The sequence below is a fragment of the Pseudomonas serboccidentalis genome (genome assembly GCF_028830055.1).
Classification (GTDB): Bacteria; Pseudomonadota; Gammaproteobacteria; order Pseudomonadales; family Pseudomonadaceae; genus Aquipseudomonas; species Aquipseudomonas serboccidentalis.
On sequence record NZ_CP101655.1, the window covers coordinates 5,137,137 to 5,193,752 of the forward strand.

The window sequence follows — 56,616 nt, forward strand, 5'->3', positions numbered from 1 at the left end:
CTCCTACAATAGATTTGTGTGAAGGCTGAGAAATCCTTGCGTGCAGCAATAAGGAACAAGCAATGAACGATCAACACTGGGGCCCATCCATCAGTGCCGATATCGTGGTCATCGGCGGCGGCACCGCCGGCATCGGCTTCGTCGCCAGTCTGCTCAAGCGTGATCCCGCGCTCAACATCACCGTAATCGAGCCAAGCGCCCAGCACTACTACCAGCCGGCGTGGACGCTGGTCGGCGGTGGCGCCTACGACGTCAAGGACACCGTCCGGCCGATGAGCAAGGTGATGCCGCGTCAGGCCACCTGGATTCAAGCGGCGGTGACTGGTATCGACCCCGACACGCGTCAGCTGACCCTCAACGATCAACGCACCGTCACTTACCAGAACCTGATCGTCTGCCCGGGTCTGCGTCTGGCCTGGGAAAAGATCGAAGGTTTGCAGGAAAGCCTCGGCCAGCACGGCGTGACCTCCAACTACAGCTATCAACACGCACAGTACACCTGGGATCAGGTGCAGAAACTGCGCGGCGGCAAGGCGCTGTTCACCCAGCCGGCGATGCCGATCAAATGCGCCGGCGCACCGCAAAAGGCGTTGTATTTGTCGTGCGATCACTGGCGCAAAAACGCTGCACTGAACAACATCAACGTCGAGTTCAACCTGGCCGGTGCCGCGCTGTTCGGCGTCGCGACGTTCGTGCCACCGCTGATGAAGTACATCGAGAAATACAACGCGCAGTTGGCGTTCAACAGCAATCTGGTCAAGGTCGATGGCCCGGCGAAAACCGCGTGGTTCGAGGTCAAGGACGCCGACGGCAATGTCACCCGTGAAGCGAAAACCTTCGATCTGCTGCACGTCGTGCCGCCGCAAGTCTCGCCGGATTTCATCGCCCAGAGCCCGCTGGCCGACGCCGCCGGCTGGTGCGAGGTCAATCCGCACAGCCTGCAGCATCCGCGTTACCCCGAGGTGTTCGGCCTCGGTGACATCTGCGGCACCACTAACGCGAAAACCGCTGCCGCCGTGCGCAAGCAGGTCGTTGTCGTCGCCGAAAACCTCTTGGCGCTGCGCAAGCACCAACCATTGCCACTGAAGTACGACGGCTACGGTTCCTGCCCGCTGACGGTGGAGAAGGGCAAGGTGATCCTCGCCGAGTTCGGTTACGGCGGCAAACTGCTGCCGACGTTTGCCCTCGATGCGACCGTGCCACGCCGCTCGGCGTGGTTCCTCAAGGCGACCCTGCTGCCGTGGTTCTACTGGAACGGCATGCTCAAGGGCCGCGAATGGCTGACCGGTTTGTCCAAAGTCGACTGAGAACTCCCTATGTTGCTGGCAAGTCTGTTTGGCGTAGTGATGGGCTTGATTCTCGGGCTGACCGGCGCGGGCGGCGGGATTCTCGCGGTGCCGGCGCTGGTGCTCGGCCTCGGCTGGAGCATGACCCAAGCCGCGCCCGTGGCACTGTTCGCCGTGGGCAGTGCGGCGGCGGTCGGTGCTATCGACGGTTTGCGTCATGGTCTGGTGCGCTACCGCGCGGCGCTGCTGATTGCCGCGCTCGGTGCGGTGTTTTCGCCGCTGGGCATCTACTTTGCGCACCAGTTGCCGGAGAAGATCCTGATGATCCTCTTCAGCCTGCTGATGGTCATGGTTGCCTGGCGCATGTTGCGCCGTGAGCGCCAGCAGGAAGGACCGAGTGATCATGGTCACGCGAGCTGGGGGCAGAAGAACTGCATGCTCAATGAAGAGACCGGGCGTTTCGACTGGACCGCCAAATGCACCGCTACCCTCGCGGCGCTGGGGGCGGTGACTGGCGTGGTCTCGGGGTTGCTTGGCGTCGGCGGCGGGTTCCTGATTGTGCCGGCGTTCAAGCAACTGACCGATGTGCAGATGCGCGGCATTGTCGCTACGTCGCTGATGGTCATCAGTCTGATTTCGGCGATTGGCGTGATCGGCGCGTTCCACGCCGGGGTACGGATCGACAGCCTCGGTGCGGCGTTCATCGTCGCCAGCATCATCGGCATGATCATCGGTCGCAGGCTGTGCGCACGGGTGCCGGCGCGGGCGTTGCAGGCGGGGTTTGCCAGCGTGTGTCTGGTGGTGGCGGGGTATATGTTGTTCCGGGCCTGAAGCAAAACCTGTGGCGAGGGAGCTTGCTCCCGCCGGACTGCGCAGCAGGCCCTTTTTTTCAAAGAGCCGCCGCTGCGCGCCGGAGCGGGAGCAAGCTCCCTCGCCACAGCGTCGGGGTTACAACACCAGATGCGGCAACCACAGCGAAATTGCCGGAATGTAGGTCACCAGCATCAACACCAGGAACAACACGGCGTAGAATGGCATCAGCGCCTTCACGGTGCTCTCGATACTGACCTTGCCCACCGCCGAACCGACAAACAGCACCGCGCCCACTGGCGGCGTGATCAGCCCGATTCCCAGGTTGACCAGCATGATCATGCCGAACTGTACCGGGTCGACGCCGATGCCGAGAATCACCGGCATCAGAATCGGCGTGAGGATCAGGATCAGCGGTGCCATGTCCATCACGGTGCCGAGCAACAGCAGCATGACGTTGATGCACATCAGGATCACGTAGCGGTTGTCCGACAGGGTCAGGAACAGCGTGGTGATCTTCGCCGGAATCTGCATCAGGGTCATGATGTAGCCGAAGCTTGCGGCGAAGCCGATCAGGATCATCACGATGGAAATCGTGCGCACCGTGCGGTGCATCAGCTTCGGCAATTCGCTCCACTTGTAGTCGCGGTAGATGAACATGGTGACGAAGAACGCCCAGAGCACGGCGATGGCTGCCGATTCGGTGGCGGTGAAGATCCCGGACAGAATGCCGCCCAGAATGATCACCATCGCCATCATGCCCCAGAGCGCTTCGCCGCAGATCTTCAAGGCTTCGCGCAGCGGGATGACTTCACCTTTCGGGTAATCGCGTTTCTTCGCGAAAATCAGGCACAGCACCATCAGGCACGCGCTCATCAACAGGCCCGGGACGACGCCGGCCATGAACAGCGAAGCGATGGAAACGGTGCCGCCGGCCGCCAGCGAGTAAAGCACCGAGTTATGGCTTGGCGGCGTCAACAGCGCCTGTACCGATCCACTGACCGTTACTGCCGTGGAGAAGTCGCGTGGATAGCCTTTGCGTTCCATCTCCGGAATCAGCACCGAGCCCACCGACGCCGTGTCGGCCACCGACGATCCCGAGATCGCGCCAAAGAAGGTCGAGGCCATGATGTTGACCAGCGACAGGCCGCCCCGGACAAACCCGACCAGCACCCCGGCGAACGCCACCAGCCGCCGCGACATGCCGCCCTCGGCCATGATCGCCCCGGCCAGCACGAAGAACGGAATCGCCAGCAGCGAGAATTTATTGACCCCGCCCGCGACCTGAATCATCAGCGCCTGAAACGGGATGTCGATCCACCATGCGCCGATCAGTGCCGACAGCCCGAGGGCGTAGGCGACCGGCATGCCGATCAGGATCAACACGATAAAACTGCCCAACAGAATCAATGCGTCCATCAGGCAGCCCCTTCGTTTTCTTCAATCAGGTCGAAACGCACCACGCGGCGATTGCTTTGGTCACCGAACAGCAGTTTTTCCACGACAAAGATCAGCGTCAGCGCGCCGCCGATCGGGATCGGCATGTAGGTGATGCCCACGCGCAGGGTGGGCAGGGCGCTCATGAACTGGTTCCAGGTCGAGGCGCACAGCTTGGCGCCCCAGATCGTCATGAACAGGCAGATGGTGCCCATCAATAACTGCGAGACGATGCTCAGGGTCTTGCGCAGGTTCGGCGGTAAGCGGTCGGTGACCATGGCGACGGCCATGTGTGCGCCGGCACGATAACTGGCAGCGGCGCCGATGAAAGTGAAGACCATCATCAGCAGAATCGCGGTGGGCTCCGGCCAACTCGAACCGGTGCCGAGGGCGTATCGGGCGAACACGCCCCAGGGAATGATCAGGGCGATGGCCAGCACGGACAGGCCGGCGACCCAGATGCAGGTCATGTACAGCATGTCGTTGAGGCGCAGCAGCGAATTCTTCATCGGGTTCCACCGTAACCGGGCAGGCGCGCACGTCGAGCGACGCCAGCGCTGCCGGGCCTTTCGTTGAGGGCTGGGAGGGTTACTGCACCGCTTCGATGCGCTTGATCAGGTCGGCGTAAGGTGCACCGTATTTCTCGCGAACCGAGGCAGTGGCCTCGTAGAAGGGTTTCTTGTCGACGGTGATGAACTCGACGCCGGCGGCCTTGAGTTTTTCTTCACTGCTGGCGGATTTCTTGTCCCACAGCACGCGCTCTTCAGCCTGAGCGGCCTTGGCGGCTTTCTTCACCAGGGTCTGCTGGTCGGGGGTGAGTTTCTCCCAGGTGATTTTCGACATCACGATCGGCTCGGGCAGAATCAGGTGCCCGGTCAGGCTGTAGAACTTGGCGTTCTGGAAGTGGTTGTGTTCGAGCAGGGTCGGCGGGTTGTTTTCCGCGCCGTCGATCACCCCGGTTTGCAGGGCGCTGAAGATTTCCCCGGTGTCCATGGCGATGCCGTTGCCGCCCATGGCGTTGATGGTCTCGATGAACATCGGGTTGCCCTGCACACGGATTTTCATGCCCTTGAGGTCTTCGAGTTTGCGCACCGGTTTCTTGGTGTAGAGGTTGCGCGTGCCGCCGTCCATCCAGGCCAGAGCGACCAGACCGAATTCGGAGTGGGTGATCTTGTCGAGAATCGCGTCGCCGACTTCGCCATCGATCACCGCACGCATGTGCGCCTGGTCACGGAAGATGAACGGCATGTTGAACACGTTCACATCCGGCACCACCGGCCCGACGATGCCGAGGCTGACGCGGGTCATCTGGATGGCGCCGACCTGCGCCTGCTCGATGACTTCTTTCTCGGAACCGAGCACGCCACCCGGGAAGTACTTGAAGGTGAGCTCGCCGTTGGTTTCCTGGGTCAGGGTTTGGCCCATGCTTTCTTCCGCGACCACGGTCGGGTAGCCGGCGGGATGAATGTCGGCGAATTTTATTTCCAGCGCCTGGGCAGTGCTGGCGAGGGTGAAGGCAAACGGTAAAGCGACGGCGAGCAAGGTGCGTTTGAAGTACATGGGGGTGAGTCTCCAGTCTTGTTATTTTTGTGTTCAAGGCGCAGCGGTGCAGCAGAGGCGGGTGTTACAGCAAATCGTCGAACATTGGTTCCGGCAGGCCTTTGACGTTGGGGTTCAGGGCGAACACGCCACCGGCCAGCGATTGCGGATCGTGGTCGTCGCCGGGACGAATCGAGGTCACGAACAAGGTGTCCATCCGGCTGCCGCCGAAGGCGCACATGGTTGGTTTTTTCACCGGCACTTCCAGTGAGAAATCGAGGCGTCCGTCCGGCGCAAAGCGGTGAATGAGCCCGGCGTCGTTGGCGCAGATCCAGTAGAAACCCTCGGCGTCCACGGCAGCACCGTCGGGGCGTCCGGGGAAATGATTCATGTCGACGAACACGCGGCGGTTCGATGGCGTGCCGGTCTCGGTGTCGTAATCGAAGGCCCAGATCAGTTGCACCTCGGGGTGCGAATCGGACAGGTACATCGTTTTGCCGTCGGGGCTGAAACCGAGGCCGTTGGGGACGATGAAACCGTCGAGCTGCGCTTCGATCACCCCCGACTGCCTGGCACCGTAGCGATAGAGCCGGCCTTCGGGCGCATTCAGGCTCATGTTCAGTACCATGCTGCCGGCCCAGAAACGGCCCTGACGGTCGCAGCGGCCGTCGTTGAGGCGCATGTCCTCGCGGCGATGTCCGACGCTGGCAAGCAGCTCGGTGTCGAGGCTGCCGTCGCTGTGCGGGTGCAGGTGAAAGAATCCGCTTTCCATGCCGGCGACCCAGCCGCCACGGCTGTGGCGGGCGATGCAGGCGAGCATTTCCGGGGTTTTCCACGCATGGACGTGGCCGGTGTCGGCGCTCCAGCGTTGCAGTCCGCCGTTGGGGATGTCCACCCAGTACAGGGCGTTGTCCTGCGGCACCCAGACCGGGCTTTCGCCCACCGCGTTGCGGGCATCGACGATCAATTCGGCTTGCATACTCATTCCTTTGCGTCGTTGTCAGAGTGATCAGTCGCCGAATGGACCTGCCGCGACAAACGCGCCGCCCTGATAGATCCGCGCCGGGTCATCGGCCGCCGGCATCGGTTGCGCCTCGACCTTCTCGCGGAACACTTCAGAGCTGTCTTTCGCGGCGAAACCAAGGTGACTGGCGAAGCGGTTGTCCCACCACACGTCCTTGTTGTCGGACATGCCGTAGACCACGGTGTGGCCGACGTTCGGCGTATACAACGCGCGTTCGAGCAGTTGCGTGAGGTCGTCGAAGCTCAGCCAGGTGTGCATCATCCGGCGGTTTTGCGGCTCGGGAAACGAGGAGCCGATGCGGATGCTGACGGTCTCGATGCCGTAGCGATCGAAGTAGAAACTGGCCATGTCCTCACCGTAGGACTTCGACAGACCGTAATAGCCATCGGGCCGGCGCGCGGAGCCGGCGTCGAGCGGTTCGTCCTGTTTGTAGAAGCCGATGACGTGATTGGAGCTGGCGAAGATCACCCGCTTCACGCCATGCCGGCGCGCGGCTTCATAGATATGGAAGACACCGCAGATGTTGGGGCCGAGGATTTCTTCGAACGGCCGCTCCACCGAGACACCGCCGAAATGCAGGATCGCGTCGACGCCTTCGACCAGTTGATGCACAGCCTGTTTGTCGGCGAGGTCGCAGAGCACGACTTCTTCACGATCATCGACGGCCGGGGCGAGGGCGGCGATGTCGGACAGGCGCAACACATTGGCGTAGGGGCGCAGGCGCTCGCGCAGAACGGTGCCCAGGCCGCCGGCAGCGCCGGTCAGCAACAGGCGATTGAATGGAGCGCGGGGTGCGGAAGTAGACGTCATGGCAAGCCCTTACATGTTTTGTTTTGATTGTTGTAGGTTGTCGTATGACTGCGCCGAAGTATCGGTAGGGTTTCCGGATCTTGTCAACGCGACTTTTGGTGTAAATGACGGAAGGGCTGATTCACCTTTCGATCACCACAATGCCCAGTTGGCAACGCAATCCCCTTGTAGGAGTGAGCCTGCTCGCGATAGCAATCCGTCAGACGCCATTGTCATTGACTGATACGCCGCTATCGCGAGCAGGCTCACTCCTACAGGGAACGATGGTGGCCCGGGGGCTTACAACAACGAAATCGGATAACTGATAAAGACCCGGTTCTCATCGAACTCGTTGGTGCTGAAGTCCCGGCGTATGGTCGCGTTGCGCCATTTCACGTTGAGGTTCTTCAGCGGCCCGCTCTGCACGGTGTAGGCCAGCTCTGACTCGCGGCCCCATTCCTTGCCGTCGGTAATCGTCCCGGTGTGCACGTTATCGCCGCTGATGTAGCGGTTCATCAGGGTCAGGCCGGGAATGCCGAGGGCAACGAAGTTGTAGTCATGGCGCAGCTGCCAGGAGCGCTCTTTGGCATTGTCATAACTGGCGTTGTAGCTGTCATTGGCCAGGGTGCCGCCGCTGGTGCCGTTGACCCGCATCCACGCGTCGTCGCCGGAGAGTTTTTGCAGGCCGACGTAAAAGGTGCTGCCACCGTATCGGGCCGACAGCATGGCAAATGCGGTCTTGTTGTCGAGGTCGCCGGCCAGTGCGCTGCCGTCTTCCTTGCCGGTGAAGAAACCGAGGTTGGCGCCCAGTGTCCAGTCGCCCAGCGGCTGGCTGTGGCTGAGGTTGAAGTATTGCTGCTGGTAGATGTCGCTGAGTTCGGCGTACCACACGCCGACCAGGGTGCGCTTGTCGTTGAAGGTGTATTCGCCGCCGCCGAAGTTGAAGCGATCCGAGGTGAACGCGCCGCGGCCGTTCATCGACATGTCTTCCATGCTCGCGTCGTTGCGCGGACTGTTGCCACGAAACTGGCCGCCGTAGACGGTCAGGCCATTGATCTCGGTGGAGGTGATCTGTCCGCCGCGAAAGGTCTGCGGCAACGAGCGGCCATCGTCCGAGCGCAGGATCGGCAGCACCGGCATCCATTCGCCGACCTTCAATTCGGTCTTCGACACTTTGGCCTTCAGCGCCACGCCGAGGCGGCCGAAGTTGTCGGCCGGACGTCCGTCATCGTGGATCGGCAGCAATTGCGTGCCACCGGTGCCTTTGCCGCCATCGAGCTTTTGCGAATACAGCCCGAGCACGTCGAGGCCGAAACCGACGGTGCCTTGGGTGAAGCCGGATTTGGCGTCGAGGATGAAGTTCTGCGTCCACTCTTCGGCCTTGCCTTGCGGGTAGGCCGGGTTGACGAAGTTGCGGTTGAAGTAGGCGTTGCGCAGGTTCAGCGTGGCTTTGCTGTCTTCAAGAAAACCTTCGGCATTGGCGCTCATCGGTAAGGCGAGAGCGAGGCTGCTGCAGCCGATCAGGCTTAAGGTCGTGCAAGGGCGAGTGACGGAAAAGCGCGAAGGGCGGACGGAATTGCAGACGAGTGTGCTCACTGTGACGCTCCCTGTTTCGTTTGTTGTTTTTATTATTTGTTATACGTCGTCGTACAACATGGATGCGGATATTTCCTACGTTTTAAGGGAATGTCAACAGCAAGTTATACGATGACTCGGCATCGACGCTGATGAACTTGTAGGCGCTGCGGCACGCTGCGATCTTTTGATCTTGCTTCTTGAAAATCCAGATCAAAAGATCGCAGCCTCGTTTCACTCGACAGCTCCTACAGGGATTTGTGTGTCCGTGGGATGTGTGTTGCCGATGAATTTGCGGCAAACTTCACCCACCTCCCGCACAAGGCTTTTCAATGGATCAATACGCCCCGCGCGACTGGCAGCCTCATGAGAAGCCCAGTCTGCCCGGTTCCCCGTCGACGCCGCTGCACTCCAACCCCAAGCGCCTGGCCTATGCGCTGGTCGGGTTGCTGGTGGCGGTGACCGGTGGTCTGGGTAACTCGCTGGTGGTCGCCAACCTGCCTTACCTGCAAGGCGCGTTGGGCGCGACCACGGCGGAGATGGCCTGGCTGCCGGCCGCGTATGTGATGACCAACGTCTCGATGAACCTGCTGCTGGTGAAGTTTCGCCAGCAGTTCGGCCTGCGCGCGTTCACCGAGGTGTTTCTGGTGCTGTATGCGCTGGTGACCTTCGGTCACCTGTTCGTCAACGACCTGAGTTCGGCCATCGCGGTGCGGGCGGCCCACGGCATGGTCGGTGCGGCGTTGAGTTCGTTGGGTCTGTATTACATGATCCAGGCGTTTCCGGCCAAGTGGCGGCTCAAGGCGCTGGTGCTGGGGCTGGGCGCTTCACAACTGGCCCTGCCGCTGGCGCGACTGTTCTCCGAAGACCTGTTGCAGATCGCCGAATGGCGCGGCTTGTACCTGTTCGAATTGGGCATGGCGTTGCTGTCGCTGGGCTGTGTGTTGATGCTCAAGTTGCCGCCGGGTGACCGCTTCAAAACCTTCGAGCCGCTGGATTTCCTCACTTTCGCCATCCTTGCCAGCGGCGTGGCGCTACTCTGCGCGGTGCTGTCGCTGGGGCGTATCGACTGGTGGCTGGAGGCGGACTGGATCGGCTATGCGCTGGCCGCCTCGATTGCCTTGATCCTCGCCGGGCTGGCCATCGAGCACAATCGCAGCAACCCGATGCTGATGACCCGCTGGCTCGGCAGCGGGGTGATGATCCGTCTGGCGCTGGCGGTGACCCTGATCCGCATGGTCACCTCGGAGCAGTCCACCGGCGCCGTCGGTTTCATGCAGAACCTGAACATGGGCTACGAGCAGTTGCACAGCCTGTACGTGGTGATGCTGATCGGCAGTGTCGCCGGGCTGTTGACCAGCGCGCTGACCATCGACCCCAAGCACCTGCTGATGCCGCTGATCATCTCGCTGGCGCTGATGGCCACAGGTTCCGTGATGGACAGTTTTTCCAACAACCTGACCCGCCCGGCGAATCTGTATTTCAGCCAGTTCCTGCTGGCTTTCGGCAGCACGTTTTTCCTCGGCCCGACCATGGTCTTCGGCACCCGCAACGTGCTGACCAATCCGCGCAATCTGGTGAGTTTTTCGGTGTTGTTCGGGATCTGCAACAACCTCGGCGGCCTGCTCGGCGCGGCGCTGTTGGGCACGTTCCAGATCGTGCGCGAGAAATTCCATTCCAGCCACCTCGTCGAGCACCTGACGTTGTCCGATCCGTTGGTGGCCGCACGGGTGCAGAGCGGCGGGTCGGCAGTCGGCTCGGTGTTGGCTGACCCGAGCCTGCGCAACCTGCAGGGCATTCGCAGCCTGTCGAATGCCGCGACCCGCGAGGCCAACGTGCTGGCCTATAACGATGTGTTCATGCTGATCGCCGTGATTGCGGTGCTGACCATGATCTGGCTTTCCATTCGTGCGCTGTGGCTGATGAGCACCACCAAAGCCGTCGACCCAGCGCCTTCCGTACCTCCTAGCGGTGCCTCTACTTCATGACCGAACCGACCACCACAACCACCAACGCCATCGCTGCCACCCCCGAAGGCGTGGCGCCGCCGTCATCGCCGAACACCGAGCCGCGCTCGCTGGGGGTGCGGATCATCTCGTCGCTGGGCTTTGCCGCGATTGCCATCGTCGGTGTGCTGGTCGTGCTGTACGCCTGGCAACTGCCGCCGTTCAGCAGCGCGGTCGAGACCACCGAAAACGCCCTGGTGCGCGGACAGGTGACGATCATCGGGCCGCAGCTCAGCGGTTATGTGTTCGAGGTGCCGGTGCAGGACTTCCAGTACGTGAAGGCCGGCGATTTGCTGGTGCGTCTGGACGACCGGATTTATCAGCAGCGCCTCGACCAGGCGCTGGCGCAACTGGCGGTGCAGAAGGCCGCGCTGGCCAACGTGGTGCAGCAACGCAACAGCGCCGAAGCGACGATCAAACTGCGTCAGGCGGTGGTCGCCGACAGCGAAGCGCAGTTGCGTAAAAGCGAAGCGGATCTGCGGCGCAACAAGGAGCTGGTGAGTGACGGTTCGGTGTCCAAGCGCGAAATGGACGTGGCGCTCGCGGCCAACGCACAAGGTGTTGCAGCGGTGGCGCAGGCCAAGGCCAATCTGGAAATTGCCCGTCAGGACCTGCAAACGGTGATCGTCAATCGCGGCTCGCTGGAAGCGGCGGTGGCCAGCGCCGAAGCGGCGGTGCAACTGGCGCGGATCGATTTGTCGAACACCCGCATCGTCGCCCCGCGTGACGGCCAGCTCGGGCAGATCGGCGTGCGTCTCGGCGCTTACGTCAACTCCGGCGCGCAGTTGATGGCGCTGGTGCCGAGTCAGAAATGGGTGATCGCCAACATGAAGGAAACCCAGATGGACAACGTGCGTGTCGGGCAACCGGTGCGCTTCACCGTCGATGCCCTGAACCACCGCAGATTCACCGGCCATGTGCAGCACATCTCGCCGGGCACCGGTTCGGAATTCGCCCTGTTGCAGGCGGATAACGCCACCGGCAACTTCGTGAAAATCGCCCAGCGGGTGCCGGTGCGGATCACCATCGACCCGGATCAGCAGGAAGAGGAGCGCTTGCGCCCGGGGATGTCGGTGGTGGTCAGCATCGACACCGCGGCGGGTGACACACAACCTCATTAAGAGCAAAAGATCGCAGCCTTCGGCAGCTCCTACATTGGAATGCGATTCCCTGTAGGAGCTGCCGAAGGCTGCGATCTTTTGCTTTTCAGGCCGCGATCATCGGCGGCAGGGTGCCCAGCAGCGAAACCGCCGCCACCGCACCAATCCCCAACAACCACTCCAGCATCACACTGCGCTTGAGCGCGCCCATCCGCTGTTGGCAATCATCAATCCGCAAGCGGTTGAACAACGCCAGTGCGAGCATGCCCATCACCAGCGCTGCCTTGATCAGCAGAATCAGGGCAAAGCCGTTGAACAGCGGCGTCGGCCACCACTGGCCGGTCAGCACGCGCACGTTGATCAGCCCGGTGATCAGCAGGCCCGCCACCAACGCGTAACCGACCCCACTGAAGCGTTGCAGGATCCGGCTCATCGGTTCGTCTGGTTGACGCAGGATCAGCACCAGCAGCAATAAGCCGCCGAGCCAAGCGGCCACGCACGTCAGGTGAATGATCTGGTTGAGGATCAGCAATTGCCCGCTGAGGCCATCGAGCATCGCGCCATGACCGACTGGCGCCAGGGTCGCCAGCAACAGCGCGCTCAAACCCAGGCGCAACGGCACGTTCGAACGCCACGGCGTGAACAGCAGCGCCAACAACAGCGCGTTGATCAGCAGATGCCAACGCCAGACCTGACCGAAAAACGTATTGCCCAGCACCACGCCAAGGGTGTCCGCATCGAACGCGGCTGTCGCCGAACCGGCCATGCTCGCGGTAATCAACAGCGCCCAGGCCACGCCGCTGACCAGCGCAATCGCCGTCAGCCAGCGCGCGAGGCACGCCAGTTGCCGATCCAGCGCCGGCGCTGGCGCTTTGAGCAACCGTGGCCGCAACAGCCAGGCCCCGAACAGTATCAACACCACGCTGAAATGCACAAAACGGCACAGCACCAGCGCTTCACTCATGAGTTACTGGCCAACCTTGAACTGGTAGGCGCCTTCGCTCTTGTGCGTGTCGACCGACACTGCGTGCCATTCGACCTTGTATTCACCGGCGCTGAGCGGTGCAGCAGGGGTGACGATCAGGGTTTTCTTGTCGCCTTCGGTGCTCAAAGGTTTGAGCGCGACCGGGGCGCCATCGTGGGTCACGGTGACTTTGGTGAAACTGGCCTCGACGCCTTCGGAGAAGGTCAGGCGCAGGTCTGCCGGTGCGGCGACGGTGCTGTCGGCGGCCGGGGTCTGGCTTTTCAGGTGGGCGTGGGCGAATACGGAGGAGGCGGCGAACAGCGAAGCGAGCAGGGCAGTGGTGGTCAGGACGTTCTTGAACAGCATCGCGAATACCTTTGAGGCAGGACAAAGAGGCGTCAGTTTAGCCATGCACCGACCTTCGCACGAAGTTTTGTTTGCAACGGTCGCCCGCGTACCAGAGCGGGTGCTAGTCTTGGGCAACGCTGTTGTCAGGGAGCCCACATGGGCAATCACAAGATCGAGATTCGTCGCAGTAACGTCGAGAAAATCCTTCTGGCGGCGGAAAAAGTCTTCGCCGAAAAAGGCTTCGGCGGCACCGCCATGGCCGACATCGCCGCCGAAGTGCAATTGCCGCGTTCCAACCTGCATTACTACTTTTCAACCAAGAGCGAGCTGTACAGCGCGGTGCTGTTCGACCTGCTGGAAGTATGGAAACAGGACGCGCTGTGCTTCGAGATGTTCGATGACCCGCGGGTGGTGCTCAGCAGCTACATCCGCGCCAAGATGAACCACTCGCGCAGCCGGCCGTACGGTTCGAAAGTCTGGGCCAACGAGATCATCCACGGCGCACCGACCCTCGGTGAGGCGCTGGATCTCAGCCTCTACGACTGGGCGAAAATGAAGGAAGCGAAGATCCGCCAGTGGGTTGAAGACAAGCGGATTCTGCCGGTGGAACCATCGAGCCTGCTGTACATGATCTGGGCCTCGACCCAGCATTACGCCGACTTCGATCATCAGGTGAATATTCTCAACGAGCACCAGCCGCTGTCGGACATGCAGTTCGAACGGGCGGTGCAGACGGTGACCAGTGTGATTTTGCGCGGGATCGGGTTGGAGCCCTAAGTCAAAAGATCGCGGCCTTCGGCAGCTCCTACACCGATCTTTGTAGGAGCTGCCGAAGGCTGCGATCTTTTGATCTTAAGAATCAGACCGCGACATGGTAGGGATTCCTCGGATCATGGTTCCAGTCCAGAAATGGTTTCCCGGTTTCCATCGGCACCATCTCGATGCAATCCGCCACCGGACAGGTGATCTGGCACAGGTTGCAGCCCACACACTCATCATCGATCACTTCGTATTTATGCGTGCCGTCGGCCTGCTTCAGGCTGCTGATCGCCTGGTGTGACGTGTCTTCGCAGGCAATGTGGCAACGCCCGCAACCGATGCACGCATCCTGATCAATCTTCGCGATCACCTGATAGTTGATATCGAGGTATTTCCAGTCGGTGGTGTTGCCCACCGCGCGCCCGGAAAACTCGCCGATGTTGGCGTAGCCCTGACTGTCCATCCAGCGCGACAAGCCGTCCTTCATCTCCTCGACAATGCGGAAACCGTGCAGCATCGCCGCCGTGCACACCTGCACCGCGCCGCTGCCCAACGCAATGAATTCCGCCGCATCGCGCCAACTGCCGATGCCACCAATGCCACAGATCGGCAGGCCCTGGGTCTGCGGGTCGCGGGCAATCTCGGCGACCATGTTCAGTGCGATCGGCTTGACTGCCGAACCGCAATAACCACCGTGGGTGCTTTTGCTGCCGACGGTGGGCAGGGCAACCATGTGTTCCAGATCGACGCTGGTGATCGAATTGATGGTGTTGATCAGCGACACCGCATCGGCGCCACCGCGATGTGCCGCGCGGGCAGCGACGCGGATGTCGGTGATGTTCGGCGTGAGTTTGACGATCACCGGCAGTGAACAATAAGTTTTGCACCAGCGGGTGACTTGCTCGACGTACTCCGGCACCTGACCGACCGCCGCGCCCATGCCCCGTTCAGGCATGCCGTGCGGGCAACCGAAATTCAGCTCGATGCCGTCGGCACCGGTGGCTTCGACCAGTGGCAGGATGTGTTTCCACGATTCCTCCACGCACGGCACCATCAGCGAGACGATCAGTGCGCGATCCGGCCAGTCTTTCTTCACCTGGGTGATCTCGCGCAGGTTGATCTCCAGTGAGCGGTCGGTGATCAGTTCGATGTTGTTGATGCCCAGCACTTCGCGGTTGTTGCCGTAGTGCGCCGAGTAGCGCGACGAGACGTTGACTGCTGCCGGGTCCTCACCGAGGGTTTTCCAGACCACGCCGCCCCAACCGGCCTCGAAGGCACGCACCACGTTGTAGGCTTTATCGGTGGGCGGCGCGGAGGCCAGCCAGAACGGGTTGGGGGCCTTGATACCGGCGAAGACTATCGAGAGATCGGCCATTTACGCTGCCTCCACGTTGAGCATCAGTTGCGCGTTGATCGCCTCGGCGGCGCGTTTGCCGTGCTGTACAGCCTGCACGGTGAGGTCCTGATCGAGGCTGGTGCAGTCGCCACCGGCGTACACGCCGGGGATGCTGGTGCGCAGGTTGTCATCGACCTGAATCCGTTCGCCCTGGCGCTTGAGTTCGCGGGCCAGCGGGTCGGCGAGGGCGCTGCTGTCGAAGGCCTGGCCGATGGCTTTGAAGATCGCGTCGGCCGCCAGTTCGAAGGTTTCGCCGGTGGTTTGCAGGCGACCCTCGACCAGAGTCGTGCGGGCGAAACGCATGCCGCGTACCTGGCCTTGCGCATCGAGCAGCACTTCATCCGGTTGCGCCCAGGTCAGCAGGCGCACCTGATTGGCCTTGGCGATGTCTTGTTCGTGACCGGTGGCGCCCATGTCCGCCGCGCCACGGCGATACACCAGATTGACGTCGCGGGCACCGAGGCGGGCCATTTGCACGGCCATGTCGATCGCCGTGTTGCCGGCGCCGAGGACGATGCAGCGTTCGGCCAGCGGCAGTTGCGTCAGGTCATCGGCCTGGCGCAGTTCGCGGATGTAGTCGGTGGCGGCGAGCAGGCCGGGGGCGTCCTCGTGAGGCAGGCCGAGCTGCTTGCTGGCATTGAGGCCAAGGCCAAGGAACACCGCGTCGAACTGCTGATGCAATTCGCCGAGGGTCAGGTTGTCGCCGAGTTTCTGTCCGTGGCGGATCTCGATGCCACCGATCTGCAAGAGGAAATCCAGTTCCTTCTGCGCGTAGTCGTCGACCAGTTTGTACTTGGCGATTCCGTATTCGTTGAGGCCGCCAGCCTTCTCCCGTGCTTCGAAAATCACCACGTCATGCCCGTGCATGGCGCTACGGTGGGCGCAGGACAAACCTGCCGGCCCGGCGCCGACCACGGCGATGCGCTTGCCGGTGCTGGCCGCACGCTGGAACGGGTGCTCGGTGAAGTGCGCGTTGTCCACGGCGTAGCGTTGCAGCAGGCCGATCAGCACCGGCGCGCATTCCTGCGCGTTGTTGCGCACGCAAGCTTGCTGGCAGAGGATCTCGGTCGGACAGACCCGCGCACAACTGCCGCCGAGGATGTTCGCCGAAAGGATTTTCTGCGCCGCACCGGGCACGTTGTCCTGGTGGATGTTACGGATGAACGAAGGAATGTCGATTTCGCTCGGGCACGCATTGACGCACGGCGCGTCGTAGCAATACAGGCAGCGCGACGCCTCCAGATGCGCCTGCCGGGCGTTGAGCGGCGGCGCCAGATCAGTGAAATGGCCGGCGAGGGCGGCCGCGCTTTCGTGCGGGTGCGGGAGATGGTTCAGGGTCTCGATCACGGTTTTGTGCCTCACGGTTTTCTGCCTCTGACGGGCATTGGTCAATTCCCTGTAGGAGCTGCCGAAGGCTCGGGCCGCGTTCGGACGATCTTTTGATTTTGATCTTTAACGGCAAAGTCAAAAGATCGTCCGAACGCGGCCCGAGCCTTCGGCAGCTCCTACAGGGGAATGCATTCCAAATGTGGGAGCGAGCCTGCTCGCGAAGGCCGAAGGCCTGGTTCTCAGCGTTTAACCGCTGTGGGCTTGTGTAATTCAGCCCGCTTATTCAGCAAATCAAACACCGCCGGATACGCCGGCCGTTCGATATAGCGTCCGGCCCCGCGCTCGGCGCGCAGGTCGCCGTCGGCCCAGACCACTTTGCCCTGGCTGACGGTATGGCTCGGCACGCCGCGCACGGTCTTGCCTTCGAAGATGTTGAAGTCCACCTGCTGATGGTGCGTCTTGGCGGAGATGGTGCGGGTGCCTTGCGGGTCCCACAGCACCAGGTCGGCATCGGCGCCGACGCGAATCGCGCCTTTGCGCGGGTAGAGATTGAAGATTTTCGCGGTGTGGGTGGAGGTGAGGCCGACGAAGTCCTGCATCGACAACCGCCCGGTGTTGACCCCTTCATCCCACAGCACCGCCATGCGGTCTTCGATGCCGGCGGTGCCGTTGGGGATCTTGCTGAAATCGTCGCGCCCGGCAGCTTTCTGCTCGGCGCAGAAGCAGCAGTGATCGGTGGCGGTGGTGTGCAGATTGCCGCTTTGCAGGCCATGCCACAGCGCTTCCTGATGCCCGCGCGGACGGAACGGCGGGCTCATCACGTAACCGGCGGCGGTCTGCCAGTCCGGGTGCTGATAGACACTGTCGTCGAGCAGCAGATGCCCGGCCAGCACTTCGCCGTACACCGGTTGGCCCTTGCTGCGGGCGTAGGTGATTTCGTCGAGGGCTTCCTTGGTCGAAACGTGCACCAGGTACAACGGCGTGCCGATGGTTTCGGCAATGCGAATCGCCCGGCTCGCCGCTTCGCCTTCCACCTGCGAGGGCCGCGACAGCGGATGCGCTTCCGGTCCGGTGATGCCCTGAGCCATCAGCTTGCGTTGCAGGTGATAGACCAACTCGCCGTTTTCCGCGTGCACGGTCGGCACGGCGCCGAGTTCCAGGCAGCGCTCGAAGCTCGCCACCAGCGTGTCGTCGGCGGCCATGATCGCGTTCTTGTAGGCCATGAAATGCTTGAAGCTGTTGATCCCGTGATGGCTGACCAGCTCGGCCATTTCCTCACGCACTTGCTCGCTCCACCAGGTGATCGCGACGTGGAAACCGTAGTCGGACGCCGACTTCTCGGCCCAGCCTCGCCACTGATGAAACGCTTCGAGCAGTGACTGCTGCGGATTGGGAATCACGAAGTCGATGATCGACGTGGTGCCGCCGGCCAGACCGGCTGCCGTGCCGCTGTAGAAGTCTTCACTGGCCACGGTGCCCATGAAGGGCAGTTGCATGTGGGTGTGTGGGTCGATGCCGCCGGGCATCAGGTATTGGCCGCTGCCGTCGAGCACTTCGGCGCCGGCGGGAATATCAAGGTTTTCACCGATGGCTTTGATCACGCCGTCGGCGCAATAGACGTCGGCGCGGTAACTTTCATCATGGGTAACAACGGTGGCGCCACGGATCAACAGAGACATTCCGAGTTCCTCGCAGGCATGACCGACTTATGCCGGTTCTAAATGTTTTATTGATGTACAGCGTTGATCGGCGTATTCCTGTCATCGCTGTCAGGAATAGAAGCTAGTCGCAGTTATGCAATTGATCAAGATTATTTTTTATAAGCTTATGACTGTTTTAAGTATATGAAAAATAACGATAAAAACTGTAAATCACCAAAATGGTGAGGCTGTTCACCATTTTGACGCACTTGACAGGATGGAAATATGAGCAAGATTTCCTATGTGAAATCAGCTGCTTGAAGTTGAGCTGCGGTTGATCGCCCCGGATGAAAAAAAGTGCAGTGCACCAGATTGAGTCCTGACAGTTCGAACAACTTGGCAAACGTTTGGCCTGAGCGTGCAGACAAGTTTTCGCGGACGCCTTCGGTAAATAATTAAAACCGAGAAATATCAGAAAGTTGCAATGCGTTTGAAACACGGCCCGATGCACAAGCGGGGCACCCGGCACGTTTATTGATGCCGCCGCTGACACCATGGCCGGTGCAACAAAGTTGTCAGTTCCTCCGGCCATCGTCCGGCTCGCACCCTCGTGCGCAGCCGCCTGATGAGCAAAAAAATAATCAGAAGAACAGTGGAGCGGCCATGCAACAGAACAGATCGCAAGTGACCGAGCGCGACGGCTTGTTCGAACTCGAAGCCGGCAGCGACGTCCTCGACAGTCCCCGTTACAACCACGACATGGCACCGACCAAGGTGCGCGAACGAACCTGGAACAAATGGCACATCACCGCGCTGTGGGTCGGCATGGCGGTGTGCGTGCCGACCTACACCCTCGGCGGTGTGCTCACCGCGTATTTCGGCCTGAGCGTGGGCGAAGCGCTGATGGCGATTCTGCTGGCCAACGTCATCGTGCTGATCCCGCTCACGCTCAACGCCTTTCCCGGCACCAAGTACGGCATTCCATTTCCGGTGTTGCTGCGCTCGTCGTTCGGCGTGCTCGGCTCCAACGTGCCGTGCCTGATTCGTGCGCTGGTGGCGTGCGGCTGGTTCGGTATTCAAACGATGTTTGGCGGACTGGCGATTCACCTGTTTCTCGGCTCGGTGTTCGAGGGCTGGAAATCCCTTGGCGGCACCGGCGAGGTGATCGGCTTCATGATCTTCTGGTCGCTGAACCTGTGGGTGGTGATCCGGGGCGCCGAGTCGATCAAGTGGCTGGAAACCCTGTCCGCACCGTTGCTGGTGGCGGTGGGCATCGGCTTGCTGATGTGGGCGATGCCCAATGTGTCGATGACTGAGTTGCTGGCGATTCCACCGAAACGCCCTGAGGGCGCCAGCGTGGTCAGTTATTTTGCCGCCGGGCTGACGGCGATGGTTGGCTTCTGGGCCACGCTGTCGCTGAACATTCCCGACTTCAGCCGTTACGCCAAAAGCCAGAAGGACCAGATCCTCGGGCAGATTTTCGGCCTGCCGCTGACCATGTTCTTGTTCGCTTCGCTGGGGGTGGTGATGACCGCCGCGTCGGTGAAACTGGTCGGTGTCACCGTGTCCGATCCGGTCAGCCTGATCGGCCATATTCAGAGCCCGGTGTGGGTCGCGGTGGCCATGGCACTGATCATCATCGCCACGCTGTCGACCAACACCGCGGCGAACATCGTTTCGCCGACCAACGATTTCCAGAACATCGCGCCCAAGGTGATCAACCGCACCAAAGCAGTGTTGCTCACCGGGTTTGTCGGGCTGGCGCTGATGGCTCACGAGCTGCTGAAAAAGCTCGGGCTGATCGTCTCCGACGTCAGCCTGGAAACCGTGTATTCCAACTGGCTGCTGGGCTATTCGAGCCTGCTCGGGCCGATCGCCGGGATCATGGTGGTGGACTATTTCCTGATCAAGAAACAGCAACTGGACCTGGCCGGGTTGTATCGCGACGACGTGTATCCGGCGTGGAATTGGGCCGGGTTTGTCGCGTTCGGCGTGCCGGTGGTGCTGACCCTGCTGTCGCTCGGTAGCGATGCGTTCAGCTGGTTCTACAGCTACGGCTGGTTCACCGGCTCGGCGCTGGGTGGGGTGATTTATTACGGGTTGTGCGTGATGCGGGCGCAGCCTTCGATCATGAAAACAGCGGTGTAAGGGAGGCCCTCATCGCGAGCAGGCTCACTCCTACAGATGAAATGCGTTCCCTTGTAGGAGTGAGCCTGCTCGCGATAGCGGTCCACCAGACACCACAGCAACATCTCAAACTGCCTGAGGAGATCAACATGAACGCAGCCGTAGACGTTCTGCAATCCACCCATCAGCACATCAACCGCGACCGCCTCTGGGCCTCGCTCATGGAACTCGCCAAGCTTGGTGCGACGGTCAAGGGCGGGGTCTGTCGCCTGGCTCTCACCGACCTCGATCGCCAGGCCCGCGACCTGTTCGTGCAATGGTGCAAGGACGCCGGGTGCAGCGTCACGGTGGATGAAGTCGGCAACATCTTCGCCCGCCGCCCGGGGCGCAATCCTGACTTGCCGCCGGTGATGACCGGCAGCCACATCGACACTCAGCCCACTGGCGGCAAGTTCGACGGCTGCTTTGGCGTGCTCGCCGGCGTCGAAGTGTTGCGCACCCTCAATGACCTCGGCGTGGAAACCGAAGCGCCGCTGGAAGTGGTGGTCTGGACCAACGAAGAAGGCTCGCGCTTCGCCCCGTGCATGATGGGCTCCGGGGTGTTCGCCGAGAAATTCACCCTCGAAGAAACCCTGGCCAAGGTCGACGCCGAGGGCGTCACCGTTGGTGAAGCGCTGAACGCCATCGGCTATGCCGGGTCGCGCAAAGTCAGCGGGCACAAGGTCGGCGCTTATTTTGAAGCGCACATCGAACAAGGCCCGATCCTCGAAGACGAACAGAAAACCATCGGCGTGGTGCTCGGCGCGCTGGGGCAGAAGTGGTTCGACCTGAAACTGCGCGGTGTAGAAGCCCACGCCGGCCCGACGCCGATGCACCTGCGCAAGGACGCCCTGGTTGGCGCCTCGGTGATCGTCGGTGCGGTCAATCGCGCCGCCCTCGGCCATCAACCGCACGCTTGCGGCACCGTCGGTTGCCTGCAAGCCTATCCCGGCTCGCGCAACGTCATCCCCGGTGAAGTACGCATGACCCTCGACTTCCGCCATCTGCAACCGGCGCGCCTGGATTCGATGATCGCCGAAGTGAAACAGATCATCGACGCCACCTGCGAAGAACACGGCCTGACCTATGAACTGACCCCGACCGCCGACTTCCCGCCGCTGTACTTCGAAAAAGGCTGCGTCGAAGCCGTGCGCGGCGCGGCGAAAGGTCTGGGCCTGTCGCACATGGACATCGTCAGCGGCGCCGGCCACGATGCGATCTTCCTCGCCGAACTCGGCCCGGCCGGGATGATCTTCGTGCCGTGCGAGGGCGGCATCAGCCACAACGAAATCGAAAACGCGGCGCCGGACGATCTGGCGGCCGGGTGTGCGGTGTTGTTGCGGGCGATGCTCGCGGCTTCGGCGGCGGTGGCAGCGGGGCAGCGCGCGGCCTGAAGATCAAAAGATCGTCCGATCGCGGCCCGAGCCTGCGGCAGCTCCTGCATGGGATTTGTGTTCGTCTCTGTAGGAGCTGTCGAGTGAAACGAGGCTGCGATCTTTTTATGTCACCCCGATGTCATAGAAATGTGCGACGGTTGCGCCCCATGAAAATCATCACCTCCGGCGCATCCTATCTGGACATCGACGCCTACGCCTGCTGCATCGCCTACGCTGAATTGCTCAACCTGCAAGGCGTTCCCGCCCGCGCCGTCAGTAGCGCGAAACCCAATAGCAGTGTGTCGCCGACCGTTCTGAGTTGGGGCGCTGCTTTTCACGGTTACACACCTCAAGTAAAAGATGAATTTGTGCTGGTCGATGTCTCCGACTATCACCACTTCGACCCGCTGGTGGTGCTCGATCAGGTGGTGGAGGTCATCGACCATCATCCCGGTCATGAGCCGTACTGGGCTGAGCGACTGGGTTCGGCCGCCGACATCCGCCCGATCGGCGCCGCGGCGACGCTGGTTTTTCGGCGCTGGCAAGCCGCCGGTCTGCTACCGCGAATCAGCGAGCAGAGCGCGGCATTGCTGGCCACGGCGATCCTCGACAACACGCTCAACCTCACCGGGCAGATGACCACAGAGCTGGATATTGAGGCTTACGCAGCATTGGCTCAGCGGGCGAAACTGGCTGCGAACTGGCCCGAGCGGTACTTCCTCGAATGTCAGGCCGCCATCGAAGCAGACCTGCAGAGCGCGTTGGCGGCGGATCTGAAACGCTTCAAGGCGGAGAGTAACCTGCCACAGGTTTTCGCACAGATGACGGTGTGGGACGCCGATGGATTGCTTCACAAACATCGCAACGAGATCTGCGGCTGGATGGACGGGCAGGGCGATGACTGGTTGCTGAACGTCATCGGCATCCGTGACGGCCAGAGTTGTTTACTGGCTGAGCCGGTAGTCAGCCAGCAGAAACTGAATCGTTTGCTGGCGCTGCAATGGCGGGCGGCAATGGCTGTTGTGAAACCTTCGATGCTGCGCAAACAACTGCTGAAGCTGGGGCTGAATTTCACCCCCGTCTGATGCGCTGATCAACCCGGGCGGTCATTTTTGCTCGCAGTGCCCTGGCGCCGGTCAGGGCCGTCCGGGTTGCCCACATCCAGCAACCGTCGTTCGACCAAAACATTCTCCAGTGCCTGACGCTCGACCGGCGCCATTTGGTGTTCGCGCTTTTTCAGCTCCAGCAGAATGGGGCTGGACCAGGTGCGATAAGTCTGTTCGATGTTGCGACGCGACGTCATCAGTCTCTCCTTGATCAAGAGCCCGGTGTGACTGGCAGGGGCTCAATCCGATGAGGAGTTAACGTTAGTCGACAATCCCTGAAGTCGCGAATGCACGCTCACTCCTGCAGGGATTTGTGGTGTTGTCGAACGGGTCGGCACGATCACGGGCGCCTGCGGTCGTAATCTTCACACGCGCATTCCCTGTGGAGGTCCAATGAGCCAGGAAGTCCTGACCCGCGAAACCAATCGTCGGCAGTTGCAGCAGATCATCGCCGGGCTGTCCGACGGGGTGATTCTGCTTGAGCTCGATCAGAGTATCCTCTGGGCCAACGAGGCAGCGCTGGCCATGCACGGCGTCAGCCGGATCGGTGAGTTGGGCACCAACGCCGATGAGTACGCCAAGCGCTTCAGCTTGCGTTATCGCAATAATCACCTGTTGCCGCCGGAGAGCTACCCGATCAGTCGCGTCGCCCGCTGTGAAGTGTTCAGCGACGTGCTGATCGAAATGTTCGCGGTGGACGATCCGGAACGCGTCTGGGTGCACAACGTGCGCAGCATGGTGCTGACGGATCGCGAGGGGCAGCCGGAGTCGCTGGTGCTGATCATGAGCGACGTCACCGACTGGGCCAACGCCGAGCAGCGCTTCGAAAAAACCTTCAATGCCAACCCGGCGCCGGCGGTGATCTGCCGCCTCAGCGATTTGCGTTACATCAAGGTCAATCCCGGGTTTCTGGAGATGACCGGCTACACCCGCGATCAGGTAATCGGCACTTCGGCCTATGAAATCGACATCTTCGAACAGGCCGAACGCAAGGACCTGGCGATCCAGCGCCTGCGCGACGTGGCGACCATTCCGCAGATGCAGGCCGAACTGCGCCTGCCCGATGGCGGCAGCAAACAAGTGATCGTCGCCGGGCAGCCGTTGCTGCTCAACGATGAGGATTGCATGCTGTTTTCCTTCGTCGACATGGAACTGCGGCACAAGGCCGAAGTGGCGCTGCGTCAGAGCGAGGAGCGCTTCGCCAAGGCCTTCCGTCTGACCCCGGTGCCGATTCTGATCTGCAGCGCCGATGAGCAGCAGGTGATCGATGTCAATCAGGCGTTCCTCGACACCCTGGCGTATGACAGCGACGACGTAGTCGGCAATACCGTGACGCAGCTGAATTTCATCGACGACGATGGCGCCCGGGCGCGGCTGCTGAGCGCACTGGCGAAAAGCGGGCGGGTGGACCGGGTCGATGTGCGGGTGCGCAAGAAGGACGCGGACCTGCTGGAGTGCGCGGTGTCCGCCGACACCGTGAATATTCAGGACACGCCGTGCTATCTGCTGGTGCTGATGGACATCACCGAGCGCAAACGCACCGAGCTGGAATTGGTGGCGGCGATTGAAGAGGTGATGAAAGACGCTTCGTGGTTCAGCCGGACGCTGATCGAAAAACTGGCCAACGTGAAGAAGGTCAACTCGCCGCAACTGCCCAGCGTGTCGTTCACCGACCTGACGGCGCGTGAGCGTGATGTGCTGGGGTTGATCTGTGAAGGTCTGGCCGACAAGGAGATCGCCGCGCGGCTGAAACTGGCGCCCAATACTGTGCGCAATCATGTGGCGACGGTGTATTCCAAGCTCGATGTGCACAGTCGCAGCGAGGCGATTGTCTGGGCGCGGGAGCGTGGTTTGTTTTCTGGCGAGCGCGGCACGAAGGGGCAGCGATAGGTGCAAATGCACTAGTCGATGCGGTGCAAATGCAGGTTCTGGTGCGGTGGGGCAGTTCTTAGTCTGGTGGAGTGCGATACGAGCCTGTTGGCTTGGGATCGTCTCCCTTCGAAACAGCTAAAGGAACAGGCTCCATGATGAATCTTGCGCAGTTGCGCGCCCGCCTTGAGCAGAGTTTTTCGCCGCTGGCGTGTGAGTGTTCAGTGGATGGGGATCATTCGCTGACGGTGAAGCTGTATCACCCGGGGTCCGGGCAGGTGGATCTGGTGATCAGTGGGTTGAAGCTCAATGCGTTGCGTACGGCTGAGGCGGTCGAGGCGTTGATTGAAGAGTTGCGGTATGAGTTGGAGAGTAATTCGTTGCGGTCCTCGCGGGATCCGGATTTGGTTTAGGGGCGGGGGTTGATCCCTTCATCTGCCCCGTGGGCACCAGCCTGCTGGCGATGGCGCTATCCATCTCCCACAAAATCGACAGCTCATTCCCCCATCCGCCTCCATTTCACTGGCGCTTACAGGGTGGTCGGCTATAAAGAATGAGTGGTCAGGTCTTCTGTCATCCGCTGCAGTTGTGCGCGATGGTGGAAGTGGCTCTTCCATTCATCGCGGGTCGTCCTATGAATAATCCTGGGAAACGCGTGTTTTTACCCTTGTCGCTGGCATTCTCTGTCGCGCTGCTCAGCGGCTGCGCCAGTCCTCCGCCACCGCCTCCTGCTGCTCCACCACCACCGCCGGTTCGTACTTGTCAGACCCTGGAAAACACTCAGGTGTCTGGCGATATGTACGTTGACGAGCAGGTCACTCGGCATACCACCACCACTCGTTGTGTCACGCAGTAGCGTGGGCGGCGTTTGAGTCGAGGGCTCGGGTCGAGCGGATTGGGTTGTGGCCGATCTGGTCGGCGCGGGCTGCTTGCCTGGTGTTGCGATGGTTGTCGGTGCACTGTGGTTGGCTGATGCCGAAGGTGATGGGCGCCTGTTCGAAAACTGTAGGAGTGAGCCTGCTCGCGATAGCGGTCGGTCAGTCGGTGCAAATATTGACTGTACTGGCGCTATCGCGAGCAGGCTCGCTCCTACAGGGATTGCGGTTACCCGATGATCAGTATCAGGACAGGAACCCACCGTCCACATTCAGCGAAACCCCGGTGGTGTAGCTCGACGCATCGCTCGCCAGATACAACACCGCGCCGGCCATTTCACTCGGATCGGCCACGCGCTTGAGCGGAATCTGCGTCAGCGCCTGCTTGAGGATCGCGTCATTTTTCACCAGTGCCGAAGCGAACTTGGTGTCGGTCAGGCCCGGCAGCAGGGCGTTGCAGCGAATGCCGAACTGCGCGCATTCCTTGGCGAAGACCTTGGTCATGTTGATCACGGCGGCTTTGGTCACCGAATAGATGCCCTGGAACACGCCCGGTGAAATACCGTTGATCGACGCGACGTTGATGATGCTGCCGCCACCGTTTTCACGCATCAGCTTGCCGGCTTCCACCGACATGAAGAAGTAGCCGCGAATGTTCACGTCGACGGTCTTCTGGAACGCGCCCAGATCGGTGTCCAGTACGTTGCAGAACTGCGGATTGGTCGCGGCGTTGTTGACCAGAATATCCAGACGGCCGAACTGCTCCTTGATCCCGGCGAACACCTGGCTGATCTGTTCCATTTCACCGATGTGGCAGGCCACGGCGGTAGCTTTGCCGCCGGCGGCGATGATCGCGTCCGCCACGTGCTGGCAGCCTTCGAGCTTGCGGCTCGAAACGATCACGTGGGCGCCTTGCTGGGCCAGCAGTTTGGCGATGGCTTCACCGATGCCACGGCTGGCGCCGGAGACGAATGCGATTTTGCCGTCGAGGTCGAACAACTGAGTCTTGGACATAAGGGTTCCTTGGTGTGGGCCGTCAGAGGCTCGATTTCGCAATGACCTGCAGGCTCATCTGCTCCAGCAGTTTGTTCATGTGAATGAACTGCGCGAAGCGTTTGTCCTGGGTCTGGCCGTGGTAGAAGCGGTAGTAGATCTGCTGCACGATGCCGGCCAGGCGGAACAGGCCGTAGGTGTAGTAGAAGTCGAAATTGTCGATCCGGATGCCCGAACGCTCGGCGTAGTAATCGACGAACTCGCGGCGGGTCAGCATGCCCGGGGCGTGGCTCGGCTGGCGGCGCATCAGTTGCACCGGCGCCGGGTCATCAGCCTCTATCCAATACGCGAGGGTGTTGCCCAGATCCATCAGCGGATCGCCGAGGGTGGTCAGTTCCCAGTCGAGCACGCCGATGATTTGCATCGGGTTGTCCGGGTCGAGGATCACGTTGTCGAAGCGGTAGTCGTTGTGCACGATGCTCGAGGTCGGGTGGTCGGCCGGCATCTTGTCGTTGAGCCAGGCTTTGACCTTCTCCCAGTGCGGCGCATCCGGGGTCAGGGCTTTTTCGTAGCGTTCGCTCCAGCCTTTGATCTGGCGGGCGACGTAGCCTTCCGGTTTGCCCAGATCGCCGAGGCCGCAAGCGTTGTAGTCGACCTGGTGCAGCTCGACGAAGCGGTCGATGAAGCTCTTGCACAGCGCTTCGGTTTTAGCTGCATCGAGGCCCAGTTCCGGCGGCAGGTCGGAGCGCAGGATGATGCCCTTGACCCGTTCCATCACGTAGAACTCGGCGCCGATCACCGACTCATCAGTGCAGTGCACGTAGGCCTTGGGGCAGTACGGAAAACCGTCACGCAGCTGATTGAGGATGCGAAATTCGCGGCCCATGTCGTGGGCGGACTTGGCCTTGTGGCCGAACGGCGGCCGGCGCAGTACGAACTCCTGCTGCGGGTATTCCAGAAGGTAAGTCAGGTTCGACGCACCACCGGGAAACTGGCTGATCTGCGGCGTGCCGGTCAGGCCCGGAATGTGTGCCTTGAGGTACGGATCGATCAGGCTGGCATCGAGTTCTTCGCCAGAGCGGATACGGGTGGACTGGTCAGTAAGCGCCATGCTTATCCCTTCTGCTTATTTTGGAGGCCAGACATCATTGGCTAATCTAATGGCGCGCCAAGACAGCTACAAGCGCGCAACGGTCTTATAGGTTAGCGTGTTGCAGGATAATCAACGTTTCGAATAGGCCCGACAGCAGGGCGCTGCCGGCTCTTTTCAATGCACGCGCTGGTTGTTGAGCCTTGGGGGGAGGGTGATCGGTGTCAGCACCGGTTGCCCGGAGAAAAACGCTACGAGGTTTTTGCCGACCAGTTCAACTGTGCCTTGGGTGGCTTCCGGTGACAGGCCGGCGACGTGCGGCGTGAGAATCACGTTGCTCAAGGTTTTCAGCGCATCCGGCACCTGCGGTTCGTGATCGAACACATCCAGCGCAGCACCGGCAATCCGCCGTTGCTCAAGGGCGGTGATCAGGTCGGCGGTGGCGATCACGCTCGCCCTGGCGATATTGACGATGAAGCCTTTCGGGCCAAGCGCATCGAGCACCGGGCGGGTCACCAGATGCTGGGTGCCGATACCGCCAGGCGTCGCAACGATCAGACAGTCGGAGGCCCGCGCCAGTTCGGTGGGTGTCGAGCAGAACGCGTACGGCACATCGCTGCGCACCTGCCGATTGTGGTAATGAATGTGCATGTCAAAACCGAGGTGGGCGCGCTTGGCGATCGCCATGCCCACCGCGCCCAGGCCGAGAATGCCCAGATGTTTGTTGGCCAGCGACGGGCGCATGATCTTCGGCCATTCACCCCGGCGCACCGCCGCGTCGCAGCGCGGAATGTCGCGCACCAGTGCCAGCAGCATGGCCATGGCATGGTCGGCCACCGACGAGGCGTTGACCCCGGCGCCGTTGGTTACGGTAATCCCGCGGTCGCTGGCGGCCTGCAGGTCGACGTGTTCGTAACCGGCGCCGATCACGGTGATGATTTTAAGGGCCGGCAAGGCGTCGATTTCGTCCGCGGTCAGGCCCAGCGGGCCACGGGTCAGCACGGCGTCGATCCGCGAACCATGGGTGGCGATGGCTTGCGCCCGTTCGGCAGGAGTCGGCGCGAGGATCAGATGAAAGCCCTGATGCTCGAGAATCGGTAGATAGTCATTGATGGTTTCAACCAGTACCAGAACGGTGGCGGGCATTGCACGGCTCCTGTGATCGTCGGCGGGGTTGGTTCGCGAAAGTCGTTGCAGAGTGCTGATTGCGCAGCGGCCTGGCAATCGTTGCAATCGTCGTCATTCGTGCGGCGCTGACTTGATTCTGGACGCCTTCGCGCAAGAAGCAAGGGCGCTGGCTCGATCATTGGGCTGCCTGGGCTTTGGTCTGCTCGGCCAGGGCAATCGTTTTGAAATCATAGGTTGGATAGAACTCGGTCCGGTAACTGCCCCACGCGGTGTTTTCCAGGGCTAGGTTGACTTCCGCCAGGCGCGAAGCCGGAAAACGCACGGTGACCACCTGGCCGATGCCCATCATGATGCTCCAGCTCACCACTTCGACGCCGGCCGGTGGAAAGGTTTTATAGAAGCCTTGCCGCGCGAGCTGGGCTTTTATTTCACTCAACGGGCGCGACTGGTCATGTTTCAGGAACACGGTGAGCATCATCGCGTTGTCCGGGGTGGCGACGGCAATTTTCGCCGGTGGAGTGGCGGATTGCGCGTGGGCTGCCGTGCAGCAGGCCGCAGAGATCAGCAGTGACGACATCAGTAATGTTTTAAGTGTTTTTTGCATGGTGAACTTCCTGTTTTATTGTCAGAGGGCTGATTTCGTTTCGACTGTTCCTGTGTAAGGTGCGTGAACCACGTAGATGCGCACAGGCGGGTTACCTTCCACCATGTCGCGTGGCACTTCCCGGGAGTAAGTGAATTCGTTTTTACTCAGTGTTTCCATGCGTCGGACAATGGTTTTGGTGGTGCCGATATCCGGTACAAGAACATGTTGCTTGTGGTCGCCGGTGACAAAGAAATAACCACCGCCGCCATTGTTGTATTTTGAATGTCCAGTATCGACATGAAAGAACTCATATCGATTGCGTTCGGGATCCCAGGTCGATATGCCAACGACGCCGGGATAATTGGCTTTCACATCGGTTTCGGCAGCGCCTTCGATATAAACCCGGGTAGTCAGCCAGCGGGCTGAGGAGGCTAGTTCGCGAACGTCGGTACTCGCCGGGGCTTGTTGCGCCACAGCGGCGAAAGGAAGCAGCGCTCCTGCCAGCAACAGGCAGGTCAGAATACTCTTTTGCATACGCCATCCTCGTTATCAGAATTTTCAGGTTATGCACGGATCAAGTGCGCTAACTTCAAGCGTGAAAAATATAGGCCCGACTTACAGCGGTTTTCAATGGCGAGGTAGTTGCTTGTAACACATTGGCTGTATTTGTCATTGGGTAATGTTTTGTTGCTGTTTTTTAAGTTGCTTTGATTCGTAGGATTAATCTGAAGTGTCGGGTTGTTTTAGGTGTTAAGAGTGGTTGTCTGCACGAAGAGTCGGTTGTTGCTGTTGATAAACATCATTGGTAACAGTAAAGATTTAAACAACCTTGTAGGAAAACAAATGCAGTTGCAGATTGCGCATTGACGCCGCCGCACTTTGGTGCGACGGCGTAGATTCGATTCAGAAAGTCACATCGGCACTGTTGATCCGCCGCGCGAAGGCGCCGCCGAGGGTGGCGTTGTGGTGCTCGATGATGGCTTGGGCGGATAGCGTCGGGGTGTCCATGCAAGTGTGCGCGTCGGCCACCAGCCACGGTTTGAAGCCCAGATCGGCAGCGGCGCGGCAGGTGGCGTCGATGCAGAACTGAGTCTTCATGCCGACGAGGTACAAGTCTTCAATCTTTGCCGCTTCGAGCTGCTGCGCCAGGTCCGTGCCGTGGAAGGCGTTGGGTCTGGATTTGTCAAACAGGTGGTCGGTGTCAGCGTCCAGTTCGAGTTCCGGCAACAATTGCCAGAAGGGGCTTCCAGCTGCAATTGGCGAGCCTGCGGGGCCGGTGTGGCGCACGGCGTAGATCGGCACGTGTTGCTGGTGTGCCTGGTTGATGAGGTGCTGGATGTTGGCAAGCACACGTTCGCCGTCGTGGGGTTTTTCCGGGCCATGGAACAGACCGACCTGCATATCGATGATCAACAGTGCTGCGGACATGGTGTTTCTCCTTGGGGGCTGCAAGTGCCGCACGGACGGGAGAAACAACAAGGCCCCGTCCATTGCTGGCGGGGCCTTGGGTTCACTGCGCTGGATTCACCTCAGGCAGCAACACCACGACCCGCCGGTGGCGGTCGTGGTGGTACGGGTGAGGTGCAGCGGGCGAAGGTTCATGCGCCGATCATGCTGGCGGCAGCGAAGGGCTGTCAACTGGCGTATTGAGCGATGCCGTTACCGAACGACCAGTTCTCCTTTTTGACTTCCACCAGATTGATGAACACGTCTTCCAGGCGAATGCCCAGTTGTGCGTTCAGGTTCTGCGCGATGGTCTGATACAGGACTTTTTTCTGCTCCAACGTCCGGCCTTCATTGAGGGTGATCTGGATGATCACCAACTGATCGCTGCGCTGGATGCCCAGATACTGCGGGTCGAAGATGAAATGCTCGCCGTCGCGCTCGTTGAGGATCTGGAAATTGTCGTGCTCCGGCACGTTGATCGTGCTGCGCATGGCAGCGTAGATCTGCTCGCCGATGCGTTTGGCGAACGTGGGATCGCTGTGTTTCTTGATGTCGACGCGCACGAGGGGCATTGGACGGCTCCGTGGGGCAGGGGACTTCTTACGCTAGAACATATCGGCCAAATTGAAAGTTTGGGGTGATGACCCCGCCGCTGTTTTTGTATGAGGCTACCTACGAAACTCGCGGATTTTGCCTACGAATTTGGCAGATGCGTCTGCTATCGGCATGGTGATGAACGCGAAATCATGTGGGCACAAAGCAGCCCGCGCAGTCACTGCCAACAGCCAAGGAAGGCGAATGCTTCAGAATGATCGGGAAAATATGGAGCTCGAAAGACTCCGAAATGAAACACGCAAACTCATCGCCGAAAGAAAAAAACTTCTGGCGGAAGAAAAAAAGCTAAGCAGGGAAACGTATTTATATCCGCTCGCCGTATTAGGTGCTCTGGTGACTGCAATCACTGCTGTAGCAAGTGTTTTTTTCAAGTTTTGAGCGTTCGTGTTTCACCACCGTCAGACCCATTAGCTAAAAAGGAAAAACGAACATGAACACTTATGACCTCAAAGCCAGAATGGAAGAACTGGAACGTGAGCACGATGAGTGGGAGGAAAGAATGCGTATTAAAAACAAGGGCGATATGTACCCAATCTGGGGAATGCTGGCGTTCGGCCTTTTTTGCATGTCGCTCGGATTCATCCTGGCTCGATCGATCTGATCAAGTCTTCCCGATCACACCTTGCAGTGAAACGTGTCAGAAAACGACATCTCACGTACCTTGTGCCGACAGCCAATTTCCCAAAAACGACAACCCGGTCATCTGCTCCGTACAACCATTCCTCAGCTAAGTCTTTGCTTCTGCTCATTTATCGCGGAGAATCGCGCCCCTGTTTCGGCCGGAGCATGTCTGTCGGTTTTTTCCGACGCGTCCTGACCGAGTGGCAAGTGACCGGAATGCGGAGATCCGACCGGATGAATGATCAGGCCAATAGCGTCGACGAACGCTATGAAGCGGCAGCACCAGCTGAACTGTCGAGCTGGAATCGCCATGACACCACGTGGATGTTGGGACTGTTCGGGACCGCCATTGGCGCCGGCACCCTGTTTTTGCCGATCAACGCGGGTCTGGGTGGCTTCTGGCCGCTGGTGGTCCTCGCGCTGCTGGCCTTCCCGATGACGTTCTTCGCCCATCGCGGCTTGACCCGCTTCGTGCTCTCCGGTCGCGAAGGCGCCGACATCACCGAGGTGGTCGAGCAGCATTTCGGCATCAAGGCCGGTGCGCTGATCACCTTGCTGTACTTCTTCGCCATCTTCCCGATCCTGCTGATCTACAGCGTCGGCCTGACCAACACCGTCGCCAGCTTCCTCGAACACCAACTGCACATCACACCGCCACCGCGCGTGCTGCTGTCGTTCGTGCTGATCCTCGGCCTGCTGGCCGTGGTGCGTTGCGGCGAACAGGCGATCGTCAAGGCGATGAGCCTGATGGTCTATCCGTTTATCGTCGCGCTGCTGTTCCTCGCGGTGTACCTGATTCCGCACTGGAACGGCGGCATCCTCACCACCGTCTCGCAAGTGCCGGCGCCGTCGGCGCTGCTGCACACGCTGTGGCTGGCGATCCCGGTGATGGTGTTCTCCTTCAACCACTCGCCGATCATCTCGGCCTTCGCGGTGGATCAGAAGCGTCGCTACGGGGCCAATGCGCAGCAGCGCAGCTCGCAAATCCTCTGCCGTGCCCACCTGTTGATGGTGGTGATGGTGCTGTTCTTCGTCTTCAGTTGCGTGCTGACCCTGTCGCCGGAACAACTGGCTGAAGCCAAGGCGCAGAACCTGTCGATCCTGTCGTACCTGGCCAACCACTTCAGCAACCCGACCATCGCGTTTGCGGCACCGTTGATTGCCTTTGTGGCGATCTCCAAGTCGTTCCTCGGCCACTACATCGGTGCCAGCGAAGGCCTCAAGGGCCTGATCGTCAAGAGCGGCCAGCGTCCGGGTGCCAAGGCGCTGGATCGCATCGTGGCGGCGTTCATGCTGGTGGTGTGCTGGATCGTCGCGACCCTCAACCCGAGCATCCTGGGCATGATCGAGACCATTGGCGGCCCGGTGATCGCGGCGATTCTGTTCCTGATGCCGATGTACGCGATTCGTAAAGTGCCGGCGATGGCGCGCTATCGCGGTCAGGCGTCGAACGTGTTCGTTACGGCAGTAGGTCTGGTGGCGATTTCGGCGCTGATTTATTCGCTGACTGCTTAAGGCAAGCTCAAGAGATCGTAGCCTGCGGCAGCTCCTAGGGTATACACAAACCCTGTAGGAGCTGCCGAAGGCTGCGATCTTTCGCTTTTCAGCTACAGTAGGCCGCTGCACATCTCTCATGCGCAGCGGCTTTTTTTCGTCTGGAGACAGTGGATTGTCGAGCGCGCCCCAACCTGTAGAACAACCCAATCGCTGGCGGGACATCCTCGCCGGCCTGTCGATTGCCGGTCTGTTGTTGCCTGAAGCGGTCGCCTATTCGACCATCGCTGCGCTGGCGCCCCAGGCCGGGGTGATTGCCCTGTTTGCCGGGTTGCTTTGCTATGGGCTGTTTGGCACCAGCCGCTTTGCCATTGTTTCGGCCACGTCATCCTCGGCGGCGGTACTGGCGGCAGCCACGGCGACCATGGCCAATGGTGACCCGCAATTGCGTGCGACGCTGGCGGTCGGGCTGGTGCTGGTCACCGGTGGGTTGTTCTTGCTGGCCGGGATCTTTCGTTTTGGCAGCGTCACCTCGTTTATCGCCAAACCGGTGCTGCGCGGATTCGCCTTTGGTCTGGCGTTGACCATCATTCTCAAGCAGGTCGCCAATGTGGTCGGTGTGCATCTGGCCGACGCCAATCTGGTGCGCTTCGCCCCGCAATTGCTCGAACAACTGCCGCAATGGAACTGGCCGGCGGCCGCTGTCACCGCGGTGGCGCTGCTGTTGTTGAGCCTGTTCTCGCGCTTTCCACGGGTGCCCGGTGGCTTGCTGGTGGTGGTGATCGGCATCGTCGCCGGGCAATGGCTGAACCTGCCAGCACATGGCGTGAAGCTGATCGGCTTGATTGACCTGAGCCTTGAGCTGCCGAACCTGCCGGTGCTGCCGTTCACCGACTGGTTGCGGCTGGGGGAGGTGGGGTTTGCGCTGGTGATGATTCTGTACGCCGAGTCGTACGGTTCGATCAGCTCGTTCGCGCTCAAGCACGGCGACCGTGTGACCTCCAACCGTGATCTGCTGGCGCTGGGCGCGTCGAATCTGTTGTCCGGGCTGTTTCATGGCATGCCGGCGGGGGCCGGGTATTCGGCGACGTCGGCGAACGAGGCCGCCGGGGCGACGTCACGCTGGGCCGGCGGGGTCGCGGCGCTGGTGGTGCTGGTGATCGTGCTGACAGTGTTGCCGTGGATTGCGCTGACACCGGAGCCGATTCTGGCGGCCATCGTCATGCATGCGCTGGGCCGTGGTTTGAGTCTGCAGCCGCTGGGCCGCTATTTCATCTGGCGCCGGGACCGGGTGCTGGTGTTGTGCGCGGTGGGGGCGGTGCTGGTGCTGGGCATTCTCGACGGGCTGCTGGTGTCGGTGGCCATCAGCGTGTTGCTGATGCTCAAACAAATGTCGGCGGCGGATATTCAGGTGCTTGGGCGGATTGACGGTGGGCACGATTTTGTCGATCTGCAGCGTCATCCGACGGCGTCAACTGAACCCGGAGTGCTGATTGTGCGGCCCAGTGAGGCGTTGTTCTTCGCCAATGTGGAGCGGATTCTCGGTGCTGCACTGCACTTGATTCGTCACTCGAACGCACCCGTGCACACGGTGATTCTCAGTCTTGAGGAAACCCCGGACCTGGACGGCACCAGCATCGAGGCGATGCAGGAGTTCTTCCTGCGGGTGCATCAGGAGGGTAAACGCCTGATTCTGGCGCGGCTCAAGCATGAGGCGCTGACTGCCCTGGAGGCATTGCCGGAGGTGACGGCTAACGGGGTGATCCTCAGCGGACTGAGCGTCGATGGCGCGGTGCAGCAGGCCCTCAAGCTCAACACATAACCCCTCTGTGCAGGAGCTGCCGAAGGCTGCGATCTTTTGATTTTAAAGATCAAGAGATCGCAGCCTTCGGCAGCTCCTACAGGAGGCGTAAGTGAAATTCCGGGTATAAAAAAACGCCGCTCATCTCACGATGGGCGGCGTTTTTCATTGCGTTGCAGCGTTAGGCTTGAACGACCGGGATCTTGGCGTTCGCAGCAGCCTCACGGAACTCGGCGATCTGGTCGAAGGACAGGTAGCGGTAAACATCGGCCGCCATGCTGTCGATCTTGCCAGCATATTCCATGTACTCCTCGACGGTCGGCAGGCGACCCAGGATCGAAGCGACGGACGCCAGCTCGGCCGAAGCCAGGTAGACGTTCGCGCCGTCGCCCAGACGGTTCGGGAAGTTACGGGTGGAGGTCGAGACCACGGTGCTGTTCGGCTCAACGCGTGCCTGGTTACCCATGCACAGCGAGCAGCCTGGCATTTCCATGCGTGCGCCGGCCTTGCCGTAGATGCCGTAGTAGCCTTCTTCGGTCAGTTGGTGAGCGTCCATCTTGGTCGGCGGCGACAGCCACAGACGGGTTGGCAGCTGACCCTTGACCTGATCCAGCAGTTTACCGGCAGCGCGGAAGTGACCGATGTTGGTCATGCACGAACCGATGAACACTTCGTCGATTTTCTCGCCAGCCACGCTGGACAGCAGACGGGCGTCGTCCGGGTCGTTCGGCGCGCACAGTACAGGCTCGCTGATGTCGGCCAGATCGATTTCGATGACTTCGGCGTATTCGGCGTCGGCATCGGCTTCCATCAGCTCAGGATTGGCGATCCAGGCTTCCATCGCTTGAGCACGACGTTCCAGGGTACGTGCATCGCCGTAGCCTTCGCCGATCATCCAGCGCAGCAGGGTGATGTTGGACTGCAGGTACTCGGTGATCGACTCTTTCGACAGCTTGATGGTGCAACCGGCAGCCGAACGTTCGGCCGAGGCGTCGGACAGTTCGAACGCCTGTTCCAGGGTCAGACCTTCCAGACCTTCGATTTCCAGGATGCGGCCGGAGAAGGCGTTTTTCTTGCCTTTCTTCTCGACGGTCAGCAGACCGTTCTGGATGGCGAAGTAAGGAATGGCATGAACCAGGTCACGCAGGGTGATGCCAGGTTTCATTTTGCCTTTGAAGCGCACCAGGATCGATTCCGGCATGTCCAGCGGCATGACGCCGGTGGCTGCGGCAAACGCGACCAGACCGGAACCGGCCGGGAACGAGATGCCCATCGGGAAACGGGTGTGCGAGTCACCACCGGTACCTACGGTGTCTGGCAGCAGCATGCGGTTCAGCCACGAGTGGATGATGCCGTCGCCCGGACGCAGGGAAACGCCGCCACGGGTCATGATGAAGTCAGGCAGGGTGTGGTGGGTGGTCACGTCGATCGGCTTCGGATATGCCGCGGTGTGGCAGAAGGACTGCATCACCAGGTCAGCGGAGAAGCCCAGGCACGCCAGGTCTTTCAGTTCGTCACGGGTCATCGGACCGGTGGTGTCCTGAGAACCTACGGTGGTCATCTTCGGTTCGCAGTAGGTGCCAGGACGCACGCCTTTGCCTTCTGCCAGACCGCACGCCTTGCCGACCATTTTCTGCGCCAGGGTGAAGCCCTTGGTGCTTTCAGCCGGTGCTTCAGGCTTCTTGAACAGGTCGAACGCAGGCAGACCCAGTTCGGCGCGAGCCTTTTCGGTCAGGCCACGGCCGATGATCAGCGGGATACGACCGCCGGCACGGACTTCGTCCAGCAGCACAGGGGTCTTCATTTCGAAGGTGGTGATGACTTCGTCGGTACCGTGCTTGCAGACTTTGCCAGCGTGCGGGTACAGGTCGATCACGTCGCCCATGTTCATGTTCGAGACGTCGAACTCGATTGGCAGTGCGCCGGCATCTTCCATGGTGTTGTAGAAGATCGGAGCGATTTTGCTGCCGAAGCAGAAACCGCCAGCGCGCTTGTTCGGCACGTAAGGGATGTCGTCGCCGAAGAACCACAGCACCGAGTTGGTCGCCGATTTACGCGAGGAACCGGTACCGACCACGTCACCGACGTAGGCGATCGGGAAGCCTTGACCGCGCATTTCTTCGATCTGCTTCATCGGGCCGGTCTTGCCTTGCTCGTCCGGAACGATGCCGTCACGGGCCATTTTCAGCATGGCCAGGGCGTGCAGCGGGATGTCAGGACGCGACCAGGCGTCTGGCGCAGGCGACAGGTCGTCGGTGTTGGTTTCGCCGGTGACCTTGAACACGCGCAGGCTGATCTTGTCGGCCAGAACCGGGCGCTTCTTGAACCACTCGCCGTCAGCCCAGGATTGCAGCACGGCCTTGGCGTGAACGTTGCCGTTCTTGGCTTTTTCAGCCACGTCGTGGAAGGCATCGAACATCAGCAGGGTGTGCTTGAGTTCTTCGGCAGCCACTGGCGCCAGCTCGGCGTTGTCCAGCAGTTCAACCAGGGTCACGATGTTGTAGCCGCCCTGCATGGTGCCGAGCAGTTCTACAGCGCGTTTCTTGTCCAGCAGAGGGGAGGTGACTTCGCCTTTGGCCAGTGCGGAGAGGAAACCGGCTTTGACGTAAGCGGCTTCGTCCACTCCTGGTGGTACGCGATTGGTGATCAGGTCAACGAGGAAAGCTTCTTCGCCAGCCGGAGGATTCTTCAGCAGCTCGACCAGGCCTGCAGTTTGTTCGGCGTTAAGCGGCTGGGGAACGATACCCAGGGCTGCACGCTCTTCGATATGTTTGCGGTAGGCTTCAAGCACAGTTATTACCCTCATCAGTGGTCCCAAATGGGTGTCCGGGACGCTCATCCCGAAATGGCCGTACTCATGCACCTCACGACGTTGTGGGTCGTTCGGCCAGAATTACCGGCAATTCCTTACAGAAGCTGCTTTCAAAGTTTTACGCCTGCAGAACGGGGAGCTGATGAGGGTTGGCGTTGGGCTTTTCCCCGCTGGAAAAACCCTTCGCCAACACCGCTCTGAAGGAACGACTGTGCTCGTGACGCTTTGAAAACAGCTTCTAACGGACATTGGCGCCTTAAAAGGCTGGCTGATTCTACGGCAAAAAAAATTTAAAGGTAAGTCGGACTCTATTGGACTTTGGTGGCGTTGTACGCGGGCGCATCAAACCGCGATCCAGCGCTTGCCCCTGACGTTTGAGGGGTGATCAATGCCTGACAAAGGGCTAACATGCGGGCCTGTTCCGCGTTTCAGTGTTTTGCCAATTTATGCCCAATCAGACCATCAAGACCCCCTGCGTCGGCCTCTGCTCCACTGTTTACGGAGATCTGGTGTGCCGTGGCTGCAAGCGTTTCCACCACGAAGTGATCCACTGGAATGGTTACGGCGAGGAAGAAAAACGTGCGGTGTGGTTGCGTCTGGAACAATTGCTGTCACAAGTGATGGCGAGCAAGGTCGAGATCTTCGATTCGGCGCGTCTGCGCCAGCAGCTGGAACAGCGCAAGATCCGCTTTGTGCCGCATCAGTCGGAATATTGCTGGGCGTATCAGCTGATTGCGCGCGGGGCGCGGGTGATCATTAATCTGGAAGCCTACGGAATGGTGTTGTTGCCGGAGTTCCGCGACTGGAACCTGCCGGAACTGCGCGATGCCATTGATCGGGAATTCTTCCTGCTGTCGGAAGCGCATTATCAGCGCTACATCGCGCCCGGCTTCCTCAAGGACGCCTTCGGCGCCTGAAGATCAAAAGATCGCAGCCTGCGGCAGCTCCTACAGGTAGAACGCATTCCCCCTGTAGGAGCTGCCGCAGGCTGCGATCTTTTGCTTTTAGTGCTTCACCGCCAGCTCCACCAGATGATCCTCAACTTCCTGCGGTTTGAGCACCAGCACATCGCTTTCCAGTGCATCCAGCACCACCTCGGCGGTATTGCCGATCAGCGCGCCTGATAACCCGGTGCGTGCCACGGTGCCGATCACGGTCACTGCGGCCTGCAGCTTGTGCGCCATGAACGGGATCAGCACATCCGCCGGGCCTTCCTCGATGTGCAGGTGTTCTTCATCCACATCGAATTCCGCCTGAAACGCCCGGCATTGCTCGCGATAACGTGCTTCGATGGTTTCGCTGAGCTGTAAGGTCGGGTCCGCTGCCGACAGCATTGGCGAAGGATGCGCACTGATCACATGCAGATGCCCCTTGGCCAGACTGGCGATGTCGAAGCCGTGATCGATGATCGTGGTGTGCAAGTGCCGGTGCTCGCCATCGGCGTTGCCCACGTCGACTGCCGCGAGAATCACCCGGTCTTTCCACGGTGTGGAGGTTTTCACCAGCAACACCGGGGTCGGGCAGTGGCGCAGCAGTTTCCAGTCGGCCGGGGTCAGCAGAGCTTTCTTCAATGGGCTGTCAGGGTAGTGCTGCTTGATGACCAGCCCGCAGCCTTCGGCCTGCTGCACATCGATGATGGTCTCGTGCAGGCTTTCATTCCACGCCTGTTCGGTGGTCACGCTGTAGCCGTCAGCCAGCAGCGCGGCTTTGAGCACGCCGAGCATGCCGGCGTGGTCGTGCTTGCGGTCGCACACCAGCAGGTGCAGATGAGCCTGGGTCACGCCGGCGATCAACTTGGCGCGCTTGAGCGCCAGGCTTTCCGAATGTTCGGGTTCGATGACCACCAGAATGCTGCGAATGGCTTGCATGAGCGGAGTCTCCAGCAAAGAAAAGGCACGGCGTTGCACAACTATAGTTGCTGCTCGTCGGACCGCGACTTGATGCATATCAACGCCAGCCGCTGGTGGTCTGCGGGCAGGCCGGTATAATCGGCGCCCTTCGCGCCAATACCTTTACCGTGAGCCCCATGATCCTGCCCGAAATCCACGAATTCCTTGGCTGCCGCACGCCCGACGCCTGGGTCCAGGCCGCACTGGCTGATCAGGAAACCCTGCTGATCGACCACAAGAACTGCGAGTTCAAGGCCGCCAGCACCGCGCTGAGCCTGATTGCCAAGTACCATTCCCACGTCGACCTGATCAACATGATGTCGCGTCTGGCCCGGGAAGAACTGGTGCACCACGAACAAGTCATGCGCATCATGAAACGCCGCAAGATCGAGCTGCGCCAGCTCCACGCCGGCCGTTACGCCTCGGGCCTGCGCAAAGTGGTACGCAGTCACGAACCGGTGAAACTGGTCGACACGCTGGTGGTCGGCGCGTTCATCGAAGCGCGCAGTTGCGAGCGGTTCGAAGCGCTGGTGCCGCATCTGGACGAAGAACTCGGCAAGTTCTATTTCGGCCTGCTGAAAAGCGAGGCGCGGCATTTCCAGGGGTATCTGAAGCTGGCTTATCAGTACGGCGACGCGAAGGACATCGCCCAGGTGATCGAAAAGGTCCGTGCCGCCGAGCAGGAACTGATCGAGTCGCCGGACGAAGAGTTCCGCTTCCACAGTGGTGTGCCCGCGACCGCATAACCTGTAGGCGCTGCCGAAGGCTGCGATCTGTTGATGTTTTAAAGCAAGATCAAAAGATCGCAGCCTTCGGCAGCGCCTACATAGAAAACTGTTAAAAACTCTTAAGAGTATGAAACATCTACAAAAACCGGCCTCCGCGGCCGGTTTTTGCTGCCCGGGACAACGCCTCACCGGCGATTGCCGCCATACTGTCGACCACTTCACACATGGGTTGGCAGACGGTCGTTATGGATAACCTGGGTTTTGGCAAAGTCCTGCTGGTCGAAGACGATGAGCGTCTGGCCACGCTGATTGCGCATTTTCTCGAGCAGCATGGCTACGAGGTGCGCGCGGTGCATCGCGGTGATCTGGCGATGGCCGCGTTTCTCGAGTTTCAGCCCAAAGTGGTGGTGCTCGACCTGATGCTGCCGGGGCAGAGCGGGCTGCACGTGTGCCGGGAAATCCGCAGCGTGTCGGACACGCCGATAGTGATCCTCACCGCCAAGGAAGACGACCTCGACCACATTCTCGGCCTGGAGTCCGGCGCCGATGACTACGTGATCAAACCGATCAAGCCGCCGGTGCTGCTGGCGCGGCTGCGCGCGTTGCAGCGTCGGCAGATGCCGGATGTCAGCGTGGTCAGTTCGCTGGAGTTCGGGCGGCTGAGCATCGATCGCAGTTGTCGCGAAGTGCGCCTGGCCGGCGAAATCATCGAAATGACCACCATGGAGTTCGAGCTGCTGTGGCTGCTGGCCAGCGCCGCCGGCAAGACCCTGTCGCGTGATGACATCCTCAACCGCATGCGCGGCATCGCCTTCGACGGACTCAATCGCAGCGTCGACGTGTACATCAGCAAGTTGCGCAACAAACTCAAGGACAACCCCCGTGAGCCGGTGTGTATCAAGACCGTGTGGGGCAAGGGGTATCTGTTCAATCCGTTTGCGTGGGAGCTGTAGATGCTGCGGTTATTCCTCGGGCTGTTTCTGGTGATGACGGTGGGCCTGGTACTGGCCCTGCAAACCGTCGAGCACACCTTCAACGCGTTGCTCGACAATCAGATGCAGGACTACAACCGTGAGGCGGTGCGCGGGCAGGCGTGGTCACTGGTCGAGCACATGCGCGATCAGCAAGGTGCGGCGCGCGAGCAGCAACTGGAAGCGTTGCGCCCGCACTACGGCTTGTCGCTGAAGCTGGTGGAGGCGGATCAACTGGCCCTCAGCCCTGAGGAAAAGGCCGAACTGGCGCAGAACCTGTTGGTGATTCGCGATAACTACACTGAATTCATCAGCGACATTGACGGTGGCTCGCAGCTGCTCAGTATCAAGCTGCCGCCGGAACCGAGCCTGATGCCGTTCTACATTGCGGTGGCTTACGCGATGCTTGCGGTGCTGATCGGCATCGTCCTGTTCTTCTGGGTGCGCCCGCACTGGCGCGATCTGGAAAAACTGCGCCTGGCTGCCGAGCGTTTCGGCGATAACGATCTCTCGGTGCGTATTCAATTATCCAAGCGCTCGAACATTCGCGATCTGGCGGAACACTTCAACCTGATGGCGGCGCGCATCGAGAGCCTGATCGCCAATCAGCGCGAGCTGACCAACGCCGTGTCCCACGAGTTGCGCACGCCGATTGCGCGGTTGTCGTTCGAACTCGATCAGCTCAAGCAACAGCCGGACCCCAGCCAGAACCGCGAACTGATCGCCGACATGTACGCCGACCTTGGCGAACTGGAGGAAATGGTCTCCGAGCTGCTGACCTACGCCAGCCTCGAACGCGGTGCGACGGTGATCAAGCGCGAAAACATTCAGGCCGCCAACTGGCTCGACAGCGTGGTCGGCAGCGTGGCCCTGGAGGCAGAAGCGGCAGGGGTGCAGTTGCTGATCGGTGACTGCCGGATCGACACCGTGCGCATCGAGCCGCGTTTCATGGCGCGGGCGGTGATCAATCTGCTGCGCAACGCCATTCGTTATGCCGAACAGCGCGTCGAAGTGACGCTGGTGCGCAGCGGCGATTATTACGAGGTGCGGGTCAACGATGACGGCCCGGGTGTGCCGGTCGAAGGCCGGGAGAAAATCTTCGAGCCGTTCTCGCGGCTGGATGCCAGTCGGGATCGCCGCACCGGTGGTTTCGGCCTCGGGCTGGCGCTTGTGCGGCGGGTGTCGCAGTCGCATGGCGGGCAGGTCGAGGTCGGGGAGTCGGTTTGGGGTGGGGCGTCGTTTCGGATGACCTGGGCGCATCTGGATTGATCTGTTTTGTCCGGGCCGGCCCCTTCGCGAGCAAGCTCGCTCCCACAGAGGAATGCATTTCAAATGTGCGAGCTTGCTCGCGAAGAGGCCTTCAAACCTTGCGCAAAACCCTGCTCATCTGACCAACCCCAACCGCTCATGCCACTGCGCAATCGACTCCTCGGGATACACCTCAAACTGCTGGTCCCCGGGCTTGGCGTCCACCTCGACCCACGGCGCCTTGGAGCCCAGCATCAAATGCGTGTGCTCTGGCGGCACCGGCAGCGGGGTGTCGATGGCCGAGGCGAACGGGTGGATCAACTCCGGCCATTGCGGACTGAACAGCCACAAACCGCTGCCGCACTGGGAGCAGAAATGCCGTTCGGCGGTGCTGCGGTGTGCGCGTTTTTCGCCATCGTCCTTCATCTTCGCGTGGTAGATCGAGATATGTTTGCGCCCCTGCACCTTGAGGCTGGCTGAGTCGCCGCCGAGGTTGATCGCATAGCCGCCACCGCCCTGAGTCTTGCGGCAGATCGAGCAGTAGCAGCGTTGATAAGGGTAAGGGTGGGCGCTGGTCAGGCTGAAAGTGACGGCGCCGCAGTGGCAGGAGCCTTCGAGGTGCATGAGGGGCCTCCGGTGGGCTGAAGTGGTCCGGTTGAGCCTAGAAGAGTTGTGGCGATCTTGCTGACACCTTCGCGAGCAGGAGAATGCATTCCCCGTGGGAGCGAGCTTGCTCGCGAAGAACGATAACGCGGTCTAGACCTTGGCCACGCGCCACAAATACCACGCCGCCACCGTCCGATAAGGGCACCACGCCTGGCCGATCTCGATCATCTGCTTGCGCGTCGGCTGTACTTCCAGCCCCTTCAATCGCCGATAGCCCTCACGCACGCCAAAGTCGTCCGCCGGCAAAATATCCATGCGCTCCAGGCTATAAATCAGCAGCATCTCCACGGTCCAGCGACCAACTCCGCGCAGGCTGATCAGGCGTTCGATCAACGCTTCATCGTCCATCGCCAGCGCGCTGGGGTAGTCCGGCACCACACCGTCCAGAGTCGCCTGGGCGATGCCCTGAATCGTCGCGATCTTGCCCGCCGAAAACCCGCAGCCGCGCAACTGATCGAAGTCACTCGCCAGAATCTGTTCAGGCCGCGGAAACGTCTGCCCCGGAAACAACGCGACCAGGCGCCCGACAATCGCGTCCCCGGCCTTGGCGTGCAGTTGCTGATAGGCAATCGCCCGCACCAGCGACTCGTACGGATCGCGCGCCGGGTGCGGTTGATGCAGGCAGGGGCCGACGGCGCTGATGTGCCGCTGCCAGTCCTCGTCGAGTGCGGCCAGATGTTCGCTGGCCGCTTGATAAGGCTTGGCCATGCTTATTTCAGCAGGCCGTTGACTTCGCCGTAGCTCAACGCCTTGAGCTCATGGGTATCGAGTTTGCCGCTGGCGAGGAAGCTTTTCACCAGCGCACCCATCGCGCCATAGAGGAACTCGGCGATGCCGGACCCGGCGCTCAAGCGCCGTACGCCCAAGGCTTGCAGTTCCGCGGGCGAGGGCAGGCAAGCGAACCCCAGGACGTTGACTGGCAACGCCGTGCCTTTGCAGATCGCCTCGATTTCATAGGCCGCCGTGACGCCGGCTGCGAACAAACCATCAGCCCCGGCCGCCTGGTACAGCGCCGAGCGCCGCAGGGTTTCGGCGACGCGGTCTTCCGCCGGCACCAGACCCCTGAGGTAAACGTCGGTGCGGGCGTTGATGAACAGCTTCACATCACGCTTTTGCGCGACTTGTCGCGCCACTTCGATCTTGCGCGCCAACAGTTCCGGGGCGCCGTTGCCGTCCTCGATATTGATCCCGACGGCACCAGCGGCCAGCACCGCGTCGATGACCTCGGCCACACGCCCCAGGTCATCGGAATAACCGGCTTCGATGTCCACGCTCAGCGGCACCTTGATCACCCGGGCGATGGATTCCACCGTGGCAATCAAGCGTTCGAGGGGCAGGGTGTTGCCGTCCGGATAACCGTGCGCCCAGGCCACCGCCGCGCTGCTGGTGGCGACGGCTTTGCCGCCCGCGTGCTCGACCAGTCGCGCCCCGGTGGCGTCGGCGACGTTGGTCAGGATCAGCAGGCCATCCTGGTGCAACTGGTGGAACTGTGTGTCGAGCGTGCTCATCGAAATCCCTTCTTGTAATGGATACCGTGGTCAGAAAGCCAATGGTTGCGTGAGCTGCACGGCGGCGTTTTCCAGCCTCAGCAGAAACGCCTTGCGCGGCTGTCCACCACCATAGCCGGTCAGCGAGCCATCCGCACCGATCACCCGATGACACGGCACCACGATCGACAGCCGATTGTGCCCGTTGGCCAGGCCCACCGCACGACTGGCGCCGGGTTTGCCCAGGCGTGCAGCGAGGGCGCCATAAGTGCTGGTGTGGCCGTAGGGGATCTGCCGCAGTTCGGCCCACACCTGGCAGTCGAACGCGCTACCGGGCAGGTGCAGCGGGACGCCGAATACCGTGAGCTTGCCGGCAAAGTACGCGGCCAGTTCACTGTCGATCTGCTGCAGGTGCGCGTTGTGCCCCGGTGCGACCACATAGCCGTGACGGGTTTGCAGCTCTTCGACCTCGCGGGTCAGCGCCGGGCGATCGAGAAACTCCAGCAGTACCAGGCCGCGACGTTCGGCCATGGCGATCATCGGTCCCAGCGGCGTGGTCAGGCGGGTGAACAGCAGCGGTTCACTGTTGGCCGCTCGGCCCGGGGTGATGTGGAACGACTTCTGGAACGCATCGCGAAAGCCGCTGAGCGATTCATAGCCGGAATCGAACGCCGCATGATCGATCGAGGTGCCTTGGCGGATTCCGCCCAGCGCCATGCCGAGTCGGCGGGTGCGCAGCCAGGCGTGGAAAGTCATGCCGAAATGCTGCTTGAACCAACGCCGCAGCTTCAGTGGTTCGATGCCCTCGGCCAGCAACTGGGCGTCGCTCCAGCGCATTTCCGGGTCAGCGTCGACAGCTGCGAGCAGGCGCTGCACCCAATCGGGGGCAATGGCCGCAGCGTCCAGCGGTTTGCAGCGCAGGCAGGCGCGATAACCCGCCGACAGGCACTCATCGGCATGGGCGAAGAATTCGACGTTTTCCGGTTTCGGCTTGCGCGCCGTGCAGCTGGGGCGGCAGAAGATCCCGGTGGTTTTCACGGCCGTGAAGAACACCCCCTCGTAGGCGGTGTCGCGTTCGAGCATGGCGCGAACCATCTCGGCGTGGGGCGGCAGGAGTGCGGTTTGTATGTTCATGGCCAGAGCTTAAATCCAGGATTTCGATGGCTCCACCGAAAAATCGACAGTGAATTTCCAAATGCCCTGAACTACCGTGTAGGAGCTGCCGAAGGCTGCGATCTTTTGATCTTGTTTCTTAAAATCAAAGGCAAAAGATCGCAGCCTGCGGCAGCTCCTACAGTTGAGGGATTGAGGTCATGCCACCGTTCATCATTCAGCACATCGACCATATCGTCCTGCGCGTCGCGGACCTGCAACGCAGCATCGACTTCTACGACCGGGTCTTCGGCGCCGAAGTGGTCAGGCACAACGAGAAACTGGGGCTGGTGCACCTGCGCGCCGGCAGCTCGATGATCGACCTTGTCGACTTGCAGGGCGAGCTGGGCAAGAAGGGCGGTGGGGCGGCGGGTGCCGAGCGGCGCAACGTCGATCACTTCTGCCTGCGCATCGAGCCCTTTGACGAAGCGGCGCTGATCAGCCACCTGCAATCCTGCGGCTTGAGTGTCGAAAAAGCCGCCCGCCGTTTCGGTGCCGAGGGCTACGGTCAGTCGCTGTACTGCTTCGACCCGGACGGCAATCAGGTCGAACTCAAAGGGCCGTCCGAGGCTTAAGCGCGCTTGGTCATCAACAGCACCGAAGCCGCCGCCGACAGCAGCCCCGCGCAGCAACGGTTGAAGATGCGTTTGCCGCGCGGCTCGGCGAACCAGCGGCGCATGTGCAGGCCCATCCAGGCGTAGGCGCCGATGGCGATCCATTCCAGCAGCAGAAACAGCGCGCCGAGCACGGCGAATTGCGCCGCTACCGGTTGGCTCGGGTCGACGAATTGCGGCAGGAACGCGGTGAACAGCAGGATCGCTTTCGGATTGCCCGCCGCCACCAGGAATTCCTGGCGCGCCAGGCGGAAAAAGCCAACCGAAGCCGCCGTTGCCTGCTGCCCGGCGTCGGGATTGGCCCGCCACAGTTGCCACGCCAGGTACAACAGGTACGCCGCGCCGATGATCTTGATCGCGTGGAACAGCCATTCCGAGGTTTGCAGCACCACCGACAGCCCCGCGCCAGCGAGCGCGATCATCCCGGCGAACGCCAGAATCCGCCCGATACCGGCCGCACAGGCACGGCGATAGCCATAACGGGTGGCATTGCTCACCGAGAGCAGGTTGTTCGGACCGGGGGCCATGTTCAGGGCGAAACAGGCCGGGAGAAACAGCGTAAGCGTGGCGAGGTCCATGGCGGCGCTCCAGAAACGGTGGAGGCGCATTTTTATCACAGCCCGCGGGCGGCGCGACCCGTACAGTCACGCGGTGCTGTCGCGGTACAGCATCGACAGCCCTCCTTTAAGCGCATCGAACTTTTCCGATTCGGCGGAACTCTGAAAAGTCAGAAAGCGATGGTTTCTTCAGTAAAAAACTGTGCGCCCAGTCAGAAAAGGCGTTCGCCGTGTACTATGCGGCGACGTTGCAAACACCCCGCCGGCCCCGAAGCGGCCCCACCTAGAGCGATCTACATGCAAGCAAAGGCCCGTGAAGTCTATGTGCCACCGGTGCTGCAAGATCTGCGAGCCGGCACTGCCGAACTGCACATCGCACTGGAAAAACGCCTTCCCTTTTTCTCCGAACAACTCGATGCCAACGCCTTCCGGCGGCTGATGCAAGCCTATTACGGGTTTTACCGGCCACTGGAATCCGCACTGCTCGCCAGCGCCTGCATTCCCGCCGATTTCGATATTGCCCCACGGCTCAAGACGCCAACCCTGCAGCGTGATCTGCACGCGCTGGGCGAATCGCCCGAGGGGCTGGAGCACTTGCCGCTCTGTCGCCAATTACCGGTCATCGAGTCCAGCGCCGCGTGCCTGGGCGTGTTGTACGTGCTCGAAGGCGCGACGCTGGGCGGGCAGATCCTGCGCCGTGAAATCGCCACGCGCTTGAGCCTGGATGCCGATAACGGCGCAGCCTTCCTCGACGTCTACGGCGCCGCCACCGGCCGCCGCTGGCGCGATTTCATTGAATACCTGGGCGCTCGCCTGATGGACGTCGCCGAGCGCGCCGCCGTAGTTGCGGCGGCCCAAACCACATTCAGTTGTTTCGAGCGCTGGCTCGAAAGCCGGGAGGTACTGGCATGACTGCGCAAGACCAAGAAGCCTTTGAAGAATTGCTGGCCAACTGTGCCGACGAACCGATCCGCTTTCCCGGGGCGATCCAGCCCCACGGCCTGTTGCTGACCCTGAGCGAGCCTGCGCTGGAGATCATTCAGGTCAGTGCCAATGTCGAGACTCTGCTGGCCCGTCCGGCGCAGGGGCTGATCGGCCAGCCGTTGCACAGCCTGATCGGCGACGCTCACGCCGAGGCGGTGCGCGAAGCCTTGCAGCAACCGGCATTCTCCGACGCGGGACCGCTGCATTTTCACCTCAACGGCATTGCCTTCGAGGGCCTGTTGCATCGCCATCAAGGCGTGTTGATTCTGGAGCTGGAAATCCACGTCGAGAACTTCCAGCCGCGGAATGTGGCCGGCAACCAGACCCATCTGGGGCGCATGCTCCAGCGTCTGCAAGCGGCCACCACGCTGCAGGCGCTGTACGACATCAGCGTCAAGGAAATCCAGGCGATGACCGGTTACGACCGGGTGCTGATCTACCGATTCGAGGAGGAGGGGCACGGCCAGGTGATTGCCGAGGCGTCGGATCCGTCGATGGAAGTGTTCAACGGTCTGTTCTTCCCGGCCTCGGACATTCCCGAGCAGGCGCGCGAGCTCTACCGCACCAACTGGCTGCGGATCATCCCCAATGCCGATTACCAGCCAGTGCCACTGGTGCCCAAGCTGCGCCCGGACACCCAGACCGCGCTGGACCTGAGTTTCGCCACGCTGCGCAGCGTCTCGCCGATTCACTGCCAGTACATGAAGAACATGGGGGTGCTGTCGTCGATGAGCATTTCCCTGCTCAAGGGCGACAAGCTGTGGGGCTTGATCAGTTGCGGCAATCGTCAGCCGCTGCACGTGCCGCATGAACTGCGCAGCGCCTGCCAGACCATCGGCCAGGTACTGTCGCTGCAGATCAGCGCGATGGAGGCGCTGGAAATCAGCCGCCAGCGCGAAGAAAAGATCGAGGCGCTGGCACTGCTCAACCAAGCGATGATTGACTCGCCGCAAAACGTCTTCGACGGCCTGGCGCAACAGCCGCAAATGCTGATGGCGCTGACCGGGGCCGGGGGCATCGCGATCATCGAAGACAAGCAATTGCACCGTTACGGCAACTGCCCGGAGCCGGACGACATCCGCGCCCTGCACAAGTGGTTGCAGGACGGCGGCGAGCCGGTGTTCGCCAGCCATCACCTGGCGAGCGTTTACCCGCCGGCCGCGCAGTTTCAACCAGTGGCCAGCGGTGTGCTCGCCATGAGCCTGCCCAAGCCGGTGGACAACGGTGTGCTGTGGTTTCGTCCCGAGGTAAAGGAAAACATCAACTGGAGCGGCGATCCGAAGAAGCCGCTGGCCCTGGAAAACTCCGACGCCGGCCTGCGCTTGCGCCCGCGCACTTCGTTCGAAATCTGGAAAGTCGAGATGGCGGGGATTTCCACCAAGTGGAGCCACGGCGATCTGTTTGCGGCCAATGATCTGCGCCGCTCGGCACTGGAAAACGACCTGGCCCGTCAGGTACGCCGCGAGCAGGAGGCGGTGCGCGCCCGCGATGAGCTGGTGGCGGTGGTCTCGCATGACCTGCGCAACCCGATGACGGTGATTTCGATGTTGTGCGGCATGATGCAGAAAACCTTCAGCTCCGACGGTCCGCACACCTCACGGCGCATCTCCACGGCGATCGACACCATGCAACAGGCGGCGGGGCGCATGAACACGCTGCTGGAAGATCTGCTCGACACCTCGAAGATCGACGCCGGACGCTACACCATCACACCGCAGGCGCTGAATGTCGCGCACATGTTCGAAGAGACCCAGTCGCTGCTCGGCCCGCTGGCGCTGGACAAGGACATCAACATCTCGTTCGAGGCCCACGCTGACCTGAAAATCCATGCCGACCCGGAGCGGCTGTTCCAGGTGCTGTCGAACCTGATCGGCAACGCCATCAAGTTCACTCCGCGCAAGGGCTCGGTGGGCGTGGTGGCGAAGTCTGACGGCAAAGACATCGTGTTTACCGTGCGCGACACCGGCGAAGGCATTCCCAAGGAACACCTGCCGCATGTGTTTGACCGCTATTGGACGGTGAAAGAGGGCAACCCGACAGGCACCGGGCTGGGGTTGTACATCACTCAGGGCATCGTCGAAGCCCATGGCGGGCGGATCGAGGCCAGCAGTGAGCCGGGTGAGGGCACGGAGTTTCGGTTTACGGTGCCGTTAAGGGTGGTGGGGGAGTGAAAGAAACCCGCGCCCTGTGATTCAGGGCGCGGGTTGCGTGGCCTTATTGCGAGAATGGTTAACCCAGATCGCTCAATAACAGAAATACCTGTTTTGGCATCGGCGTGAATTGCTGGTTTCGCAGCTGACTGATCGCGTAAACGGCGCTGGCGGTGCGACCGTTTCCATCACCGAAGCCCTGGAACCCCGCAATGGCGGCAAGCAGGTGTTTGTCAACGTGCTGATGCGTGGCGTCCAGGGTTTTCAAGTGCTGCTCGAGCAACGCGAAACCGGTGGTGCTGCTGCCATATTTGGTGGGAGCGCCGGCCTGTCGGATGGAACCGGCCAGGTCGGGTACCAGTCGTGCGTGAATTTCCTGGATGAGGAGTGGGTCGAGTAGTGACTTTTTGTTGTTCGTGTATTCGCGCAGGACCGCCACGATGTTTTCAAAGTCATTACCTGCGGATGTAGAACCTTGCAGCATCCACGCAGCGGCGCGCTGGGAGTTGTCGATCAAACCTTCAGGGTTGAACGAGGATTCGGGCATGACATCGCTGTAGGGGGCTTTTCCGAGATCTTTGGCCAGCACACTTTGTTGATGGTTTTTCAGGTAGGTGATTTTTTTCGCCTCGATCTCGGCCACGATACCCAATGTTTGCGCATAGTCGTGTGCCCCAATGGTGAAGTACGTGCCATTGAAACGGCCAGGTTTGCTTTCAATGAACGCTGTCAGTAGATCGTTCACGGCTGTGGAACCAATCGATGACTCAAGGTCCTGAACTGAACGCAATGGAATGGCGGCCTCTCTGATGCTGTTATTGAACAGGTGCTCAAGTTCGAACACTGACGCATCCTTGGGTAAGGAAATATTTTTTTCACTCAATCGCGCGACAACCTGCTCGACCGTTTCCAACGTGTCATCCTTGAACAGTGCCCGGGCATGGGCCACCGTCGGCAGACCCATGCGAATTTCCGCGGCCGCGCCGGTCTTGTTCAACGCCTTGACCAGGTCGTAGGAACCACTGGTGCTGTTCGTCAGCCGACGCAATTGTCCGGCCCCCAGTTGAGTGATCGACAGACCATAATGCCCCAGCTTGAAAGCGCCTTTGCCGAGCAGTTTTGCACCGCTCTGAAGCAGTTGCGGGACACCGTCCAGCGGGTTGAACAGTGACAGTACAAAACGCCCGCCAACCTTGCTCAGGTTCAGCAATCTGGCACTGCTGCTCAGCGCCTTGGCGAACGTGCCCGCGGCGCCGACAAAGGCAAACAGCACCAGGGTCGCATCCATCACGCAGCTGAACAGCGCGCTGCTGCGGCGGTCCTCTTTGCCGGATGCCAGGCCTTCGATGCACTCCTTGAACGGAATGATGATGTTCAGAATCGTCTCGAATGCCTGCTCCCATCGCTCGTTGCTGGCTTCAATTGTGGTCTGGTCATAACCCATGGCATAGAACGCGTTGTAGGGCAGCGGTGGATTATGTTTGACCAATTGTTCAGCGATCGCCTGGAAGCGTTGGCTTTCAAAACTCTGCATTGGACTGCGCTGGTAATTGATGAAATCCGCTCTGTCGAATTGAGCAAAACGCTCCAGCACGAAATCATGCGTTTGCGGATCTGGACGGCTGTCCAGCGCCTTGCCGTTGAAATAGGCCGGGTCCATGGATGCCCCGTACAGGACGATTTGCGAATCGAATTGTGCATCGGCCTCGAGCCACAGGGGCCGCGCGTTGAACTGACGGGTCAGGGTCTGGTTCTCCCGGCACGCCCCCTGCAGCGGAAACAGCTCGTAGGCGCAGATGTCCTCGTTGACCTTGCTCAGCAGGATCACCCCGTAGGGCGCGTGAACGTCAGTCTCGCTGCGAATCAGCCCCGCAGAACTGATCGGACGAACCCGGATCAGGCGATACAGCGCCAGATGCCCTTGCTCGATGGCGACGCGATCTGCCACCTGGCTTTGCATCAGCGCCAGGCGCGTTAACGTGCCGAGGCCTTTCTGGTGAAGGGGGTATTGGCGGTCAATTTCTCGGGCGTACAGCGTATTGACAGGTTCCAGTCGTTGCAGCCTCTCGGTCCAGTCACTGTTGTAGGCACTGAATCTGCGCGCCAGATACAAATCCAGCAGGGACTCGTCCTGGTTGCTCGTGTTGCGAATGACGGACTCGGGGTCTAACCCGGCGCCCTCGATCGTAGCCCTGGCCAACGCTCTGCGACTGACCGGAGGCGTAGCGATGTTCTTCAAGGCTTCGCTCATTTGCCCCTGAAAGGTGTGGTAGCGGCCCAGCGCCTGCTCAACGAGCCATTGCGTGGGCAGGTCTTCGCTTGGGTCCGGTTCAAGCCCGTTGATAGCGCTCCAGACCAGAATGCAGCGGGTCATGATCAAGTCATGCAGCGCTTGCTGAGCAGGGCTGACCGGAGCGGTGGCCCCCAGTGTCTTCAGGCTTTCATAAGTCATCCGGCGCGACAGCCCCGGCGCAACGCTTTCGGCGAGCAGGACCGATTTGCGCAGCATGATCCAGCCGCAAGAACCCAATTGCAGGTTCGGCGGCGTAACGACGAGGAACTCAGGGGCCAGGCCGGCGAAAATCAGTTGCAACGCCAGTGGTGCGCAGGTCGGCTGAACACCGTACGAGTTGACGACGATATCGGTGAGCTTTTCGATGATCTCGTTGCGGGTGGCCTGCACGTAGCGGGGCGCGTACAAGTGAAACGAATGGTAGAAGCGGCGTGCGCTGTCCTCGGCCAGTCCGAAGTCGAGCAAGATCGCGGCAACCAGCAAGGCGCTGCGCTGATGGTGCGTCAGGGGTGTTTGGGTTGCCGGAGCTTGCGGGTTCAAGGCGCTCATACACGCCTGAGCGAAAGCCTTGGCTTGTGGCGTGTCGACAATCAACGCCCAGCTCGGGTCGAGGTCTTCCTGCACAAAAGCCTTGGAGAACGTGCTGCCAAGCATGGCGTCAGCCAGATAATCGAGCAGGGTTTGCGGCTTCGGGCCGTTGTTGTTGATCACTTGAGCAATGCACTGACGGATAGCGCCATGTTGATCGGTGCTGATCGCTAGTTGCGGTTCTCCGGTGTCTTGCGATAAGCCCCAGTAGTTACCATAAGGGGGCGGAGTTGGAAGTTGAAGTTTAAGAAAGTTGACGAGGCTGGAAATGCCTTGAATGTTGTTGGGGATATCCAGTTGATGGAATGCCAGCCAGTTTTTTAATGGAATGTAGTGGCTGGAAGAAATAATGCCACCCGTGAATCTTGCCGCGGTTGCGAGTTGTTTTAATGTGTCGGCTGAATCAGGGATTGCGCGTGTCACAGTATCGATGACATTGATGAACTCAACGTCCGCTGCCGAAGGGGCTGCGACTTCTGCTTGAAGCAGTTCCCCGTCTTCGCTGATCAGGAAAAACACGTCCTCACCAGGCCCGTACGGCCCGGAAAGTGCCATGAATCCGGGCTGCCGAACCAGTTGGCGAAACACGGTTCTGGCGGAGCGGTGGGCGTGATCGAACTCGCTGTCTTCAATCAGGTTAACCAGAATTTTACTGATGTCCACGTGATCGTCTGCGCGGTCGGTATTGGTCGACGATGGCGAGTCTGACAATTCGTAGAGCGAGGACAACGTGTCGGCAATGGCCAGGCGTTCCTGGGTCGATGCGGATGCGGGCAAAGGCTTGAACAGGTTAATTGAATTATTCATGCGGGCGGCATTCATCCGTGAAAAGTGATGGATTGAACTAAGTTGATGGTGTTCGTTATGGCCGGGGGACTATATCAAGTGAAAAATAGTGCAAGGTTGATGCATGGTTTCAAACTGTGTTCAAGTTCGCCAGGTGTGCTGGTTACGTGCGGATTGTCGATGTTCATTTTTTGTTAATTGATATAAGTGGCGTACTTCCGGCACGCTTGCCGAGGAGTGAAATTCTTACAGGGTAGTTTTCTTCAATACCCGGTGAGCAGGCTGGCGTTAACGTCGGCCATGTTCCTTTCAATTTGAAGCAGGTGTGCGATGAGTCTGATGCTTTCCATGGCCGCGTTTGCGCTGGTCGCCTCGATAACGCCGGGGCCGGTGAATATCGTGGCGTTGAGCGCGGGGGCGCAGTTCGGTTTCCGTGCGAGCCAGCGGCATGTGGCTGGGGCGACCTTGGGGTTTGTTCTGCTGTTGGTACTGATGGGGCTGGGTTTGCATGAGGTGTTGCAGCGTTGGCCGGCGTTGACGCGGGGGGTGCAATGGGCGGGGGTGGCGTTTCTGTTGTTCATGGCTTTCAAACTGGCCACTGACAACGGTCAACTCGATGCCAAGGATTCAGGGCGCGCGCCGTCGATGCTGTACGGCGCGGTCATGCAATGGCTCAACCCGAAAGCCTGGCTGGCTTGCGTGGCGGGGATGGGCGCATTTGTCGCCGATGGCGAGGCGCGGCTGGTCTGGCAGTTCGCGGCGGTGTATCTGGTGATCTGTTATTTGTCGGTCGGCTGCTGGGTGTATGCCGGGACGTTTTTGCGCGGCTATCTGGCTAATCCGGCGGGGATGCGTTTGTTCAATCGGGTGATGGCCGGGTTGCTGGCGGTGAGTGCGGGGTATTTGTTGTTGCCTTAGGGTGGCTTTTGCCCACCGGGCCTGTCAGCCGCGATATTGGCCGGGAGTCGCCGCCAGGTGCTGTTTGAACGCCCGCTGAAAATGCGCCTGATCGGCAAACCCGGCTTCCAGCGCCACGTCGGCGATCAACTGCCCGCTGCGCAAACGCTCACGGGCGAACTGGATGCGCTGGTTGACCACGAAGGCATGCGGGGTCATGCCGTAATGCTGCTTGAACGCGCGGATCAGGTACGACGGCGACAACTGTGCCGCGGTGCAGATGTCATCCAGGCTCAGCAGATCGGTGCAGTGCTCGCGGATGAAGTCGGCGGCGCGTTCGAGCTTGAAGTTCGGCTCGCGCACTGGCTGCGCCGCCGGGTTCAGGCGCCCCTGCAGATCGCTGAAAAACTCGACCGCCGCGCTCTGTTTACGCAGTGCGTCCTGCTGCTCGTCGACCAGCGTGTCGTACAGCGCTTGCAGGTCGCGAAACAGCCGTGGCTCCTGCAAGTGCGTGGTGGAAAAGCGTCGAAACTCGAGCTCGGCACTGAACCCCAACTGATGCTGCAAATCCGTCAGCCACGGCGTTTCCACATACAGCATCAGGTACGACCACGGCTGGTCATCGATCGGATTGCAGGCATGCACGTCGCCGGGATTCATCAGCACCACGGTGCCGGCCACGACTTCGAACTGCGCGTGTTCATGCACGTAGATGCTGCGCCCGGCGGTGATTGCGCCAATCGAAAAATGCGCATGGGAATGCCGGGCGTAGCAGACCTCACGGCCATCGGCGATGGCCCGCGCCTCGATAAACGGCAAGGCGTCGTCGCGCCAGAAGCGCGGAGCTTTATCAGGGTTTTTGGCGGCAGCGTGTTTCATCGTTATTGTTCCCGGCAGGCCAGACCCCGAGTGTATTAGCTCTGGCCGGCAAAGGCCCGCTCCAGTTCGGCGATGTCGAGTTTTTTCATCTTGAACATGGCCTGCATCGCCCGTTGCGACTTGCTGGTGTCGGCGTCCTGCATCATGTGCATGAACGCCACCGGTACGATCTGCCACGACACCCCGAACCTGTCCTTGAGCCAGCCGCATTGCTGCGCCTCGATCGGGCCGCCGGCTGACAGGTTGCCCCAGAAGTGGTCGACTTCTTCCTGGTTCTGGCAGTTGACCTGAAACGAGATCGCCTCGCTGAACTTGAACATCGGCCCGCCATTGAGGCCGGTGAAGCACTGGCCGTCGAGCTCGAAACTGACGGTCATCACGGCGCCTTCCGGCTTGCCGTGAAATTCCTGGCCGACCTTGCTGTAGTGGGTCAGTCCGGTGATTTTCGAATGATCGAAGATCGAGCAGTAAAACTTCGCCGCCGCTTCGGCCTGATCGTCGAACCACAGGCACGGCGTGATTTTCTGAAAGCGTTGCATGGCAGTCATCCTCGGCAGGTTAGACACGCAGGAGTAACAGCGTAGTCAGTCCTTGGTCGAGTGGCGGTGCCGTAGATCGACAATTGGAGCAATTGAGGCCAAACAACGTGGGAGCGATCTGCCCGGGTTAGCGCCGCTCAGCCACCATTATCAGCGACTGCGGTGTTGGGCTCTGCGGATGCTGCGGTTCCTGCAGGCCGGCCAGCCT

Annotated in this window: 52 protein-coding genes (1 of these 52 cut by a window edge); 22 read left to right on the forward strand and 30 right to left on the reverse strand. The window is 60.7% G+C overall.

All coding sequences use genetic code 11. The features are described 5' to 3' along the window. Positions 1-62 precede the first annotated feature (62 nt). Positions 63-1,307 carry an NAD(P)/FAD-dependent oxidoreductase gene (locus tag NN484_RS23455; protein WP_274658031.1) on the forward strand — a complete coding sequence of 415 codons (1,245 nt, stop codon included), beginning with the start codon at positions 63-65 and terminating at the stop codon, positions 1,305-1,307. Positions 1,308-1,316: 9 nt separating this feature from the next. Continuing rightward, positions 1,317-2,117: a sulfite exporter TauE/SafE family protein gene (locus NN484_RS23460; protein ID WP_274658032.1), complete on the forward strand. Its 801-nt coding sequence runs from the start codon at positions 1,317-1,319 to the stop codon at positions 2,115-2,117. Between the two features lie 117 nt (positions 2,118-2,234). Here NN484_RS23460 and NN484_RS23465 read toward each other — a convergent pair whose 3' ends face one another. From NN484_RS23465 to NN484_RS23490, 6 genes are all read right to left on the reverse strand, one after another. Next, positions 2,235-3,515, reverse strand: coding sequence for a TRAP transporter large permease (locus NN484_RS23465; protein WP_127650925.1), 1,281 nt, complete (start codon positions 3,513-3,515; stop codon positions 2,235-2,237). Further along, positions 3,515-4,042, reverse strand: a complete 528-nt coding sequence (locus NN484_RS23470; RefSeq protein WP_274658033.1) for a TRAP transporter small permease — start codon at positions 4,040-4,042, stop codon at positions 3,515-3,517. The genes NN484_RS23465 and NN484_RS23470 overlap by 1 nt, the downstream gene beginning before the upstream one ends. A 79-nt stretch (positions 4,043-4,121) precedes the next feature. Continuing rightward, on the reverse strand, positions 4,122-5,093 hold the full coding sequence (locus NN484_RS23475; RefSeq protein WP_274658034.1) for a TRAP transporter substrate-binding protein: 972 nt from the start codon (positions 5,091-5,093) through the stop codon (positions 4,122-4,124). A gap of 64 nt (positions 5,094-5,157) precedes the next feature. Next, positions 5,158-6,051 (reverse strand): SMP-30/gluconolactonase/LRE family protein, encoded by an 894-nt coding sequence (locus NN484_RS23480; protein WP_274658035.1) that lies wholly within the window; start codon positions 6,049-6,051, stop codon positions 5,158-5,160. Between the two features lie 30 nt (positions 6,052-6,081). Beyond that, positions 6,082-6,906, reverse strand: coding sequence for an NAD-dependent epimerase/dehydratase family protein (locus NN484_RS23485; RefSeq protein WP_127650921.1), 825 nt, complete (start codon positions 6,904-6,906; stop codon positions 6,082-6,084). Between the two features lie 279 nt (positions 6,907-7,185). Next, positions 7,186-8,481: an OprD family porin gene (locus NN484_RS23490; protein ID WP_127650919.1), complete on the reverse strand. Its 1,296-nt coding sequence runs from the start codon at positions 8,479-8,481 to the stop codon at positions 7,186-7,188. Between the two features lie 311 nt (positions 8,482-8,792). Here NN484_RS23490 and NN484_RS23495 point away from each other — a divergent pair, with 311 nt between their 5' ends. Continuing rightward, the gene (locus NN484_RS23495) at positions 8,793-10,448 is read left to right on the forward strand and encodes an MFS transporter (protein WP_274658036.1); all 1,656 of its coding nucleotides are present in this window, start codon (positions 8,793-8,795) and stop codon (positions 10,446-10,448) included. Then, entirely contained in the window at positions 10,445-11,587 is a 1,143-nt protein-coding gene (locus tag NN484_RS23500; protein WP_215500859.1) for an HlyD family secretion protein, read from the forward strand. Before NN484_RS23495 ends, NN484_RS23500 begins: the two co-directional genes overlap by 4 nt. Before the next feature lie 85 nt (positions 11,588-11,672). On the opposite strand, the gene copD is transcribed toward NN484_RS23500, so the two are convergent. Further along, positions 11,673-12,530, reverse strand: coding sequence for a copper homeostasis membrane protein CopD (copD, locus tag NN484_RS23505; RefSeq protein WP_274658037.1), 858 nt, complete (start codon positions 12,528-12,530; stop codon positions 11,673-11,675). 3 nt (positions 12,531-12,533) lie between these two features. Next, positions 12,534-12,896, reverse strand: coding sequence for a copper homeostasis periplasmic binding protein CopC (copC, locus tag NN484_RS23510; RefSeq protein ID WP_127650915.1), 363 nt, complete (start codon positions 12,894-12,896; stop codon positions 12,534-12,536). Positions 12,897-13,034: 138 nt separating this feature from the next. Between copC and NN484_RS23515 the strand changes: the two genes are divergently transcribed. Further along, the gene (locus NN484_RS23515) at positions 13,035-13,655 is read left to right on the forward strand and encodes a TetR/AcrR family transcriptional regulator (RefSeq protein WP_027613201.1); all 621 of its coding nucleotides are present in this window, start codon (positions 13,035-13,037) and stop codon (positions 13,653-13,655) included. An 82-nt stretch (positions 13,656-13,737) separates the two neighbouring features. On the opposite strand, the gene preA is transcribed toward NN484_RS23515, so the two are convergent. The 3 genes from preA to hydA form a co-directional block, all read right to left on the reverse strand. After that, positions 13,738-15,012 carry an NAD-dependent dihydropyrimidine dehydrogenase subunit PreA gene (preA, locus tag NN484_RS23520; protein ID WP_215500856.1) on the reverse strand — a complete coding sequence of 425 codons (1,275 nt, stop codon included), beginning with the start codon at positions 15,010-15,012 and terminating at the stop codon, positions 13,738-13,740. Beyond that, positions 15,013-16,380, reverse strand: coding sequence for an NAD(P)-dependent oxidoreductase (locus NN484_RS23525; RefSeq protein ID WP_274659331.1), 1,368 nt, complete (start codon positions 16,378-16,380; stop codon positions 15,013-15,015). Between the two features lie 221 nt (positions 16,381-16,601). Continuing rightward, positions 16,602-18,041, reverse strand: coding sequence for a dihydropyrimidinase (gene hydA, locus NN484_RS23530; RefSeq protein ID WP_274658038.1), 1,440 nt, complete (start codon positions 18,039-18,041; stop codon positions 16,602-16,604). A gap of 624 nt (positions 18,042-18,665) precedes the next feature. On the opposite strand from hydA, the gene NN484_RS23535 reads away from it, so the two are divergent. The 3 genes from NN484_RS23535 (at position 18,666) to NN484_RS23545 (ending at position 22,629) form a co-directional block, all read left to right on the forward strand. Beyond that, a complete protein-coding gene (locus NN484_RS23535; protein ID WP_127650911.1) occupies positions 18,666-20,150 on the forward strand; it encodes an NCS1 family nucleobase:cation symporter-1 in 1,485 nt (494 codons plus the stop codon). Between the two features lie 128 nt (positions 20,151-20,278). Continuing rightward, positions 20,279-21,562 carry a Zn-dependent hydrolase gene (locus NN484_RS23540; RefSeq protein ID WP_215500855.1) on the forward strand — a complete coding sequence of 428 codons (1,284 nt, stop codon included), beginning with the start codon at positions 20,279-20,281 and terminating at the stop codon, positions 21,560-21,562. Between the two features lie 149 nt (positions 21,563-21,711). Continuing rightward, positions 21,712-22,629, forward strand: a complete 918-nt coding sequence (locus NN484_RS23545) for a DHH family phosphoesterase (protein ID WP_274658039.1) — start codon at positions 21,712-21,714, stop codon at positions 22,627-22,629. An 8-nt stretch (positions 22,630-22,637) separates the two neighbouring features. Here NN484_RS23545 and NN484_RS23550 read toward each other — a convergent pair whose 3' ends face one another. Beyond that, positions 22,638-22,847 carry a hypothetical protein gene (locus NN484_RS23550; RefSeq protein WP_102357207.1) on the reverse strand — a complete coding sequence of 70 codons (210 nt, stop codon included), beginning with the start codon at positions 22,845-22,847 and terminating at the stop codon, positions 22,638-22,640. A gap of 196 nt (positions 22,848-23,043) precedes the next feature. Here NN484_RS23550 and NN484_RS23555 point away from each other — a divergent pair, with 196 nt between their 5' ends. Together NN484_RS23555 and NN484_RS23560 are read left to right on the forward strand one after the other, a co-directional pair. Next, a complete protein-coding gene (locus NN484_RS23555) occupies positions 23,044-24,540 on the forward strand; it encodes a helix-turn-helix transcriptional regulator (protein ID WP_215500853.1) in 1,497 nt (498 codons plus the stop codon). A gap of 134 nt (positions 24,541-24,674) precedes the next feature. Further along, positions 24,675-24,932 carry a DUF1652 domain-containing protein gene (locus NN484_RS23560; RefSeq protein ID WP_127650905.1) on the forward strand — a complete coding sequence of 86 codons (258 nt, stop codon included), beginning with the start codon at positions 24,675-24,677 and terminating at the stop codon, positions 24,930-24,932. 708 nt (positions 24,933-25,640) lie between these two features. Here the strand turns inward: NN484_RS23560 and NN484_RS23565 are convergent. The 7 genes from NN484_RS23565 to NN484_RS23595 form a co-directional block, all read right to left on the reverse strand. Then, positions 25,641-26,408 (reverse strand): SDR family oxidoreductase, encoded by a 768-nt coding sequence (locus tag NN484_RS23565; RefSeq protein WP_007965755.1) that lies wholly within the window; start codon positions 26,406-26,408, stop codon positions 25,641-25,643. Positions 26,409-26,430: 22 nt separating this feature from the next. Next, entirely contained in the window at positions 26,431-27,498 is a 1,068-nt protein-coding gene (locus tag NN484_RS23570) for a phosphotransferase family protein (protein ID WP_215500852.1), read from the reverse strand. Positions 27,499-27,654: 156 nt separating this feature from the next. Then, positions 27,655-28,623 carry a 2-hydroxyacid dehydrogenase gene (locus tag NN484_RS23575; protein WP_274658040.1) on the reverse strand — a complete coding sequence of 323 codons (969 nt, stop codon included), beginning with the start codon at positions 28,621-28,623 and terminating at the stop codon, positions 27,655-27,657. Positions 28,624-28,780: 157 nt separating this feature from the next. After that, positions 28,781-29,209: a hypothetical protein gene (locus NN484_RS23580; RefSeq protein WP_127651821.1), complete on the reverse strand. Its 429-nt coding sequence runs from the start codon at positions 29,207-29,209 to the stop codon at positions 28,781-28,783. A gap of 21 nt (positions 29,210-29,230) precedes the next feature. Next, a complete protein-coding gene (locus tag NN484_RS23585) occupies positions 29,231-29,725 on the reverse strand; it encodes a DUF4822 domain-containing protein (RefSeq protein ID WP_274658041.1) in 495 nt (164 codons plus the stop codon). Between the two features lie 369 nt (positions 29,726-30,094). Next, a complete protein-coding gene (locus NN484_RS23590; protein ID WP_215500848.1) occupies positions 30,095-30,619 on the reverse strand; it encodes a cysteine hydrolase family protein in 525 nt (174 codons plus the stop codon). A 206-nt stretch (positions 30,620-30,825) separates the two neighbouring features. After that, positions 30,826-31,209, reverse strand: coding sequence for a tautomerase family protein (locus tag NN484_RS23595; protein ID WP_215500847.1), 384 nt, complete (start codon positions 31,207-31,209; stop codon positions 30,826-30,828). A gap of 226 nt (positions 31,210-31,435) precedes the next feature. Here NN484_RS23595 and NN484_RS23600 point away from each other — a divergent pair, with 226 nt between their 5' ends. The 4 genes from NN484_RS23600 (at position 31,436) to NN484_RS23615 (ending at position 35,189) form a co-directional block, all read left to right on the forward strand. Next, entirely contained in the window at positions 31,436-31,630 is a 195-nt protein-coding gene (locus tag NN484_RS23600; RefSeq protein WP_215500846.1) for a hypothetical protein, read from the forward strand. Between the two features lie 52 nt (positions 31,631-31,682). Then, a complete protein-coding gene (locus NN484_RS23605; protein WP_215500845.1) occupies positions 31,683-31,853 on the forward strand; it encodes a hypothetical protein in 171 nt (56 codons plus the stop codon). A 254-nt stretch (positions 31,854-32,107) separates the two neighbouring features. Beyond that, a complete protein-coding gene (locus NN484_RS23610) occupies positions 32,108-33,388 on the forward strand; it encodes an HAAAP family serine/threonine permease (protein WP_127651916.1) in 1,281 nt (426 codons plus the stop codon). 154 nt (positions 33,389-33,542) lie between these two features. After that, positions 33,543-35,189, forward strand: coding sequence for a SulP family inorganic anion transporter (locus tag NN484_RS23615; protein WP_215500844.1), 1,647 nt, complete (start codon positions 33,543-33,545; stop codon positions 35,187-35,189). A gap of 160 nt (positions 35,190-35,349) precedes the next feature. Here the strand turns inward: NN484_RS23615 and acnB are convergent, their stop codons facing one another. Beyond that, positions 35,350-37,959: a bifunctional aconitate hydratase 2/2-methylisocitrate dehydratase gene (gene acnB, locus NN484_RS23620; protein ID WP_127651917.1), complete on the reverse strand. Its 2,610-nt coding sequence runs from the start codon at positions 37,957-37,959 to the stop codon at positions 35,350-35,352. Positions 37,960-38,426: 467 nt separating this feature from the next. On the opposite strand from acnB, the gene NN484_RS23625 reads away from it, so the two are divergent. Further along, positions 38,427-38,897 (forward strand): DUF1289 domain-containing protein, encoded by a 471-nt coding sequence (locus tag NN484_RS23625; RefSeq protein WP_041067373.1) that lies wholly within the window; start codon positions 38,427-38,429, stop codon positions 38,895-38,897. Positions 38,898-38,984: 87 nt separating this feature from the next. Here the strand turns inward: NN484_RS23625 and NN484_RS23630 are convergent, their stop codons facing one another. Next, entirely contained in the window at positions 38,985-39,848 is an 864-nt protein-coding gene (locus tag NN484_RS23630) for a universal stress protein (RefSeq protein WP_274658042.1), read from the reverse strand. Between the two features lie 158 nt (positions 39,849-40,006). Here NN484_RS23630 and NN484_RS23635 point away from each other — a divergent pair, with 158 nt between their 5' ends. From NN484_RS23635 to NN484_RS23645, 3 genes are all read left to right on the forward strand, one after another. Then, positions 40,007-40,615 (forward strand): MiaE family protein, encoded by a 609-nt coding sequence (locus NN484_RS23635; protein WP_038366285.1) that lies wholly within the window; start codon positions 40,007-40,009, stop codon positions 40,613-40,615. A 227-nt stretch (positions 40,616-40,842) separates the two neighbouring features. Next, positions 40,843-41,550: a response regulator gene (locus NN484_RS23640; protein WP_127651829.1), complete on the forward strand. Its 708-nt coding sequence runs from the start codon at positions 40,843-40,845 to the stop codon at positions 41,548-41,550. Next, on the forward strand, positions 41,551-42,837 hold the full coding sequence (locus NN484_RS23645) for an ATP-binding protein (RefSeq protein ID WP_215500841.1): 1,287 nt from the start codon (positions 41,551-41,553) through the stop codon (positions 42,835-42,837). It begins immediately after the preceding gene. Positions 42,838-42,951: 114 nt separating this feature from the next. Here the strand turns inward: NN484_RS23645 and NN484_RS23650 are convergent, their stop codons facing one another. The 4 genes from NN484_RS23650 to NN484_RS23665 form a co-directional block, all read right to left on the reverse strand. Beyond that, positions 42,952-43,440: a GFA family protein gene (locus tag NN484_RS23650; RefSeq protein ID WP_215500840.1), complete on the reverse strand. Its 489-nt coding sequence runs from the start codon at positions 43,438-43,440 to the stop codon at positions 42,952-42,954. Positions 43,441-43,572: 132 nt separating this feature from the next. Next, complete coding sequence (locus NN484_RS23655) at positions 43,573-44,190, reverse strand: DNA-3-methyladenine glycosylase family protein (protein WP_274658043.1); 618 nt, start codon at positions 44,188-44,190, stop codon at positions 43,573-43,575. Positions 44,191-44,192: 2 nt separating this feature from the next. Next, positions 44,193-44,990 (reverse strand): isocitrate lyase/PEP mutase family protein, encoded by a 798-nt coding sequence (locus NN484_RS23660; RefSeq protein WP_274658044.1) that lies wholly within the window; start codon positions 44,988-44,990, stop codon positions 44,193-44,195. A 30-nt stretch (positions 44,991-45,020) separates the two neighbouring features. Next, entirely contained in the window at positions 45,021-46,103 is a 1,083-nt protein-coding gene (locus NN484_RS23665) for a bifunctional transcriptional activator/DNA repair enzyme AdaA (RefSeq protein WP_274658045.1), read from the reverse strand. 179 nt (positions 46,104-46,282) lie between these two features. On the opposite strand from NN484_RS23665, the gene NN484_RS23670 reads away from it, so the two are divergent. Continuing rightward, on the forward strand, positions 46,283-46,696 hold the full coding sequence (locus tag NN484_RS23670; RefSeq protein WP_127651835.1) for a VOC family protein: 414 nt from the start codon (positions 46,283-46,285) through the stop codon (positions 46,694-46,696). On the opposite strand, the gene NN484_RS23675 is transcribed toward NN484_RS23670, so the two are convergent. Next, entirely contained in the window at positions 46,693-47,313 is a 621-nt protein-coding gene (locus NN484_RS23675) for a LysE family translocator (RefSeq protein WP_127651836.1), read from the reverse strand. The two genes, NN484_RS23670 and NN484_RS23675, sit on opposite strands and share 4 nt — an antisense overlap. A 276-nt stretch (positions 47,314-47,589) precedes the next feature. Between NN484_RS23675 and NN484_RS23680 the strand changes: the two genes are divergently transcribed. Together NN484_RS23680 and NN484_RS23685 are read left to right on the forward strand one after the other, a co-directional pair. Continuing rightward, the gene (locus tag NN484_RS23680; protein WP_274658046.1) at positions 47,590-48,204 is read left to right on the forward strand and encodes a biliverdin-producing heme oxygenase; all 615 of its coding nucleotides are present in this window, start codon (positions 47,590-47,592) and stop codon (positions 48,202-48,204) included. Beyond that, the gene (locus tag NN484_RS23685) at positions 48,201-50,447 is read left to right on the forward strand and encodes an ATP-binding protein (RefSeq protein WP_215500836.1); all 2,247 of its coding nucleotides are present in this window, start codon (positions 48,201-48,203) and stop codon (positions 50,445-50,447) included. Before NN484_RS23680 ends, NN484_RS23685 begins: the two co-directional genes overlap by 4 nt. Positions 50,448-50,505: 58 nt before the next feature. Here the strand turns inward: NN484_RS23685 and NN484_RS23690 are convergent, their stop codons facing one another. Next, positions 50,506-54,114: a hypothetical protein gene (locus tag NN484_RS23690; protein WP_274658047.1), complete on the reverse strand. Its 3,609-nt coding sequence runs from the start codon at positions 54,112-54,114 to the stop codon at positions 50,506-50,508. A 309-nt stretch (positions 54,115-54,423) separates the two neighbouring features. Between NN484_RS23690 and NN484_RS23695 the strand changes: the two genes are divergently transcribed. Next, positions 54,424-55,011, forward strand: coding sequence for a LysE family translocator (locus tag NN484_RS23695; RefSeq protein ID WP_127651840.1), 588 nt, complete (start codon positions 54,424-54,426; stop codon positions 55,009-55,011). Positions 55,012-55,035: 24 nt separating this feature from the next. On the opposite strand, the gene NN484_RS23700 is transcribed toward NN484_RS23695, so the two are convergent. The 3 genes from NN484_RS23700 to NN484_RS23710 all read right to left on the reverse strand — a co-directional run. After that, entirely contained in the window at positions 55,036-55,869 is an 834-nt protein-coding gene (locus NN484_RS23700) for a helix-turn-helix transcriptional regulator (protein WP_274658048.1), read from the reverse strand. 35 nt (positions 55,870-55,904) lie between these two features. Further along, the gene (locus NN484_RS23705; RefSeq protein ID WP_215500833.1) at positions 55,905-56,408 is read right to left on the reverse strand and encodes a VOC family protein; all 504 of its coding nucleotides are present in this window, start codon (positions 56,406-56,408) and stop codon (positions 55,905-55,907) included. Positions 56,409-56,535: 127 nt separating this feature from the next. Beyond that, positions 56,536-56,616, reverse strand: the 3' portion of a protein-coding gene (locus NN484_RS23710) for a class I SAM-dependent methyltransferase (protein ID WP_274659332.1). It continues 588 nt past the right edge of the window; only the last 81 of its 669 coding nucleotides appear in the window; its start codon lies off the right edge, out of view; it ends in the stop codon at positions 56,536-56,538.

Coding starts and splice junctions, on each gene's coding strand:
- NN484_RS23455 (WP_274658031.1), top strand. CDS start 63: ATGAACGATCAACACTGGGGCCCATCCATCAGTGCCGATATCGTGGTC.
- NN484_RS23460 (WP_274658032.1), top strand. CDS start 1,317: ATGTTGCTGGCAAGTCTGTTTGGCGTAGTGATGGGCTTGATTCTCGGG.
- NN484_RS23465 (WP_127650925.1), bottom strand. CDS start 3,515: ATGGACGCATTGATTCTGTTGGGCAGTTTTATCGTGTTGATCCTGATC.
- NN484_RS23470 (WP_274658033.1), bottom strand. CDS start 4,042: ATGAAGAATTCGCTGCTGCGCCTCAACGACATGCTGTACATGACCTGC.
- NN484_RS23475 (WP_274658034.1), bottom strand. CDS start 5,093: ATGTACTTCAAACGCACCTTGCTCGCCGTCGCTTTACCGTTTGCCTTC.
- NN484_RS23480 (WP_274658035.1), bottom strand. CDS start 6,051: ATGCAAGCCGAATTGATCGTCGATGCCCGCAACGCGGTGGGCGAAAGC.
- NN484_RS23485 (WP_127650921.1), bottom strand. CDS start 6,906: ATGACGTCTACTTCCGCACCCCGCGCTCCATTCAATCGCCTGTTGCTG.
- NN484_RS23495 (WP_274658036.1), top strand. CDS start 8,793: ATGGATCAATACGCCCCGCGCGACTGGCAGCCTCATGAGAAGCCCAGT.
- NN484_RS23500 (WP_215500859.1), top strand. CDS start 10,445: ATGACCGAACCGACCACCACAACCACCAACGCCATCGCTGCCACCCCC.
- copD (WP_274658037.1), bottom strand. CDS start 12,530: ATGAGTGAAGCGCTGGTGCTGTGCCGTTTTGTGCATTTCAGCGTGGTG.
- copC (WP_127650915.1), bottom strand. CDS start 12,896: ATGCTGTTCAAGAACGTCCTGACCACCACTGCCCTGCTCGCTTCGCTG.
- NN484_RS23515 (WP_027613201.1), top strand. CDS start 13,035: ATGGGCAATCACAAGATCGAGATTCGTCGCAGTAACGTCGAGAAAATC.
- preA (WP_215500856.1), bottom strand. CDS start 15,012: ATGGCCGATCTCTCGATAGTCTTCGCCGGTATCAAGGCCCCCAACCCG.
- hydA (WP_274658038.1), bottom strand. CDS start 18,041: ATGTCTCTGTTGATCCGTGGCGCCACCGTTGTTACCCATGATGAAAGT.
- NN484_RS23535 (WP_127650911.1), top strand. CDS start 18,666: ATGCAACAGAACAGATCGCAAGTGACCGAGCGCGACGGCTTGTTCGAA.
- NN484_RS23540 (WP_215500855.1), top strand. CDS start 20,279: ATGAACGCAGCCGTAGACGTTCTGCAATCCACCCATCAGCACATCAAC.
- NN484_RS23545 (WP_274658039.1), top strand. CDS start 21,712: ATGAAAATCATCACCTCCGGCGCATCCTATCTGGACATCGACGCCTAC.
- NN484_RS23550 (WP_102357207.1), bottom strand. CDS start 22,847: ATGACGTCGCGTCGCAACATCGAACAGACTTATCGCACCTGGTCCAGC.
- NN484_RS23555 (WP_215500853.1), top strand. CDS start 23,044: ATGAGCCAGGAAGTCCTGACCCGCGAAACCAATCGTCGGCAGTTGCAG.
- NN484_RS23560 (WP_127650905.1), top strand. CDS start 24,675: ATGATGAATCTTGCGCAGTTGCGCGCCCGCCTTGAGCAGAGTTTTTCG.
- NN484_RS23565 (WP_007965755.1), bottom strand. CDS start 26,408: ATGTCCAAGACTCAGTTGTTCGACCTCGACGGCAAAATCGCATTCGTC.
- NN484_RS23570 (WP_215500852.1), bottom strand. CDS start 27,498: ATGGCGCTTACTGACCAGTCCACCCGTATCCGCTCTGGCGAAGAACTC.
- NN484_RS23575 (WP_274658040.1), bottom strand. CDS start 28,623: ATGCCCGCCACCGTTCTGGTACTGGTTGAAACCATCAATGACTATCTA.
- NN484_RS23580 (WP_127651821.1), bottom strand. CDS start 29,209: ATGCAAAAAACACTTAAAACATTACTGATGTCGTCACTGCTGATCTCT.
- NN484_RS23585 (WP_274658041.1), bottom strand. CDS start 29,725: ATGCAAAAGAGTATTCTGACCTGCCTGTTGCTGGCAGGAGCGCTGCTT.
- NN484_RS23590 (WP_215500848.1), bottom strand. CDS start 30,619: ATGTCCGCAGCACTGTTGATCATCGATATGCAGGTCGGTCTGTTCCAT.
- NN484_RS23595 (WP_215500847.1), bottom strand. CDS start 31,209: ATGCCCCTCGTGCGCGTCGACATCAAGAAACACAGCGATCCCACGTTC.
- NN484_RS23600 (WP_215500846.1), top strand. CDS start 31,436: ATGCTTCAGAATGATCGGGAAAATATGGAGCTCGAAAGACTCCGAAAT.
- NN484_RS23605 (WP_215500845.1), top strand. CDS start 31,683: ATGAACACTTATGACCTCAAAGCCAGAATGGAAGAACTGGAACGTGAG.
- NN484_RS23610 (WP_127651916.1), top strand. CDS start 32,108: ATGAATGATCAGGCCAATAGCGTCGACGAACGCTATGAAGCGGCAGCA.
- NN484_RS23625 (WP_041067373.1), top strand. CDS start 38,427: ATGCCCAATCAGACCATCAAGACCCCCTGCGTCGGCCTCTGCTCCACT.
- NN484_RS23630 (WP_274658042.1), bottom strand. CDS start 39,848: ATGCAAGCCATTCGCAGCATTCTGGTGGTCATCGAACCCGAACATTCG.
- NN484_RS23635 (WP_038366285.1), top strand. CDS start 40,007: ATGATCCTGCCCGAAATCCACGAATTCCTTGGCTGCCGCACGCCCGAC.
- NN484_RS23640 (WP_127651829.1), top strand. CDS start 40,843: ATGGATAACCTGGGTTTTGGCAAAGTCCTGCTGGTCGAAGACGATGAG.
- NN484_RS23645 (WP_215500841.1), top strand. CDS start 41,551: ATGCTGCGGTTATTCCTCGGGCTGTTTCTGGTGATGACGGTGGGCCTG.
- NN484_RS23650 (WP_215500840.1), bottom strand. CDS start 43,440: ATGCACCTCGAAGGCTCCTGCCACTGCGGCGCCGTCACTTTCAGCCTG.
- NN484_RS23655 (WP_274658043.1), bottom strand. CDS start 44,190: ATGGCCAAGCCTTATCAAGCGGCCAGCGAACATCTGGCCGCACTCGAC.
- NN484_RS23660 (WP_274658044.1), bottom strand. CDS start 44,990: ATGAGCACGCTCGACACACAGTTCCACCAGTTGCACCAGGATGGCCTG.
- NN484_RS23665 (WP_274658045.1), bottom strand. CDS start 46,103: ATGAACATACAAACCGCACTCCTGCCGCCCCACGCCGAGATGGTTCGC.
- NN484_RS23670 (WP_127651835.1), top strand. CDS start 46,283: ATGCCACCGTTCATCATTCAGCACATCGACCATATCGTCCTGCGCGTC.
- NN484_RS23675 (WP_127651836.1), bottom strand. CDS start 47,313: ATGGACCTCGCCACGCTTACGCTGTTTCTCCCGGCCTGTTTCGCCCTG.
- NN484_RS23680 (WP_274658046.1), top strand. CDS start 47,590: ATGCAAGCAAAGGCCCGTGAAGTCTATGTGCCACCGGTGCTGCAAGAT.
- NN484_RS23685 (WP_215500836.1), top strand. CDS start 48,201: ATGACTGCGCAAGACCAAGAAGCCTTTGAAGAATTGCTGGCCAACTGT.
- NN484_RS23690 (WP_274658047.1), bottom strand. CDS start 54,114: ATGAATAATTCAATTAACCTGTTCAAGCCTTTGCCCGCATCCGCATCG.
- NN484_RS23695 (WP_127651840.1), top strand. CDS start 54,424: ATGAGTCTGATGCTTTCCATGGCCGCGTTTGCGCTGGTCGCCTCGATA.
- NN484_RS23700 (WP_274658048.1), bottom strand. CDS start 55,869: ATGAAACACGCTGCCGCCAAAAACCCTGATAAAGCTCCGCGCTTCTGG.
- NN484_RS23705 (WP_215500833.1), bottom strand. CDS start 56,408: ATGCAACGCTTTCAGAAAATCACGCCGTGCCTGTGGTTCGACGATCAG.